We start from the raw sequence: 55919 nt of genomic DNA, 5'->3' as shown, positions 1-55919 counted from the left end.
AGGGCTCGGCGTGGGTGATCTGCACCGGCACCAGGGATCCCAGAGAGCCCTCCCCACGCACGTACACCACCCCGTCCACTTCGGGGGCAAAGCGAGGGGAGCGGCCAATCCACTCGCCGGTTCTGGGGTTTTCCTGCTCCAAAAGTACAGGTACCACTCGGCCCACCTGCTCGCGGTTGCGGCGGAAGGCAATGCCTTGCTGCAGTTGCATTAGACGGGCGCGGCGCTCTTGTTTGACAGCCTCTGGAACCTGATGGGGGAGGTGGTAGGCAGGGGTGCCCTCTTCGGGAGAAAAGGTAAACACCCCCACATGGTCAAACTGATGGCGCTGGACAAAGTCTAGTAGATGCTGGAAGTGCTCCTCCGTCTCCCCAGGAAAGCCGACGATAAAGCTGGTGCGCAGCACGGCATTGGGCAACGCCTGGCGCAGCCGCTCGATCACCCGGTCGTTGACCTGCCCTTGCCAGGGGCGATTCATGGCCTTGAGGATCTCAGGATGGCTGTGCTGTAGGGGCAAATCCAGGTAAGGCAAGAAATTGGGAGTTTCTTGGATGGCCTCCACCACTGCAGGCGTGATGCCGGTGGGGTAGGCGTAGAGCATGCGGATCCAGGGAATGGGGATCTGGCCCAGGGCGCGGATAAGCTCAGCCAAGCGCGGCTCCCCGTAGAGGTCGATCCCGTAGTGGGTGGTGATCTGGGAAATTAAAATCAGCTCCCGCACTCCTTCCTCGGCCAGCTGTTCTGCTTCCCGGAGGATGGACTCGATGGAGCGGGAGCGTTGGTCGCCCCGCAAGTGGGGGATGATGCAGAAAGAGCAGCGGTAGTTACAGCCCTCAGCTACCCGCAGGTAGGCCACCGGCGCGTGGGTGGTGCGGTAGCGGGGGACAGTCTCATCGGCAATGTAATCCAGGCTAGAAGTAACGGCATTGACCCGCTCTCCCCGCTCCACCCGCTCGATGATTTGGACGATCTGGTGATAGTCGCCCGTGCCCACGATAGCCACCGCCTCCGGGATCTCCTGCAGCAGCTCCTCCTGGAAGTGCTGCGCCAGGCAGCCGGCAATGATGATCTTTTTGCCTTGTACCGCCAGCTCCATCAGGGTACTGACCGACTCCCGTCGCGCTGCCTCGATGAAGCTACAGGTGTTGACAATCACATAGTTAGCGCTCTCTTCGTCCCCATCCACCCGGTAGCCCGCTTGGGCCAGCAGGCCCAGCATGTGCTCGGTGTCCACCCGGTTTTTCTCACAGCCCAGGTGCAAGATGGCAACGGCCGGGGCCTCCGGCGCCAAACGGGAGGGGCTGCGGAAGGGCGTAGGCAGGGTGCTTTCTAACCGGTTCATCAGGAGGCCAAGAAGCTGGCAGAAACGGACAACAATCGATGGGGCTTTCCTATTCTAGTCCCAGTTGGATTTCCCCTCGCTTTTGCAGGGGGGCAGCAGATGGCCCTCTGTTTCTAAGCCCAAGCGGCTAGTCCTAAAATTGCGTCCACACCAAGCCCACCGACACCACCACTGCCAGGCCGCTGGCCGCCCAGCTCCAGGGATCCCCGCCAGCCGCCGTCGAAAACAGAGGTGCCCGTCCGTAGCCCCGCAGTCGCAGCGCCTGATAGGTGCGCTCGGAGCGCTCGTAGCTGCGCACCAACAGGGTGCCCACCGAAGCAGCCAGGAAGGGTAGGTCTTGCCTCAAAGCCGGCCCAGGACGCCACAGGGATCCCCGCGGTCGCCAACCCCTCAACCGGGCTGCCCGTTGCATCTGCTCCCACTGAGCGGCCACCTCCTGCAAATAGCGCTGGGTGAGCCAGGCCAGTTCCAGCAGGAGGTCTGGGATCCCCAGGGCCCGCAAAGCTGCCAACAGTTCCGACGTGGGAGTGGTCTCCAGCAGCAGCATCGTGAGGGCAAATAGGGCCAGCCCTCTCCCCCCAATGCGAAGCGCCATCTGCAGCCCCTCCCAACGCAGAGCCAGGGATCCCCAGCGCCACAGGATGGTTTCCCCCGCCCAGAAGGGTAGGATCCCCATCAACCCTGCCACCAACAGCCCTGGGGCTGCCAGCCGCCTCAGCCCGAGGCTCCAAGGCAATCCCGACAGGCTCCACAGTCCGGCCACCAGCGCCCAGATGAGCGGCAAGAGGGCCAGGCACCTCACCGAGGCGAAAGCCGCCATCAGCGCCATCAGGCCCAGCACCTTGGGCAGAGGTTGCCACCGGTGGAGCCAGGAAGGGGGCTTGGAGAAGTCAGGACGCCAGCAGCAAGGGATCCCTGAGCCGGCTTCATCTCTTGCCATACTCTCCCAGCAGCGCCGGTTGTACCCGCTGCAAAAACAGCACCACCCAACTGGCGAACAACCCCTCCACCACCATCAGGGGGATGTGGGCCACCACCAAGCTCCCAAGAGCCAGGCGACCGGCTTCTGTGGAGAGGATCCCGCTGCCAGCGTCAACCACAGCAGCCATGACCACCCCGTAAAACAACAGCACTGCTAGACCCACCCCAACCGCTCCCGCCAAGAAGGCAGACACTCCGGCCCCCATCACCCGACGGCCTGCCCGAAAAATCCCACCGGCCAGGAGCGCCGGGATCCCCATAATGGCGGCGTTGATGCCCAATGTGGTCAGGCCCCCATGGCCAAAGGCCACCGCCTGAAAAAACAAGCCCACTACAATCGCCGGATAGGCCAAAGCCCCCAACATCAGACCCATCAACCCGTTCAGCACCAGATGCAGGCTGGCCGGGGGAAAGGGCAGGTGAATCGAAGAGGCCACAAAAAAGACAGCCGTGAGCAAAGCCGCTTTGGGCAACTGATGGCGGGGATCCCGTTCCCACCAAGGACATTGCTCGGCAACGCCGGCGCGACGGAGAAGCCGCAAGCTGTAGCTGGTGATCAGGGCGGTGATGCCATAACCCCCTAGCCAAAGCGGTGCTGGCAAAATGCCATCGCTGATGTGCATGGTCAGTCCTACTCCAGAGCAGAGGAGACAGCCTGGGAGCCTGAGATTCCTGACCCTGGAGATCCCGAAACCGGTGGGCTCTCCACCGCTGCGTAACCAGATTGACGGGGCCTGGAGAAGAACAGAGCTGTGCCCAGACAGCCCCAAATGACACAGGCGGCCATAACCCCCCGCTGCAAAGGCCCAAAGGGTGGGGAAGCGCTGGGGATCCCTTCTGTCTGAGGGAACTCCTCGCCCACCGGCACGTTGACCAACACCCCATGCCCCGCCTGGCGAATCCGCACCTGCCAGAGGCCCGTCAGGTTGGGATCCGGCTGCAGCAGAAATCGTCCCCGCGCATCCGTCTGTCCCTCCTGCCAAGGGGTAGTGGGATCCGTTGGCGCAAACACCGTTACCTGCGCAGAACGCATCGGTTCGCCAGAATCGTAGCGGGCCTGGATCTCAAAAGCGGGAACTGCCCGCCAAGAGGCCTCCACCCCGTGGCCCCAAGCGGGAGCAGACAGGAGCAGGCCGAAAGCCAGCAAGCTCAACCGTGCTCCGCATCGCTGACGCGACGCCGCAATCAGGCTCAGTCGGCAGGAAGGGATCCAAAGTTTTGGCCAGACTCGGTTCATTGGTTAGCTGAGGACAGACGACAATCTCTACGCTCTGCAGGCGACCGGTCTTAGAAAAGCCAAGACTTCAGGGCGAAGACTCTGTCTGGGCAGGGCCAGAGGCAGCGCGGCAGTGGCCTTCCCCCACATGGCCCAAGTGGTGCAGGAGCTCCAATGCGGCCTTAGCCGCAGGGGATCCCTCCTGCAGATCCCCCCAGTCCACTTCCAGAAGGTCGGATCCCCCCCCAGTGCTCCGCGCCGCTGACGCGGCCAGCCGCTGCTCCAGGGAGACAGGATCCAACTTCACCAAAGGGGCAAACCCCAGAGCTGCTTGATTGAGGCTGTCGTTGGGGGGCAAGCTTCCATCTCCAAACAGGTGGTCGAAATGGAAGGTGACCTCCAGATCTGCCACCTGGCCGACGCGCACAAAGCCTTTGCGCTCCTCCCCCACATACTCTCCGCAGGTGAAGGCCACCTCAGGGCTGAACTTGAGCACAAACGGCATCTCCCCAGCCCCTTCCTTTGTCGGTCGGGCTTGGCCTTCGATCCAGAGGGAATAGCCCTTTGCCGGCCCCTCCAGTGCTGGCACCAGCCGCCACCCCAGGGCGTTGTAGTGGCTAGGGGGTGCCTCTAGGGATCCCAGTAAGGCCCGCTCCGCCGGGGGAGCCGTGATCAAATCAACCGTGATGGGGCCGGAGAGGCTGACCAATGCCCGTGCCAGCAAATCTGCATTTCCTTCCGGATCAAAGGGCGGATCGGTTTGGTAGGCGGTTATGTCCGCCAGCGTCACGTACACGTGCTCAAAGCTCAGTTCCCAGCCGTCTTTGGAGACAAACCCCTCCCGAATGAAGTCCTCGCCGTTGGCCCAAAACTCCAGAGTACCCATCTCTGCCTTTGCTTGGGCTAGGGGTGCTTCCTGCCTGACCTTTTCCGCTCCAGCGTTAGAAGCCGGTCGGCAGGCGCCTAGAGAGAAGGCCAACCCAAGGGCCAGAAAGGGTAAAGCTAACCCCTTGCCCCAGGGATCCCTTGTTGAAGCACCAAGCCGAAATGGAGTGTGTTTCACCAGTTCCCCTGCCAAGGACTCGGTCCCGATGACGCAAACGGCACTGCTCTAGCGAAACACAGGCTTCCCTGGTGTTACAATCCCCCACCAGGGCATCTGTAGGGCTATGCCTATGGCAAGGGCTACTCCTGCGCTAAATTCCCCGCCCGCACCCAACCTTCCTGCCCATTCTGACGGCGAATGCGCTGCCAACGGCCATCTTCGCTGAGGCCCAGCACCGTCACCACCTCGTTCATGGGCACACCGCCAATGTAGGTTCCCTCCCGCTCTGGAGTGGCCCGCAGCGCCAGGCCAATGGGCTCGCTCACCCGTCCCCGCTCACCTGGGGAAACCACTGCTGCCGTGGGGGGTCGAGTCGGCAAAGGAGTTGATTCAGGGTTGGGTTCAACTGTGGGAGCTGTAGAAGTTGAAGCTGAAGCACCATCCACAGGGCCCAAATTGCCGGCGCGCACCCAGCCCTCTTGTCCGTTCAACTCCCGCCGCACCCGTTGCCAACGACCATCGGCGCTGTACTCCAACACCGTCACCGTTTCCCCCACCACAATTCCCCCTTGGTAGGCTCCATCGGCAGAAGGTTGGCTGCGGATTGCCAGGCCAATGGGCTCGATCACCCGCCCACGGCTGCCGGGGGGAAATCCCTCAGGGTCAACAGTGCCTGCAGCAGGGCCAGAGGGGGGAGAGGGAAAACTGGCTGGGCGGGGCAAGGGATCCAAGCGCACGGCCTGCGGAAATTGAGGCGGGGCAGGGGGGGCCAACATGGGGGCGACGAGCTGCCACAACTGCCAAGCCAAGGCGGCCAGAGCCCCAACCGAGACACTCACCACCACCAAGGTGCCCAAGGGAAAACCGCCAGAAGCAGGAGAAGAACGGCCTCGCATCGGGTAGTTAGCCATCCGAAATACCTTCCCGCAATGCTGCAGGCAAAAATCCGCAGAGAAGATGGGATCCCCGTCAAAACCGGGGATTTACGAAAGCCAGAGCACGACTGCTGCGCAACGCTGACGTGATTGCATCCCAATGTATCGTGTTCCGCAGCGCTCTTGCTAGGCCTGTGCAGAGGAATCGCAACGCTGACGGGGCGACGCGACCCCAGAGGGCAAGGGCGTCGGAGATTAGCTTCTACTTATTGGTGTTGGTGAACTTATTCTGCCAGTCGGTCGTCAAAATCTCTCGGCCAAATACCCATCCTGCCAGAAGGAGGGGCAATGCCAAGCCCAGAAAGCCAAAAAGACTGACCACCTGAGCCACTTGCCGCTGGGCTTGTTTTCTCCTGGGATCCGGGATGTTGTTAGCAGCCAGCACCACTTTAGAACAAAAAGCCACCACCACCGCCCCCACCGGCCCCAAAACCAAAGAGGGCCACAGCCAAGCCGCCACTTGCGAGAATGCGTAGGCTCCGGTGAATGGGATAATCACGAAACAAGCCAGCTCCAGGATCCCCCAGGTGAAGAGGGCCAACCAGAAATCTTTGCGGAAGACTTCATCGGGATTGGTGTACATAAGCCTCCGGGATAAACCGCCCACACTAAGGCCAGACCTCGAGACAGGAACGGAAGCGCCACGGCTTCCAGATTAACTCCAGGTGCAAGGATCTGCTTGACGGATTTCCTCTGCCATTCAGGCAACTCAGTAAGATAATGCCCAAGATTCTTGGATAAGCCTCCGTTGATTTACGCACAGGAGGGCGGCCTCGGCAAGGATAAACTCCCCGCGCGACCCCACACGTAAAGACTTGAAATAAGATTTAGGTGTTCAATAACTCATGAATCACCTGCGTTTGTTGCCCTTTCCAGCCGAGGTTGGGGTCAAGCCTGCCCTGTTGATAAGGCTCTTTTTCCCCTCCCACCTGGCGAGCTGAGGGCCTATTGCCTCTATGTGATGGTTGCCTATGGACTGCCGAAGGGATCCCCACACCCCAACGCCCTGCAACCTTGTCTCCTGCTGACTTCGAGAGTGCCAAGCTGCCATGTCACGCATCCTCATCATCGATGATGATCCCAGCATTTGTGCTCTACTGCAGCGGTACTTGCAGCGGCAGGGGTATTCGGTTGAGGTGGCGATGACGGGGGCCGAGGGCTTACAGCAGTTGCGCGCTTTTCAGCCGGCCTTGGTAATTTTGGATCTGAACTTGCCGGATGTGAGCGGCTACGATCTCTGCCAGCAAATGCAAAAAGAGACCGGCGTGTACGTGTTGATGTTGACCAGCCGCGTCAGCCCTGCTGATAAGTTGCACGGATTCCAGTTGGGGGCAGATGACTACCTGACCAAGCCCTTCAGCCTGCCGGAGTTACAGGCGCGAGTGCAAGCCATTCTGCGGCGGCAACGCATGAAGACCGAAGTTGCCAGCGCACCGGTCTTGACCTTTGCCTCTTTGGTAATCGACCCGGAAACCCGAGCAGTCATCCGCGAGCAGCGCCTGATCAACTTAACAGCACTGGAGTTCGATTTGCTCTATGCTATGGCTCGACATCCGGGGCGGGTTTGGCGACGGGCTGAGCTGATTCAAGAGGTGTGGGATTTTAACCACGAGGGAGATGAACGGGTGGTCGATGTCCACATCGGCCAAATTCGCAAGAAACTAGAGACTGATACCAGCCAACCGGAGTTGATCCGCACCGTGCGTGGAGTTGGCTACAAGTTTGAGCCCCCCGCTCCGAAGGAGGGATGGGGAGAGGAAAAACCTTAACCCCCAAATAACTCTCCCCTCTTCACGTTGGGAGAGGGGCCAGGGGTGAGGGCCCGTTAATCCAAGCGGCGGCCTGTCAAACGCACAAAAATGTCTTCTAAGTTGGCCGGGCGCACCATGAGGCCGGTTTTGTCAGGTTCAGCTTCCAACTGCCGCTGAGCTTCCGCCAAGCTGGGGAAAAAGGTGTACTCCACCTCCCGGCCAGGACAGGATCGCACCAGCAGGGCCTCTCCATACTTGGCCCGCAGTTGCTCGGTGCTGCCCAACTCGATTAACCTTCCCCCATCCATGATGCCGATGCGGTCGCACAGCTCTTCTGCCTCCTCCATGTAGTGGGTGGTAATCAGCAAGGTCATGCCCTGCCGATTGAGATCCCGCAAGATCTCCCACAACAGCCGCCGCGCCTGGGGATCCAACCCGACGGTGGGCTCGTCCAAAAACAAAATCTGGGGGCGATGCAGTAACGCCCTGGCCACCTGCAAGCGTCGTTTCATTCCCCCTGAGAGGGTTTTCACTTTGTCTTGCCGGCGATCCGCCAGCCGCACATACTCCAGCCATTCATCGATGCGCCGTTGCCGCTCTGGGTTGGGGATGTGGTGCATACGCCCGTGGAACTCCAGGTTTTCCCAAACGGTCAGCTCTGCCTCTAGGGTGATAGGCTGCAGAACTACGCCAATTTGCTGCCGCACCGCCACCGGATCCCGCACCACGTCATACCCCCCCACCCGGATGGATCCCTGGCTGGGTCGGGTAAGGCTAGTAAGCATGCGGATGGTGGTGGATTTGCCGGCGCCGTTGGGCCCCAACAGGGCAAACACTTCCCCCTGGGGGATCTGCAGGCTCAAATCTTGAACGGCAACCTGCTGCCCAAAGCGTTTCCACACCCCCTGCATTTCCACCGCCACCGTCTTGGTTTGGGGCAAGGTTGGGGCCGTCGAAAGAGCTGTCACAGTCCGCTCCGGTAAAGTGTAAAGAAATCTGTATTCTCCAGCATACGCCAGCCGTGTCAGCAAGCTGCAGGTCTTATCAGGGATCCCTGCTGCTGGCAGCAGTCTGGGTTGTCTCTTGAGCTTTTGCGTGGCTGTGATTTCGTTCTCTGGGGTTTTTCTCTGGATCTTGCAAAATAGTACACATTGCGTCTGAAGGGTGAACCGCACTCCCAAGACAACACCTGTACAGACTCTGGAAGGGGAAATTGGGCTGGATAGCTCATGGCATATCTGTACGTATCTGTACGTATGGGTAGCAATAAAGACACAAGCTTGAGCGGGCTGACTGTTCGGCTTGGGGCTTTTTCTTGGTGAAGTGACTTCCCTTCAGCGCCCACCGATAACCTCTACTAACCAATGTAAGGAAAATGCAGAGCAAAGACCGGTTCGACCAAATTGACTTCCGGCTGGATCGCCTGGTTGGGGCTGTGTTGACCTTGGCCGAGACCGTCAGCTTCGTCAAGGATGACCTGACCCATCTGAAAGCCATTGTTCAACAACAGGTGCTGATATCCCAGGAGCAGAGCACTTGGCTGGGAGAGTTAAAGGCAATATGTCAACAGCAAGCCGATACAGCTCGTCGCCAATCTGAGACGATTGAGCGGATCATCGCCCATCTCCTGCCCGCTCAGGATCCCAAGTCTTGAAGGATCAGAGGGCAACCTGGGGGCGTGCCACAATGGCAGCAGAGCTGAGGTTTTCCACCGTTGGAGTGCCAGGTTGCAGCAGCAGGACAGGGTTCTGTTGAGGCTGAGGAGCTGCTTGCTTTCTTTCGTTGCCGACGCTTGCCTTACCTGGATCGCTTTGGCCCTCAAGAGGCCAAGCTGCCGCCGGACAACCTGCTGGAGCAATGGCGGCGGGATCGCCAAGCCCTGGCAGCCGCTGTGTTTGAGCGATTCCCCGGAGAACGGGTTGCGCCGGGCAATGAAGCTCTCTTGGCAGCCATGGCCGACGGGGCGGAGCGGATCTACGGCGGACGGATTGCCGCAGAGCTGTTTTGGCAACCGCAGGAAGATCTCAACTGTACTGCTGAGGCAGAGCTGTTGCAGCTTGCTTCTGAACCTGTCCCTCACTCCTCCTCTCCAAGGGATCCCATCCCTGCCCCAGAAGACTGCGAGATGGTGCCCGCTCTTGCGTTGCCGCCTGAAGCTGTTCCAGAGGGACGTTCAGTTTGGGTGAGCAGCTCCCTGGATCTGCTGATTCGGGATCCCGCTCTCGTTGGCAGAAGTCGCCACGCCGCCCGATCCTCTTACCTGCCGGTTCATATTCGTATCGGCAAACGCCCCAAACCGGAATACGAATTGTTGCTGGCTTTGCAGGCAGAGTTGCTCGGATCCCTGCAGGGAAACGTTCCCAAGCGGGGCATTTTGATCCTGAAAGATGGGAAGTGGCACCCCGTCCACCTGAGCCGCCGACGAGCACAGGTGCGGCAATTGCTGCAGGAGTACCTGCACTCCCTCAACCAGCCGGAACCACCGCAGGTGTTCATGGCCCGCAGCCGCTGCCATCTTTGCCACTGGCGGGAGCATTGTCGCCAGTTGAACGCCGCCGCTCAACCCCTCAGCCTGCTGCCGGGCGTAACGGGATCCCGCTATCCCCTTTTGCAAGAGGCGGGGATCCACTCGATTGAAGCCCTGGCCAACGCTCAGTTGGATAGGTTGCAAGCCATTCCCAAGTTGGGATCCGGCGTGGCCCTGCAACTGCAGCTGCAAGCCCGTGCCACCCTCAGCCGGCAGCCTCTCTGGATTCAATCCCCCCCGGAAACCCTGCCCACCACACCCGTAGAGCTGTACTTCGATATCGAGGCGGATCCCCGCCACAACGTCGCCTATCTGCTGGGCCTGCTGGTGGTGGAGCAAGCCGAGGGGAAAAAGGTTGCGAGCTATCACAGTTGCCTGGCCGCCGAGCCGCGGGAAGAAAGGCAAGCTTGGGAGCAATTCTTGCAACTGGCACAACGCTATCCTGACGCTCCCATCTACCACTTTCACGGCTTTGAGGTGCAGACCTGCCGACGGCTGGGGGAGCAATACCGCACGGATCCCCGACAGCTGCGGCAGTTGTTGCAGCGCTTTGTGGATTTACAGGCCTGGGTGCAACGCTCGGTGGTGCTGCCGATCGAGAGCTATTCCCTGAAAAACATCGCCCGCTGGTTGGGGTTTCAGTGGCGTCTGCCTGATGCCAATGGCGCCCAGTCCATTTATTGGTATAGCCAATGGCTGGAAACTCGGGAGCGCAGATATTTGGAGCACTCGCTTATCTACAACGAGGATGACTGCCGGGCTACCCACCGCCTAAAAGACTGGCTGTCCCAAGGAGTCCTCCATGCCGAATGATGCGAATAAATTGACAAAGACGGCCTATCCCCAGCCGCAAATGCCGCAGCTTGCGCTGCCGGTCTTGTGGTCAATGGCTGAGGCTTCGTTTAGAATTAGACAGGCCCATTTAGTTCATTAAATTAAATTAAGGGGATCCCATGCTGTTGAAATCTCATGAATCTCCTCGCCATCAGGGCAGAAACCGTCGCGGTCGTGGGGGATCGGCACGCAAGCGCCAACTGGACAAACGGAACCGCGCCTTGATGCAACGATTACGACAACGAGAGCAAGCTCTCAACTCTCGATCTTCTCGGCGGGGGCAAGTTAACCCTGCCTTTTTTGTGCTTGCTTCTTTTTTCCCTCAGCCTGGCTACAAGGGATCCCGCTTGGCTGCCTGACCCACCCATTCGATGGCATCGAAGAGTTTGCTTCTCGCGCCTTCAAGACAAAGACTGCGCCTCCACCAATAGACGCCCGCTTTAGCAGTTAGCAACATCAATGGGAAGATTTTGGGGCCCTGGATAAGCGCGAAGCTATCGGCCAAGAACGCGAATGGCTCTGTTCTTGGTGCAGGCAGGATCGGGATGACAGGATTTGAACCTGCGGCCCTCTGCTCCCAAAGCAGATGCGCTACCAAGCTGCGCTACATCCCGGCTTAGCTTTTGTGATTATGCCAGATCCCCGCCTCTGATGCACACCCAAGCAGGGATCCCTCGCTCAAGGCAACAAGGGAAACAAACATTTGTCCAGGTCAGGACTTGAGCATCTTGGCCGGCATGACAATGAGGGTATTTCCCTGTCGCTCCACCACGTAGAGCTCCTGTCCGGCTTGGATTTCCAGGTTGGGAATGCTGCACTTGGCGTTCCAGGTGGAACCCAGATAAGAAACCCGCCCCCGTTCGCCTGGGGGAATGGGGGTGATTGCCCGCGCCTCGCGAGATTCCTCTACCTGAACCGATCCATGGGGCACCAGACGGCGGCTGAGGATAATCAACACCACCGATGCCCCAATCCAGCTGGCAAATTGTACCCAGATCGGCAGCCCCAAATAAGCCAAAAGCCCTGCCAAGAGCGCCGCCAGCCCCACCGAGCCGGCAACCAATTCTGGCAAAAACAATTCGGCAGAAATGAGGACTAACCCAATGATGATCCAAGGCCAAACCATAGAATCCAGGGATCCCACCTAACTCAGTATGGCTCAAAACCCCTGGATCCTCAGCAGGGATCCCTTGAGAAGACTCAGTTGGGGCCTACCCGCCCAAGCGGTAGTTCTCCAAAAACTGCAGGGGATCCATCTCTTCCTGAGGGGAGCTTTTGGGTAGGTTCTTGGATTCGGCGATCCGCATCAAGGTCTCCCAGTCGGTGCTCATGACAAAGGCCACGGCTTGGCGAGCCGCCTCTCGGTGGGGGCAGTCCTCTCCCAAGACACAGCCATCTCGACAGAGGGTGGCGCAATCGTGCGCAGTGCTCCTGGGATCCGGGCCAGCCATGATGTCTTCCTCTCGGTGGGTTTCACGTTTTCTTTAGGATACCTGAAGAGAATCTTGCGCTTGCAGGAGATTTGGGTCAGGGCGGGTAGCTTGGATGAGGAGATGAGGCGACAAGACCTGTTCAAGCAAGAGGAGCCTTATGGAGTTTTCGCAATTGCAAGCGCTGGTGGATCGAGCGCTGGAAGACAAAAAGCTCACCCGCACAGAGGTGGATCAAATCGTCAACGCCATCCGGTCGGACGGCAAAATCTCCCCCGAAGAGATAGGCTTGCTGGAGTCCATTCGCGAAATGGTGCTCCGTCGGGAGATTCAGGTGGTGGAAACGGCAGATTGAGGGGCAGGGATCCCCTGTTGCAAGTAGAGGGTGACTTCGCTGCGATTGTGAAACAGGTGGCGGGCTCTCACCAGGGGGAAGGCACTACCCAAAATCTCCAGACTTTGCCGCAGCACCCGCAGGCGGTGTTGACGAGGTAACTTCAGGGTCATCACAGCTCTCCCCTGTGGCTGCAGATGGGGAGCAAAAGCCACCATCAGGCGGGCAGAAGCCGGGCCATCCATGCGCATGTCGTTGAGGATCAGGTGAAACCGGCCTGGGCCACGGGCCAAGTAGGCTTGGGCGCTGAGGCGATGGTGGCAGATCCCCGGATCTTGGCTGAGGCGCTCGTCCAAGTCCGCCGGATCCACTGCCGTGACCTGCTGGCCATATAGACGCAAAATGCGCGACCATCCCCCCGGCGCTGCCCCCAGATCCAGAGCCTGTCCCCCTGGCACCAAGGGAATCTGAAACACCTGGATGGCCTCCAGCAGCTTAAACTCGGAGCGGCTGATCTGCTCTGGATCCCGCCGAAAGCGATGGATCCCACCGGCCCAGTTGGAGAGGTTCTGGGCAGCCAAGGATAGGCCCAGCCAAGCGCGAATGCCCATCGGTTGAGCCAGGATCACCACCGAGATCACCTGCTGGGGGTCTTTGACCTCCAGGGGGGATCCCACCGCTGCCATCACCTGTTCGGCCAGGGTTTCATTGACCTGGAAGGGCTTGAGAGCCGGCTCTCCAAACAGGCGCGTCTGAACCGAAAAGCTGAGGGCGGGGTCAATGGCTGCCAACATTTCCCCATCAAGGCGCAATTCAACTAAGGATCCCTCGGCCAGCCGCCGTTCTTGGTGAATGGGGCAGATGTGGCGTAAAAAAATGGGCGGGTCAGCTTGCCAAGCCTCAGCCAGGTCAGCAAATGAGCGTTGGCTGCATACCCACACCAAGCCAGGTGCTTCCTTTAGCCGCTGCACGGCAGCCTCTGGATCCGCAGCTTCTATCTCCCGGATCGCCAAATCCATAAAATCCGGGTCGGCGCTGCCCAGCCATGTATGGGTATCAGGGGGGAGAGGATTGCTCAACGGGCCCGCTGCCAACGCAGGTAGGGTAAAGAAGCGGCTACTTGGTGAATCTGAGCTTGAGCGGCCAGCAGTTGTCCTGTGGCGTCCCAGGTGCCCTGCACCAGCATTTGCCAGGCTCCTTGGGGGATCTCCACAGCAGCGGCGTTCTCCCCCCAGCACACCTGTTTGCTGGGCAGATCCAGCGTCAACTGGAGCTGGGGATCCTCGGCCACCGCCTTCTGCAGGGCTTGAATCACAGCCGGGGGTGCCGTAACACAAGGGATCCCTAGGGCCAAGCAGTTGCCGAAGAAGATCTCGGCAAAGCTTTCGCCAATGAGGGCGCGGATCCCCCACTTGGCCAGCGCTTGGGGCGCATGCTCCCGGCTGGAGCCACAGCCAAAATTGGCATTGACCACAAGGATCTGGGCTCCCTGGTACTGGGGTTGATCGAAGGGGTGTTGGCCGGGATCCTGGGCGCGGTCGTCGGCAAACACGTGCTGGCCCAAGCCGTCGAAGGTGACGCACTTCAAAAAGCGGGCCGGGATAATCCGATCGGTGTCGATGTCGTTGCCCAGCAGGGGGATCCCTCGGCCTGTGACGGTCAAAACTTCGCTTGACATGGGAACTTCGATGAACTTCTGAACTCGATCTTTGGACTTGATCTGGAGATCGGCTTCGGGGGACTGGAATGCTCGGCAAAACCCTGCCCGGCTGCAGATGGGCCAGCCTCAACGACAAAAGGGGAAGGCTTGGCTCGGCTACCGGCGGTAAACCTGATTTTCCAAATTGCGCACCTGCCGCTCCAGCCGATCCAGCCGCCCGCGCAGCTCGTCCATTTCCGATTGGCGGGGCACGCCCAGATCCTGCAGGACGTTGCGCACCTGCCGCTGAACATAGGATTCAAAGTTGCTCTGCTCGGCTTTCACCTGGTTGAGCAGGTTGTTGATGACATTGGATGCCTCTTCTGGGTTGAGCTGCCCCTTCTGCACCAAGTCGTCGGCAGCCTTTCTCAACTGTTCTGCCAGCAGAGTGGTTGTGCCCACGCCCATTAGCAAGAGCTGACGTAAGATACTGTTGTTGTGCAATGCTGCCCTCCAGAGGACACTTCGCGAACGGTACGGGCCTCCATGACTACCCATTTTCCTCAGTTTGCCCTCAACTTCGCAACCGGCTCGGCCAGTTTCTCCCTTTCGCCAGAGGTGGCACAACAATGGCACAAGGCCCTGCAAATCCTCTTGGAGCGGCTCAAGGTTCGCTCGGGCAGCTCCCGGCAGCAGCCTCAGGAGCCGGTTGAGTTTCGTTACCCTACTGAAGATTTCAGCTTGGAGATGTTCTGCAACCCCAACATCTGGGTCGGCCCCCACGCAGCCAAGGTCTTGGTTACTGTGAAAACGGAAGGGCTGCGCTTTTCCACTGAGGTGGAGTTCTCTCGCCTTCAAGAAGACCTCAGCCAGTATCTGGAGTCCCTAACATGAGCGAAGATGCCCATGCTGCAGGAGAGGATCCCGCGGCCATTACGGTGACGCAACTGCTGGACGAGCCGTCAGAGGGGATCCCCGGCCACTTGGAAGTGGTTGCCCTCACTTGGCACGACCGCCAGCGATCCCGGCAACGGCTGGTGAGCGATCTGGGCACCGAGATCCAGTTGATGCTGCCTCGGGGCACCCATCTTCACGATGGGGATCTGCTCTATGCGGATGCGCAGCGACACATTCGGGTCAGAGCCCAACCCGAACCGGTGCTCTTGATTCAACCTGAAAACCCCATCCAGATGGGCCAAGTGATTCATCAACTGGGCAATTGGCACCGCCCGGCCCACGTTTCCCCCCAAGGGCAGATCCTGGCGCTGGCCGATGATCCGCTGCAGGACTGGCTGGCCCACATGGGGATCCCGTTTCGGTTGGAGATGGAGGTCTTCGAGCCCAACCTGTTGGCCCACAGCCATTAATTCGACCCATTGAGCAGTCACCATCAGATGTCTAGGTTCTCGATCCGAACCGGCTCAAGAGGTTCTGCCAGCGGAAACCCCAACACCTGGGCATAAAAGTAGAGCTCTGCCTCCAAAGCCCGTTTGATGTTGGCCGCCTGGCGAAAGCCGTGTTGCTCTCCCTCGAAGGGCACATAGGCCACTGGGATCCCTTTGGCCCGTAGGGCTGCCACCATCCTCTCCGCCTGATTGGGGGGCACGATGGCGTCTTCCAACCCTTGGAAGAAGATAACCGGACAATTGAGGCCCTCCAGGTGATGAATGGGGGAACGCTCCCGGTAGAGATCCCGCCGCTCTGGGTAGGGGCCAATGAGGCTGTCCAAGTAGCGAGACTCGAACTTGTGGGTCTCCTGGGCTAGGGCTTCTAGATCGCTCACCCCGTAGTAGCTGGCACCTGCTCGGAAGACCCTGTGGAAGGTCAAGGCCGCCAACGTGGTATAGCCGCCAGCGCTGCCCCCTTGAATGAGCAGCCGTTCCCCATCCACCTTGCCCTGTTCTGCCAAAAATTGAGCTCCGGCAATGCAATCTTCCACATCTACCAGGCCCCACCGGCCTTTGAGAGCATCCCGATAGGCCCGTCCGTAGCCGCTGCTGCCCCGGTAGTTCACATCCAAAACGGCAATCCCCCGACTGGTCCAGTATTGGATCCCCAGGTTGAGCACGGCTGCCGTCGCCCCGGTGGGCCCGCCGTGGCTTTTCACCAGCAGGGGTGGCTTTTCGCCAGCAGGGGCAACAAAGTCTCGGTTTTTGGGCGGATAGAAGAAGGCGTAGGCCACTTCCTTGCCGCCACCGGTGGGAAAAACAATGGGCTCTGGGATCGACAGATAGTCCGGATCCACCGCCACGCTGCTGGAACGGGCCACCACCTCCACTTGGCTGGAGGGTAAGTCTAGGCAGACCAAGGCAGTGGCTTCCGTCGGGGATCCGGCCAGGAAAGCGGCTTTTTCCCCACTTACCTGCAGATTGTGGATCTCGGTGTAGGGCAAAGGGATCTCTTCCTGTTGCCCCGACTGGGGATCCAGATAAGCCAGATGAGACAGCCCGTCTTGTTCATAACAGGCCAGGATGCGCCCATCGCCACAGAAGCCGTAGGTGCTCAGGCCAAACACCCACTGCGGCTCTCCAAACTCCGCTTCCATAGGGCAGAGGGGAATGGGGCCCTGGGGATCCCAGCGATAGAGGTTCCACCAGCCGCTGCGATCCGAAACAAAGTAGAGATCCCCCTCCGGTGACCACTGGGGCTGGAAGATCGACTCGGCAGGGCCACCGGCTAGCTTTTGAGGTTCTCCCAAGCTGCCGTCAGGGTTCACCTCAGACCGCCACAACTCTGTGCCGTCCCAGGGCATTTGGGGGTGATCCCAGGTCAGCCATACCAAGGTCTGGCCGTCTGGACTGAGGCGCGGGCTGGCGTAGAAGTCGTGCCCAGAAGCCAAAATCTGCTGGGATCCACTTGCTAAGTCAATCGAGACAAGGCTGTTTTCCGGCTCTCCCTGGCGGCTGTGATCCTCCCGCACACAGAGGATGCGTCCACGCGCCCGATCCACCACCCCATCTGCATAGCGATAGGGGCCTGCTTCCGTCAGGGGCTGGGGATCTGAACCCGGCAGCAGGCGGTAGAGCCGTTGGTCAGCGAAGTTGCAAAAATACACTACCCCTGCCGACACCCAATAAGCTCCACCCCCATACTCATGCACTCGTGTCCGCACATTGAAAGGTGCCGGTGTCAGCTCCACCAGGATCCCGTCGGCAGAGCACCGCATCAGCACGTTTCGCCCCTTCTCTTGTGGGCGACCCTCCGTCCAGTAGAGATCCCCCTGATCCCAAACCATCTGTCCCAAGCGCAGGGATCCCGTCACCACCAGGTCAGCGGTAATCGGGGATCGCCAAGATCCATAGCCGGCCTGCTGCACCATAAGCTGTTAACTCTAAGCTGTTAACTCTCAACTAATTCTCGACCCCAGAACCCCTATTATGCCGGCAGCAAGGGATCCCTGCCTTTGCCTACAGCCTGTGGGGAAAGGGAGCCGAGAACAGGCTCGGATTCTGGGAAAAGGTATCCCGCGATACAATTCTCTCCGGGCTGAATGGGTTTGATGGAACACGTTAAGGCAACAGGGATGCACAACGCTTTCTCGACTGCAGGATTAGCCTTTTCCTCTGTTGATGTTGGGAAGGCATTCGGTGAAAGCCTCAGCCGACTGCAGTTGGGCAAATTTAACACATGGGCGAGGTGATGAGCTAAGTGCTTCCCTCTGTTGGCCGGGCTGCTGCAACAACTGGACTTTTTAATACCCTTTGCACTCACTTCGTTTCGGAGATCACCGATGGCTCTATCATTTAATCGTCGTCAAGTGCTGAAAATGGGCGCTCTGGCCGGAGCCGGGGCTGCCCTAGGGCCGCAGATCTGGGTGAAGCGATCCGTGCCCGCCTACGCCCAGGGAGAGACCATTCGCGTTGGCATTTTGCACTCCCTCAGCGGCACCATGGCCATTTCGGAAACCAGCGTGGTGGATGCGGAAAAGCTGGCTATCAAAGAGATCAATGCCGCCGGTGGGGTTTTGGGCAAGCAGATCGAGCCGATTATCGAGGACGGGGCTTCCGATTGGCCAACCTTTGCCGAGAAAGCCACCAAATTGATCGATGTGGACAAGGTGGCAACGGTATTCGGCTGCTGGACTTCGGCCAGTCGCAAAGCCGTGTTGCCGGTGTTTGAATCCAAGCAGCACCTGCTCTGGTATCCCGTGCAGTACGAAGGACAAGAGTGCTCCAAAAACATCTTCTACACCGGCGCTGCCCCCAACCAGCAGATCGAGCCTTCCGTGGAATGGCTGCTCAACAATAAAGGTAAAGAGTTCTTCCTGGTGGGATCCGACTACGTGTTCCCCCGCACGGCCAACACCATCATCAAGGCCCAGTTGGAAGCCCTGGGGGGCAAGGTGGTGGGTGAAGACTATCTGCCTTTGGGCAACACAGAAGTTACCCCCATCATCAGCAAGATCCGGGCCGCTCTTCCCAATGGCGGTGTGATCTACAACAGCTTGAACGGCGACAGCAACGTGGCCTTTTTCAAACAACTGGAAGGGGCAGGGCTGGGGCCAGATCGCTATCCTTCCATGTCCGTCAGCATTGCTGAAGAAGAGGTACAGGCCATCGGCCCCGAATTCTTGGAAGGGCACTTCGCCGCCTGGAACTACTTTATGACGGTGGATACGCCTGCCAACAAGAAGTTTGTGGAAGCTTTCAAGGCAGAATACGGCCAAAACCGCGTCACCAACGACCCGATGGAAGCCGCCTACATCATGGTTTACATCTGGAAGCAGGCAGTGGAAAAAGCGGGAACAGTGGAAATCGACGCCGTGCGGCAGGCAGCCTATGGCCAGACCTTTGATGCCCCAGAAGGCTTGGTAACCATGAACACCAATCACCACCTGACCAAGTATGTGCGGATCGGCCAGGTGCGCTCTGACGGTTTGTTTGATGTCATCTTTTCTACGGATGCCGTGGAGCCGCAGCCCTGGAACCAGTTTGTGGCAGAGACCAAGGGCTTTGCCTGCGATTGGTCAGATCCGGCCAAGGGCGGTCGCTACAAAGTCAAAGTCAGCTAGTCCTGGCCAGGGCTGGGATCCCTTGCCGTTTGGATAGGGTCGGGGATCCCGCCTAGATGCTCGGTTAGCCTCCCTAGTTTAGTTGGAAGGAGGATCCCCTGCCGATGACCTTGCTCTTGGATAGCTTGTTTAACGGCCTTAGCATCGGCACCGTCTTGCTAATAGCCGCTCTGGGCTTGGCCATTGTTTTCGGCCTCATGGGGGTCATCAACATGGCCCATGGGGAGCTGATGATGTTGGGGGCCTACACCACTTTTGTGGTTCAAAATGCCTTTCGTCCCCTAGGGGATCCCTGGCGGGATTTGTACATCTTTCCAGCTTTGGTAGCTGCCTTTGCCGTCACTGCTCTGGTGGGACTAGCCCTGGAGCGGGGGGTGATTCGCTTTTTGTATGGCCGACCGCTGGAAACCCTTCTGGCCACTTGGGGTGTGAGCCTGATCCTGCAGCAGTTTGTGCGCAGCGTCAATTGGGTGCTGGCTTTCCGCTTGGGGGCCTTCGCGGTGCTCTTTTTTGGCGGCTGGTGGCTCTTGGCCAGGCGAACGGATTGGCCGCGCCTCAAAAGGTGGACGCTGGCGCTGCTACTGGTGCTTTCCACGGCAATTGCAGCGGTGGGGGGGCGGGTGCTGGCGCAAACCTATGCTTTAGCAGTCACTCAACCCTGGTTTGGAGCCCAGAACAAAGATGTGACCGCTCCCCGTTGGCTGGGGGGTGGGATCCCGGTGGGCAGCCTGTTTTTGCCCAATACCCGCCTGTTTATTATCGCCCTCACTGTCTTCTGCATCCTAGGGCTGTACTTCTTCTTGCAGCGCACCCGCTGGGGGCTGCGCATCCGGGCGGTTACCCAGAATCGGGCCATGAGTGCCTGTGTAGGGATCCCCACGCAAAAGGTGGATGCCCTTACCTTTGCCATCGGCTCGGGTCTGGCGGGAGTGGCCGGCGTAGCGGTCAGCCTGCTGGGATCCGTGGGGCCGAACACCGGCCAAAACTACATCGTGGATACCTTTATGGTGGTCGTCGTGGGGGGTGTCGGTAAGCTTTTGGGCAGCATTGTGGCAGCGCTTGGGATCGGGATTGCCAACTTTGTCATCGGTTCCGGGACGCTGGCTTTGATTTTTCCCAACGTGCCCATCCTGACCGATACCCTCAACTTTTTTGCCACCACGAGCATGGCCAAGGTGATGGTCTTTGCTTTGATCGTGGCCTTTTTGCAGGTGCGACCCCGTGGCCTTTTCCCCGAAAAAGGTCGTATGGTGGATGCCTAGGGAATGATCTCGCTTGGCGAAAACTCTAGGACCAGACTCTCCATCTTCTACTCCCTCACAAAGCCCATGAAACTGGTTCATTCCCCCCGTGCTGATCATGAAGTGGCTGCTCCCGCCGCGGGTGGGGATCCCAATTCTTCTCGCAAGCTTCTGTGGGAGGCCGGGATCCTCATCGTTTTGGTGCTGGCCTTGATCTTTGTGGCCCCAACTGTGCTGTCTGGCTTTCGGCTCAACTTGTTGGGGCGGTTTCTGGCCCTCAGCATTGTAGCTTTGGGAATCGACCTCATCTGGGGCTATACCGGCATGCTCAGTCTGGGACATGGGGTGTTCTTCGCCTTGGGGGGCTACGCTCTGGGGATGCACCTGAAATTGCAATTGCCGGAAGGTCAGATACCGGAGTTTTTCAGCCTCTATGGGGTAACGGAATTGCCCTGGTTTTGGTATCCCTTTTATTCGTTTCCGTTTACGGCTGTTGCTGTGGTCTTGATCCCGGCTTTGGTGGCGGCAGCCCTGGGGTATTTGGTGGTGAGAAATCGCATCCGAGGGGTTTATTTTTCCATTTTAACTCAGGCCACCACGATCATTTTCTTTAACTTCTTCAACGGCCAACAGCGCTTAATCAACGGCACCAACGGCCTGACCAACTTCCAGACTTTGTTTGGCCTGGATGTCAACTCGTCCGAGATGCGCTTCGCTGTCTATGTCACTACAGTTCTGGCGGTGGTTTTGGCTTACCTTCTCTGTCGTTGGCTGACCAGCGGCCTATTCGGTCGGATCCTGGTAGCCATTCGAGATGACGAGCCGCGGGTTCGTTTTTCCGGCTACAATCCCACCGGCTTTAAAGTTCTGGTGTTTGCCGTGTCTGCTGCCCTGGCGGGTGTTGCCGGAGCTTTGTTTACCTTGCAAACTGGGATCATCTCTCCCAATGCGATGGCCGTTCCCTTTTCCATTGAGATGGTAATCTGGGTGGCGGTGGGCGGTCGGGCCAGTTTGGTGGGGGCGGTGCTGGGGGCTCTGTTGGTTAACTTTGCCAAGAGCTTGCTGAGCGAAAATTTTCCCGAAATTTGGTTGTTTTTCCAAGGGGGATTGTTCCTGCTGGTGGTGCTGGTGTTGCCGGATGGACTGGTGGGTTGGGTGCGCACCCAAGGCAGGCAGCTTTGGGTCACTGTCCAGCTTTGGCGCAGGCGCTTGGCAGATACTTCCCCAGCTTAAATCTGGCTTTCTGTCGATGTGCATCATACGCAAGGTGCAAGTTCAGAGTAAAAGGATCCCAGATCTGATGGGTAAGCCAGCGATGCCAAGTGTCCTCTCTTATTTATTTGATGGGTTGAGTTTGATGGGTTGAGAACCCTGTTCGCCCTCTGCCCTTTCCGTTCTTGGATGTGATCCCCATGCTTACTGCAGCTCCCACCGCCACCCGACAAATTTTACAAACTCAGGATCTCACCGTCAGCTTCGACGGCTTTAAGGCTTTAGATGGGTTGAACTTCTCTCTGGAGGAAGGGGAGCTGCGGGTGGTCATCGGTCCCAATGGGGCGGGTAAGACTACATTTCTCGATGTGCTGACGGGCAAGGTTAAGCCCACCCGAGGCCGGGTGCTGTTCAAAGGAAAGGATCTGGCCAAGCTCAAGGAACACGAGATCTCGATTTTGGGTGTTGGGCGCAAGTTTCAGACGCCGCGGGTCTATCAAAACTTGAGCGTGCGAGAAAACTTGGAGCTATCCCTCAACCCTGACAAAAGGGTTTTTTCCACCCTATTGGGCAAAAAGCATCTGCGAGAAAAAACGGATGCTCTTTTGGAAACCATTGGCCTCAGCCGTAAGGATCGGGTTCCGGCAGGGCTGCTTTCCCACGGAGAAAAGCAATGGCTGGAGATCGGCATGGTGATTGCTCAAGATCCGGATTTGCTGCTGCTGGATGAATGCGTGGCCGGGATGACGGACAAAGAAACAGAAGCTACAGGAGAGTTAATTCAATCCTTAGCCCAAAGCCACACCATTTTGGTGATCGAACATGACATGGTGTTTGTCCGACAAATTGCCCGCAAGGTTACCGTTTTACACCAAGGCTCGGTGCTGTGCGAAGGTACCTTTGAGGATGTGAAAAACGACCCGCGAGTGATTGAGGTCTATCTCGGATCCCACAAGGGGAAAAACTAAGCAAAGAGGCTATAGCTCTGTATCTAATCGACTCATGCGCAGGCCTATGAATACGGAAAACGCGACCGCAACACAAAACTTATCCCGAGATGGATCCGGGCCTCTCCTGGAGGTCTCCAACTTGAGGGTTTACTATGGTCAGAGTTTAATTGTGAAGGATCTCTCTTTTAAGATCTTTCCCGGCCAAGCGGTTTGCCTTCTGGGCCGCAATGGTATGGGCAAAACCACCACACTTAAAGCCCTGATGGGACTTCTGAAAGACTGCACAGGCAAAATTGCTTTTGAGGGCCGTCCTATCAACCATTACCCTCCCAATTGGCGAGCCCGTGCCGGTATCGGCTATGTACCCCAAGGTCGAGAGATATTTCCCCGCCTAACGGTTGAGGAAAACCTGCTGGTGGGGCTAGAAGCGGCACCGGACAGAGAACGGACCATACCTGAGTTTGTCTATGACCTATTCCCAATTCTGCGTTCTTTTCTTAAACGGCTGGGTGGGGATTTGAGCGGTGGGCAGCAGCAGCAACTGGCCATCGCCAGAGCTTTGGTGGCAGAGCCCAAACTTTTGCTCCTGGATGAGCCTACAGAAGGGATCCAGCCCTCTATCATTATCGAGATCGAAGAAGCCATCAGCCGCATTCAAAAGGAGCGGGGCGTTTCGGTGTTGCTGGTGGAGCAGTATTTTGAGTTTGCCCAAAGCCTAGCCGATTATTTTTATCTCATGGAGAATGGATCCCTTATCATGGAGGGGCCGACTGACCAAATGGACGAAGAAAAAGTCCGAGCTCACCTTTCTATCTAAGGTGGCACCTGGAGAGCCTGAAAACCTCTATAACTTTTTTGAGAGCGGCAAATGGCATCCTGCATGTTCCAGAGACCTTGCCTAAACTTCTGGAAAAGCGAGAAGTCCACCTGCGAGGGGATAGGCTAGGGTTAGCCCTGGGCTTCCTTGAGCAGCAGCGTTGGCTAAGCTAGAAACTGTTCAAGATTGCGCTAGCTTGCCATTTCCATCCACAGGTTTGTGTCTCCTCCGATTCACTTCACTGCAGAGCCCTGGCTGCACACCTACAGCGAAATTATCGATGTGCGCTCTCCGGCAGAGTTCGCAGAGGATCATTGGCCGGGAGCCATCAACTTGCCTGTACTCTACGATACAGAACGGGCGGAGGTGGGCACGCTCTACAAGCAGGTGGATCCCTTTACAGCCCGCAAACGAGGGGCAAGCTTGGTGGCCCAGAACATCAGTCGCCACTTGCAAACCCATTTTGCCGATAAAGATCGCGATTACCGGCCCCTAATCTACTGCTGGCGGGGAGGGCAGCGCTCTGCCAGCTTGGCATTGGTGTTGTCCCAGGTGGGCTGGCAGGTTACGGTTTTGCAAGGTGGCTACAAAACCTACCGGGCCTGGGTGCGCCGACAGCTGCAGATCTTGCCCCAGGAATTTACCTACCGAGTGCTCTGCGGACCAACAGGGAGCGGCAAAACCCAGTTGCTTCACCATCTGCGCCAACAGGGATCCCAAGTTCTCGATCTGGAAAAGCTGGCCTGTCACCGGGGATCCCTCCTGGGGGCCGAGTGGGGGGTGCCACAGCCCAGTCAGAAGAGCTTTGAAAGTCAACTGGTGCAGGTTTTTCTCCAGTGGGATCCCGCCAAGCCAGTCTGGGTGGAGGCTGAGAGTGCCAAAGTGGGCCAGCTCCATCTGCCGCCTGCCCTTTGGCAAGCCCTTACCCAAGCCGACTGTGTCGAAGTGCAGTTGCCTCTAGAGGAGCGGGTGAAGGGGTTAATCGCCCACTATCCCCACTGGATTGCTCACCCCCAAGCGCTAAAGGGGAAATTGCTGCCTCTGAAGTCCCGTCTTGGCCAGGCCCGCCTGCAGCGTTGGTTTGAGCTGATCGACGCCCAAGACTGGCCGCAGTTTGTGCAGGAGTTGCTGGAGCAGCACTACGACCCCACCTATCGACACGGGCTGCAGCAAAACTTCAATCGCCTTCGGGCCCGGATTGAGCTGTCTGACCTTTCCGAGACCAGCCTCAGGGAAGCTGCTGCTCGCCTCATCCAGATGCCGCTTGGATCCCTGGCTAGGTGAGCACGATAAACTCCAAAGCCCGCAACACCTCAAACCACTCGGAAACTTCCAGCCGAACCGTGGAATCGGCAATCCACCGGCAGCCGGGATAAAAAGACTTGCGGTAGGCCCGAGCGGGATCCTTGTAGTCCACTTCCAATTGAAAGTGATCCGGCAGTGGGCGAGGACGGTAGGCCGACAGCCGCCTCAGGGATCCCTCTACACCTTGGCGGATGGCCCGCAAAACTTGCTGCGGATGTGGCGCAATGACCGACTGGCCCATTCCTTTGTGGGTGACCACCGTCTCGATTTGGGCGTCATAAGCTTTTGCTTCAGCACACACCTCCGCATCTCCGGCTACAAACACAACCGGGACTCCCTCATAGGCAGCCGTGAGGCTGACCAGGTGAAACTCGGCGATGGCCTGGCCGTTCAGTCGGATTTGGCTAACTTCGGTGGTGTAGGTGTGGGCGAGGGGGTTGGCAGCAGATCCGGCGCGGGCATGATAGCCGATTAGGAGCAGGGCATCGTAACTGCGATCCAACTCTTGCACCATACAGTAGGGGTGGCCGCTCCAGCCGCGGATGAGTTGCACCGGCTCCGGCAACCGCTCGGGGATGAGGTTCCGCCCGGAGTCATGGGCATCTTTGACTGTGATCTGCGTGGCTCCGGCAGCTAGGGATCCCTCACAAGCCGCGATCACTGCTCGGGTCATCTGCTCTCGAAATGCCTCGTAACCCGGCTGGCCGATGGTGGCCTCATCCCAATGGCTGATGCCGGCGATCCCCTCGATATCGGCGCTGATATAAACCTTCATGTTTGGCTCAGTAGACTCAGCATTGGATTCTGTCGGGCTCTATCCACCCTCAGATGCCGCTCAACATCGCTCTGGGCAAGGGATCCAAGCGGTTATTTCCCTTGCGAAAATTGCCCCCGGCTCTGCTGTGGATCCCTTCCCTGTTTTCGAGAAGTCGGGATGAAAAACAAGGACTCCATCCCGCTGAGGCGGTCAGAGAGCCACCAAAGAAGCAGATACCCCCTGCTGTAACTCCGACAACAATGAGGCCGGACGCCCCTTGTAGGGCCAGGCAAAAGCGTGACGAAAGGCTGCTTCCTGGCAGTGTTTGAGCTGCTCGAAATCGATGATGTCGTGGGTCAGCAGGTTTTCGTACTCAAACGGCAGCCGCACATTGTGCAAGCCGGCGTTGTCGGTGCAGATGGCGATATCCACCCCCGCCTCAAAGCAGCGGTCAAAGACAATCTTGAGGGGCTCCAAACTGGGCAGGGTTCCCGTTTTTAGATAGGTGGTGGGACAAACTTCTAGGCATTGTCCTCGCCGTGCCAGCTCCGGCAGCAATTCTGGATAGTGGAGGGGGATCTGAATGCCGTGGCCGATCCGCGAGACATAGGGCAGCAACTGTGGGTAGCAGCCATCCAAAGTTTCGTACAGGTGGGCAGTGGTTTTCAGGCCGCGGGCCAGCGCATACTTGAACAGCTCAATCCACTCGTCCATCCGTTCGCCGTAGGGCTTGTCTCCCCCGGCCAGGTCGATGGCACACACATACTCCGACTCAGCGGCAGCTTCCACCATGGCCCGGTTGATGTGGCTGGGCAGGCGTGAATGCAAACAGACGATCTGGGTGGTGACGATGGGATACTCTCGCTGTTGACTGGCTTGTCCTACCGTCTCGATCACCTGGCGCATCTGCTTGAGGCGCTCCGCCTCATCCAGGCTGGGATCCGTGCGTAGGTAGGGAGTGTAGCGAATCTCCAGGTAGGCCAGATCCTCAAAGACGTAGGCTCCCCGCAGCAGGCGGTAGATAAAATAGGGCAGGGTTTCCAGGGTTTGCACCTGTTCCACCAGCGTGTGCAGCTCCAGGTAATCTTCGAGGGTGTTGCGCGGGCGGGTGTAGAACTCCTCGAACTCGGCATAGGTGGGAAAGCGCTCCGCCACAGGGGATCCCTGGCGGTGAAAATAGCGCCACAGAATTCGGGGGACAACCGAACCGCCCAAATGACGGTGCAACTCCGCGTGAAGTGCCATAAACGCTCTACAGTGGCCCGCCAGGGGGCAGACTTGGTTTGTTTAAGTACTATTTCTACTCTTATCCTACTCTTATCCAACCGCCTCAGGCTTGTCCAGGTCTAATCCCGCAAGCCCGGTTGGCAGCCTAGATCGTCAAGCCGATCCCCTGCCCATCGTGATAGGCGGCCAGCAGTAGGTCGGTGGTGGTATCCCAAGCAATCTCGCCCGAGCGCGATAGAGCAATGGCCCCAAAGGAGCGGCGACGTTGGCGGGCCTCTTGAAAAGACTTGGCCATGGCAGCCTTCAGGCTGAGGCCATCTTCCACTCGAATCACAATCCGCGCCGCCAAGCTCTCATCCAAAATATCTTCCCCGACACCAGTACAACTGACCCCCGCCGCCGCACTGGCATAGGTTCCCGCCGGAGTGGCCGAATCGCTTACTCGCCCCACCCGTTCAAACCCCCGCCCGCCGGTGGAGGTGCCGGCACAGATTTGCCCCTGTTGATCCAGCGCCACCGCCCCCACCGTGCCCATGGCCAGAGCAGTGAGAACCCTAGTTGGGGGATGGGTTTGGCGCAACTGCACCCACTCTTGAACCCGCTTGAGAGTGGCCGGGTCATAGACCGGCAACTGCAGCTCCCGCGCCAGCTCTGCTGCCCCTTGTTCGGCCACCACGCGATCCGGGCTTGATTGCAGAGCCTGGGCCATGAGGATGGGATGCTGAACTCGGCTGACGTTGATCACCCCGCTAAAAGACTGGGTGGCCCCGTTCATGAGAGCGGCGCTCATGCGGATTTGCCCATCCGATTGCAAGACCGACCCCGTCCCGGCATTGTAGAGCGGATCATCCTCCAGCAACTGGCAGGCATGCATCACCGCCGCCTCGGCACTCTGCCCAGCCAACAGCAGCTCGTAGGTGCTCTCCACCACCTGCTGCAGGGATCCCCTCACTTTTTCCAGGCTGCTTTCCCCTTCCAGGGCGCTGCCGGCTCCGCCGTGGATGATCAGTTTGGGCTGAGGCATGATGAGATCGGTTACCTTGGGAGGACAGTGGAAGACTATATTTTGATTTTCGGGTACAACATTCACCAATGCATCTGCTCCATCCCAGGGATCCCAGCGCAAAGGGAGAGGGAGCCTTAAGATAATCCTGTAGATTTGCTAAGCATAGATACTCAAGGGCGATTCTGGTAAAGGGCTGTCGGATTGCAGCCGGCAGGGATCCCCCTGATGGTATGGCACAAGCGAGGTTACATCCATGGCGCTGCCCAGCTTGCACGAGTTTCCTTGGCTGACCACGGTCATCGCTTACCCTGTGTTGGCCGCCCTATTTATTCCCCTGATCCCAGCACCGGCTGGGGATCCCAGTACCCGCGCCTACGCACAAAAGTTGGCCGAGCGGATCCGCTGGTTTGCTTTGTTCATTGCGGTCACGGATCTGCTGATTCTGCTGGCCGGCTTCTATGTCGGCTACGATCCCGGCCAGACAGGTTTGCAACTGCTGGAGCGCTACACCTGGGTACCCCAAGTGGGCTTGAGTTGGTCGGTGGGGGCTGATGGCCTCTCCATGCCCCTGATCCTGCTCACGGCGTTTATCACTACCCTAGCCATCTTGGCCGCTTGGCCGGTCACCCTCAAACCTCGCCTCTTCTACTTTTTGATGCTGGCCATGTATGGCGGGCAGATCGGGGTGTTTGCCGTGCAGGACATGTTGCTGTTTTTCCTGATGTGGGAATTGGAGCTGATCCCGGTGTACTTGCTCCTCTCCATTTGGGGGGGATACAACCGCCTGTATGCGGCCACCAAGTTCATCCTCTACACGGCTCTCAGCTCCCTGTTTATCCTGGTGGCAGGTCTGGCTATGGCCTTCTACGGGGATCCCATCAGCTTTGACATGACGGATCTGGCCCACAAGACCTATCCGCTCACCTTCCAACTGCTGATGTACGGGGCCTTCCTCATTGCCTATGGGGTGAAGCTGCCCATTTTCCCCTTGCACACCTGGCTGCCCGATGCCCACGGAGAAGCCACTGCGCCGGTGCACATGTTGCTGGCCGGGATCCTGCTCAAGATGGGGGGCTATGCCCTGATGCGCATGAATGCGGGCATGCTGCCGGATGCTCATCTTTACTTTGCGCCAGTGCTGATCGTGTTGGGGGTGGTGAACATCATCTTTGCCGCCCTCACCTCTTTTGCCCAGCGCAACCTGAAGCGGAAGATCGCCTACTCTTCCATCAGCCACATGGGCTTCGTGCTCATCGGTATCGGATCCCTGACGGAGATCGGCATGAGCGGCGCCATGCTGCAGATGATCTCCCACGGGCTGATCGGGGCCAGCCTGTTCTTCTTGGTGGGGGCCACCTACGACCGCACCCATACGCTGGAGCTGGAGGAAATGGGCGGCGTTGGCCTGAAGATGCCCAAGATCTTCTCCATGTTCACCGCCTGCTCCCTGGCTTCGCTAGCCCTACCCGGCATGAGCGGCTTTGTGGCCGAGATCATGGTGTTTATCGGCATGGCCACCACCGATGCCTACTCTCTCCCCTTCCGGTTGGTGGTGGTTTTCCTGGCAGCAGTTGGGGTGATCCTGACCCCCATCTACCTGCTGTCGATGTTGCGGCAGATTTTCTTTGGCCCAGAGAACAAAGAGCTCACCGAACACGAAGAGTTGGTGGATGCTGAGCCACGCGAGGTGTTCATCATCGCCTGCCTGTTGATCCCAATCATCGGCATTGGCCTCTATCCCAAGCTGGTGACCAGCCTCTACGACCAATCCACCAACGCCTTGGTGGCGCTGCTGCGGCAGGAGCTGCCCCAAACTGGTGAGACGGTTGCCCAAGCTCCTGCCCTCTACAACAACTGAATGTTGAATTTGAATTGAGAATTGAGGGATGGAAGGAGATCCACTCTTTTTCTATCCCGCATTGGACTTGTGGCTCTCGCCAGCTTGAACTTGCATCCAGCCGAACAAAGTTGCGATTGTCAGTTGGATCCCTTGGGCAAACGCAGGAGCGGGGATCACCTCTTGGGGATCCTCATGCACCGTCGGCTGCTGCCCGGCAGGGTAGGCGAAAACAACCCTTTCTTCGGGAGCCACGATCCACCCCATTTGGCAGCCGTGATCCAGGCCGATCAAGATTTTTTTGACCAGCTTCATTGGATTTTGATTGGGAGAGAAAATCTCGATCATCCAATCCGGGCAAAAGGGGATGAGATTTTGAATGGTGCCATCTTCATCTACAGGGATCCGATCCCAGGGGATCACAGAAATATCGGGCACAATCGCGTATCCGGCGAAGGTGCAGCGCAGCTCTGGAAATGCCATTCCCAGTTGAGAAGGCTCCAACATCTCGTTAATGAAGCTACCCAGTTTTAGTTGGAGACGGCTATGTTTTCCCTGTGGCATGGGCTTCTGGATAATTTCTCCTTTGATGAACTCGCTGGCGGGCTGAGTTTCCGGCTGTTGTAGAAAGTCTTCCAGAGTTAGAGGCTTGGCAGATAGACTGACCATGGCTTTCTCCCATCACGCTGCTATCCGATTAACAATAGACTGAGAAAGTATCAAAGCTGATCAAATCAAAACAGATCCCTGTCACGTTGTTGCCAAGTCATTTGGCGGTCATAAGGGCTTTTGCCGGAAAACAACCCCATCAGCGGCCCCAAAATGGCCCCAAACACAAAACCGCCCGCATGGGCCCAGTAAGCAATTCCCCCACCCTGCATACCGATATTGGTAGGCGTCTGTAGGCTGGCAATGCCGTAGAAAGCTTGCTGGATGAACCAAAAGCCTAGGAACACCCAAGCCGGAACGTAGAGGGTTGTGATGAAAATACCCAAGGGCACCAGGGTCAGGATCTCGGCCCGTGGAAAGCGCAAAATATACGCTCCCAATACGCCGGCAATGGCACCACTTGCCCCCAGTGAAGGAATGGGGGATCCCATATCGAAAAACCACTGCGTTAATGCAGCCAAAGCTCCGCAAGTCAGGTAGAAGATGAGGTAGCGCACATGGCCCAAGCGATCCTCAACGTTGTTGCCGAAAACCCACAAAAAAAGCATGTTCCCGCCAATGTGGAGAAAGCCCCCATGCAGAAATTGTGAGGTGAATAGGGTTACCCATTCTGGACGCGACGAAGAGGTGATCTCCCCTCGAAAACTGGCCGTCAACTCTATCGGTACCACTGCCCACTCCCGGAAAAAAGCTGCCAGCTCTTGTGGCGACAGGGTTAGCTGGTACAGAAAAATTAAGATGTTAACGATCACCAGGGCATAAGTGACATAGGCTGTGCGGGTGGTTGGGTTGCGATCTTGCAGGGGTACCACAGTTAAGATCCAGTCGACGTCACCCTCTAGCCTAACCTGTCCTTTCCCACCCCCCCAGGCTCACCTCTAAGCCCCTACCTGAGGCTACACTGGGGTAGTCGGCTGGGAGCTATGCTTGCAGACGGATCCCTTGCCGACGAACGCATCTCGGCCAAGCTCGCTCGGCAGAGAATGGACTACAAGATAAGGATTTAGAGGAGTGGATTGATGCCCGAGGTTGAAAGCGCCACTGCCCCGCTCAAGTTTTTGATCGTCGAAGATCATCCAGAGGTGGCCCAGAACAACTGTGAGTGGCTGCAACGGATTGCAGCCGATGCTCAGTGCATTACGGTCACCAACCCTATGGACGCCATCCTGCGCTTGCAGCGGGAACAACCAGACTTGGTTGTAGCCGATCTGCTCTACGGTCAAACCAGCGGGGAGCAGTCTGCCGAGCCTGGCCTAGAGTTCCTGCGTCATATCTTTGAGAACTACCCCACCTTGAATGTGATGGCCTATTCCAGCGAGCCGCTGCTGCTCACTCCATTGGTGGGCCTGATCAGCAAACACCAGGGTGGGTTTGCCGCGGTCAACAAAATGGAACGGCGCACCGTGTTTTTGGAGGGGGCCAAAAGTGCCCTGAATGGAGAATTGCGCATGCCGCGGGAGTTGCGCGGTCTTACGAAGCTGACAGAACGAGAAATTGAGGTCTTGAACTTGCTCTGCAAAGAAGCCCTCACCGACCAAGCCATTGCCGATCGCATTCACACCAGCAAGAAGACCGTACAAAACTGTATCCAAAGGCTCAAAGAAAAGCTAGATATTTTCGGCTCTGAGGATGAGATCAACGCCCGCGTTGCCATGTGCATGACAGCTGTTCAGAAAAAGATTATCCAGTGGTAAAGGCTGAAGGCCAGCAGTGACTTGCATCTGCGGCCAGCTCCAGCTTGGGGTACTGGCAAAGGCTGAGTCAAAGCCAGAAGAAGAGAGGCGGAGCTCTCCGGCTGCCATTTTCCAATTCTTCCAGCCATCAGACAGCTTTCAACTGGGATCAGCGGATCCCCAGTGCAGAGGCAAACACGCTGTGGCCCACTATGGCCTCTACCACAACACTGATGGCAAACCCCAGCATGGCCAGCCGTCCGTTCCATCGCTCGGCCTTCTCCGTCCAGCCAATCTCCCACTCCGGCGGGGTATCGCCGTCTTGACCGTACTGCGGCACGTACCGCGGGCGACCGGCGCCTTCCCAGCCAGCAGGGCGCTTGGAGTTGAAGAAAGCCATCGAGCCAATCACAACAGCGGCCACCAGCCCGGCCACCATGACGGCAATGTAGGGGAGGAAGGGATTGTCAAGCATCATCGGACTGTCGAGATAGGGATTGAAGGGTGAAAAAGCTCCCAAAAAGGGTAGAGCTGTAACATCTCAAAGCCAAAGAGAAAGTCTGTGAGATGTCCAATGTGGCTCTACCGAAAAGTTCTTCGACAAATTATTGCAGGTTATTGCAGACCTAGCCACTGGGCGAGAGTGCTGGCAAAAACACTGTGGCCCAGCACCGCTTCTGTAGCAATGCTGATCACCAAGCCCAACATGGCCAAGCGTCCATTCCAACGCTCCGCTTGCTCTGTCCAGCCTGGGATCCAGTCGTTGGTGGTGTCGTAGTACTGGGCAACAGAAGCGGAGTCCAGACGAGAAGGGATTCTGGGAGACGATTGCATTGCTAATACCTCGTATTGGTTGCTGTAACCAAACTTAACACAAAGTTACATTTTGTGACAAGCTTCGCTTTCAGGTCAGGGAGGAAGGGATCCCTGGATGCTGGAAGGGATTGGGCGGATGGGTTTGCCGAAGGCTGGCCGGAAGCGATGTCATACTGAGGGAAGCAGGCTTTTTGCGCAGACCATGGCGGTATCCCCCCTTTCTTCTCTCAAGCTTGACCATTCTTTCGATCTGGCTGCCCAGGTGCGGTCAGATTTTCCGATTTTGCAGCGCCAGGTCAACGGCCACCCGCTAATCTACTTTGACAATGCCGCCACTTCTCAAAAGCCACTGGCGGTTATGCAGGCGATGGATCATTACTATCGACACTGCAACGCCAACGTGCATCGTGGGGTCCATACGCTGAGCAACGAAGCCACAGATGCCTATGAGGGGGCGCGGGAAAAGATCGCTCGGTTTGTGAACGCGCCTTCTCCTCAGGAGATCATCTACACCCGCAATGCCAGCGAAGCCATCAATCTGGTGGCCTACAGTTGGGGCTTGAGCCATCTGGAGCGGGGGGATGAGATCGTCCTCTCGGTGATGGAGCACCACAGCAACCTAATCCCGTGGCAATGGGTGGCCCAGAAGACGGGAGCCCACCTCAAGTTCATCCAGATCACGCCAGAGGGAGAGTTGGATCTGGAGCACTACCAATCTTTGCTCAGCGACCGCACCCGCTTGGTGGCGGTAACCCAGGTCTCCAACATGCTGGGATCCATCAACCCCGTTCAGGAGATTACTGAACTGGCCCATCGTTACGGAGCCAAGGTTTTGCTGGATGCCTGCCAGAGCGTGCCCCACATGCCTGTGGATGTCCAGGCGCTGGATTGCGATTGGTTGGCCTTTTCGGGGCACAAGATGTGTGGCCCAACGGGGATTGGCGTCCTCTACGGCAGGCGGGAGCTGCTGCGAGCGATGCCCCCTTTTTTGGGTGGGGGAGAGATGATCGCCGATGTGTACTGGGATCACGCCACCTATGCGGATATCCCCCACAAATTTGAGGCTGGTACGCCGGCGATTGCCCAGGCGGTGGGGCTGGGGGCAGCCGTAGATTACTTGAGCCAGATCGGTCTGGAGCGGGTTCATGCCCATGAACAAAGGTTGATTACCCACCTGTTGGACGGGATCCAGCACATAGCGGGTATTACGGTTTATGGCCCCAAGGATCCGGCGCGACGGGCAGGGCTGGTTAGCTTTTCGGTGGAGGCTGTCCATCCCCATGACCTGTCTACTTTGCTGGATGAGCAAGGCATTGCCGTTCGAGCGGGGCACCACTGCACTCAACCCCTCCATCGCTATTTGGGAGTACAATCCACTGCCCGAGCCAGTGTTTACCTGTACAACACGTTGGCGGAGGTGGATCGCTTTTTAGACGTGTTGGCAGAAGCGGTGGAGTTCTTCGGCGCTGCCCTAAGCTAGGGATCCGGGATAGACCTCTGAAGAGATGAGGTAGACTCATGCCTTGGGATCTGGGGCGGTTCTGGAACACGCTCACCTACTATGAGGCTCTGCCTTGGGCGGAGGTGTGGCGTTGGGTTCAGAACGGGTTCCAGGCCGTGGAGGATGATTTTGTGCCACCTTCTCTTTCCGAGCCGGTCGCTATCCAGATAGGGGTGGTGGGGGAAGGTTTGCCTGACGGGTTGGCGGAGGCCCTGCGGCAGCAGGGCGTGGAGGTGAGCCAGACACCAGATTGGGCGACGGCAACGGTGATCCTGGGTTTGGAGGATCCACCAACGGCCAAGGCTTATCTGGAGCAATTGCGCAGCAGTGGGCAAACGGAGCGGATGCTGTTCGACTTTCGCCGGCCCAACCCAGATCTGAACCGGTTTTGGGGCATTTTGGACGATGTGGTCATGGGAGGGGTGAGCCAAAGCCAGTTGCAGTGGGGGGAGGGGCAGCTTCTGTTTACAGGGCAAGTTTCCACGGCCAACTTTGGGGGGTTTGTTTCCACACGCACCCGCAATTGGCAGCCGCCGCTGGACTTGTCGAGGTTTGCCGGTCTGGAGCTGCGCCTGCGAGGGGATGGGCAGCGGTATAAGGTCTTACTGCGGGATCAAGGCGGCTGGGACAGCCCCGCCTACGGCTATGCGTTCGACACTGCGCCGGGAGAAGAGCAGACCGTTCAGATCCCCTTTGCGGAGATGGTTGCCACGTTCCGCGCCCGCCTTGTGCCTTCGGCTCCTGCGCTCAATACTCGCCAGATCTGCTCTCTGCAGGTGATGTTGAGCAAGTTTGAGGCGGATGGCCGCTTGAACCCCCGTTTCCGACCGGGGCCTTTTCAACTGGGCTTGCGCTGGATTGGGCTGTATCGTCGGGAGCCTCTGCCGCAATTGATCGGGGTGGCGCGGGGATCCCTTGCCCCGGAGTGGATAGCTGCCCTGCAGGGTAGCTCCAGCCGTTGGTGTGGGGTGGAGATTCCGGCGGAGATGGAGGGATCCGCTCTGGCAGCCCAGTTGCTCCGCCTCCTGCGCTCGCCTCAGAGCGTGGGCCGGGTGGTGTCTTCAGAAGCTTTCCATGCCTAGCTTTCTGGGCCGCCTCAAGGGATCCCTGGGGATGGGGCTTTTGGCCGGCCTGTGGCTGTGGGTAGGTCAGGGGATCCCCTACCTGTTCGACTGGGATGAGCTGATCTACGCCAGCTTGGCGCGGCAGATGCTGGCCAGCGGGGATCCTTTCTCGTTGGCGATCAACGGGGAGCCCTTTTTTGAAAAGCCGCCCCTGTTTTTTTGGCTGCAGGCCCTGTCCATGGCTGTTTTAGGGATGAACGAAGGGGCAGCGCGCTTGCCCAATGCCTGGGTGGGCGGGATCACAGTGGCGCTATTGGTGGGGTGGGGATCCCATCTGCGTGGGGTGGAGTTTGGCTGCCTGTGGGGGATCCTACTGCTGACGGGCTACCTGCCCTTGTTTTTTTACAAAACTGGTCTCATCGACCCGCTACTCAACCTGGGCATGGGTGTGGGGCTGGGATCCCTTTGGGCCGCCGAGGAGGCCTGGCGGGCCGGGTACTCTGGACGCAGGTGGAGAGCGGTGGGGGCGCTGGCCCTGGGCTTGGCAGTGTTGGCCAAAGGGCCGGTGGGGCTGGTGTTGCCCCTGGCTATCTGGATCCTCTACAAGCTCTGGCAACGGGATCCTCCCCTTCGATGGGGGGAGAGCCTGGTTTTCCTCAGCCTAGCTGTGGCTGTTCCCCTCACTTGGCTGGCGTTGGAGGGGGTGCAACGGGGGCCAGAATGGGTGGAAGAGTTTGGGCGCTACCAATGGCGCATCCTCACCAGCTCAGATGGGCATCCCGGCCCGGTTTATTTTCATCTGTTGGCCTTTGCCCTGGGGTGCTTTCCCTGGGGTTCTTTGGCTTTGGCCGAGATCCTGCAGCCCATCCCCAGGAGCGTGGGCTCGGTGGATTTGACTCGGCGGGCAGAATCTCTGCTGTTGGTGGCTTTTGGGGTGGTGCTGGCCCTGTTTTCGCTGCTGGTGCAAACCAAGCTGGTTCACTACACCTCGCTGCTGTACCCCATTGGGGCCTACTTTGCTGCCCTGCGCTTGCAGCGCCTGGTTGCTGAGAAAAGAGGGCCCAGTTTTTGGGAAAGTGCCTGGATCCTGCTCAGTGGCTTGTTTTGGCTGGCCCTGTGGCTATTGCTGCCCTGGCTGGGATCCCAGGACCCCGCTGGGCTAGTCCAAGCATGGGTCTTTGCCGGCATCCCTGACGACTTTTCCAGCAGCTTGGTGCTGGGATACCTGCAGGCTGAGGTGGAGTGGCCGGTGTTGACCTACGTCCCCGCCGCGATCCTGCTGCTGGGAATTCTCCTTTGGAGTCGAGGACGGCGGCGGGCTTGGGGCTGGACAGTTTTGCTCTTGGCCACGGGACTGAGCGCCCAACTGGCCTGGTGCTGGGTCTTCCCCCGCCTGCTGCAACACACCCAGGGGGGAGCCGTCCACTTTTTCCGGCAGTTTGCCACTTCCGAAAACAACGCCCAGCCGGCTCTCTCTGGAACGGTGGGCCTGTACGGCTTTCGCTCTTTTGTACCCTATTTTTATGGCCCGCTGCAGGTTCCCTACGCCGCCAGCCCAGAAGAGCTGGCCGACTGGCAAGCCCAGGGGCAGGCGCCCGACTACCTGGTTACCTGGGATCCCTTTGTAGCTGAACTTACAGCTCCCGAGGGCGAACAGGCAGCCATTCTGGGATCTTGGCGGGTCGTCGAGCGCCGCAGTCCCTTTTGGCTGTTGAAAAAAACCTCTTCTCCTCCCTAGGCCCCAGATGAGCCAGTACGTGCTGCGCATCAGCGATATTCCTGCCCAAGATCGTCCCCGCGAGCGGCTGCTCAGCCAAGGGGCAAGGCACCTCTCCCACGCCGAGCTGCTGGCCATCTTGCTCAACACTGGCCAGGGGCCGGGCAAGCTCTCGGCAGTCGGCCTCGCCCAGTTGCTCCTGAAAAAATTGGAAGCCCAAGGGGATCCCTTGGCCCAACTGCGCCAGGTGGAGGCAGGGGAGCTGCTGCAAATTGAAGGCATTGGCCCGGCCAAGGCAGCAACGGTGTTGGCCGCCATCGAGCTGGGGCGACGGGTGTTTTTGGGTCGCCCGCCAGAACGCACGGTGATCGAGTCGCCGGAACAGGCAGCCATGGCCCTGAGCGGCGACCTGATGTGGGAGACCCAGGAGCATTTTGCCGTTTTGCACCTAGATATCAAGCACCGCCTCATTGGCCAGCAGATCGTAACCCGGGGGACAGCCACCGAAACCCTCACCCATCCGCGGGAAACCTTCCGCAGCGCCATCAAGCAAGGAGCCAGCCGCATCCTGGTGGCCCACAACCACCCTTCCGGCAGCTTGGATCCCAGCCCAGAAGATCTTGCCCTTACCCGGCAACTCTTGCAGGCGGGGCAGCTGCTGCAGATCCCGGTTTTGGACCACCTCATCTTGGGCGGCGGACAGTTCCTCAGCTTGCGCCAACGCACCACCCTTTGGCAGGAGTTTCCCCAGCCGGAGTAAGCCTCACCCTCTCCCAGAGGGAGAGGGGAGTAATGCAACGGAAATGTTTCATTCATTACTGTATTCGCCACCATTTATTCGCCACCATTTGGGTTGACCACGCCCAAGGGATCCCTGTGTGTGGGCTCTCAAGAATCGGGGAGTGGCTCAAAACGCATCCCCACCTTGAGCTGGCCGCCATTGACCAAGTCCCAAGCGGACTGTTCTTTTTTGCCAGGCAGCTGCGCCCGCCGGATCAACAGGGATCCCTCTCCTGTGGCTACGTAGATCCCTTCTCCTCTGGCCAACCCCACCACTTCTCCGGGACTGCCCTGGGGGATTTCAGGGGGTGGCGAGTGCAGTTGGGGAGAGGCGGAGCGGACAATCTTTATCCGCTGTCCCTCTATACCGGTGAAACAGTTGGGGGAAAAGGCGCGAATTTGATTGTGCAAGGCCTGGGCAGGGCGCTGCCAGTCGAGGTGAAAGTCTTGTTTTTTGAGCAAAGGGGCGTAGGTTGCCCGGGATCCATCCTGAGGAATAGGGGTGAGTTCCCCTTTCTCCAATTTCAAGAGCGTTTCCACCAAGAGTTCTGCCCCCAGTTGAGCCAGTTGGAGTGCCAATTCCAGGCTGGTTTGCTCTGGCCCAATGGGTAGCTTGGTCTGGAGCAAGATGGCTCCTGTATCCATTCCCTCATCCATGAGCATCGTGGTTACGCCGGTCTCGGTTTCGCCGTTGGCAATAGCCCACTGGATGGGGGCAGCGCCACGATAGGCGGGCAGGAGGGATCCATGCACATTCACACAGCCCAGCTTGGGCATCTGCAACACCGTCAGGGGCAAGATCTGGCCGTAGGCCACCACCACAAACACATCGGCAGCCAGGGCCTGCAAAGCTGCCAGCACCTCTGCATCCCGCCGCAAGCGGACAGGCTGCCACACAGGGATCCCGTGGGCTTGAGCCAACACTTTGGTAGCGGGCGGGAGCACCTTTTGCCCTCGCCCCTGGGGCCGATCCGGCTGACAGACCAATCCCACCACTTCAAAGGGGGATTGCGGCTGCAACAGGATCTGCAGCGAAGGCAGGGCAAACTCTGGCGTGCCGAAAAAAACAACCCGCATGGCCAACCCCAACGAGCACTGTCCTTCAGTCTAGGACGGCAGGGGAAGGGGGTGGCGGCTCGGCAACCCTTTCCTTCTCGGCGATGGGAGAGCGCCCGGTCAAGGGCACCTGCGGGGACTGCCAAAAGGCAGGCTGTTTGAGATCGAACTCCTGGCTCCAGGCCGGGAAAAAGGAGCCCAGTTTTTGCCCGGAAAGCCGCAGCCTTTGCAAGAAAGTCCATTCCAGACGGGTCAAGGCTCGCCGCAGAAAATCCCTAGCCCAATCCGGATCCGGGGCTTCTGCCGCCTGCAAGTTCACCTGCAGGAGGCCCAGTTTGGGATGGAAATGAACCCGTGCTTGGATCCCTTCTGGACGCAACAGGTAATTGAACACCTGCTGGATGGCTACCCCATCCCCCCGCTGAGCGCGATACAGAGGGCTGTTGGGGTTGGGCTGGGGCTGGTAGCGCCACTCGCAGTGCCATTCTGGGATCCCTTCATTGGCCAGAAAGCCAAACAGCTCCACCTGACGCTGCCTGTGGGTCAGCGCCATTTGCTCCAAGGCCGGCGAGAGGCTCTCCAGCAAAGCATTCGGCTCAGGCAGGGGATCCCCTTCTAGACGCAGCAACAGGCGGTGGCCGGAAAGCCGCGCTTGTACTTGGAGATAACCCAACCCCAGGGATCCCAGGGCTTTTTGCAGATCGGCCAAGATAGCGGGCAGAGGAGCCTGGACATCCAAAGAATCGCTCACCGACAAAAGATCCTCAACAAGCCGTAACTCAACCTAGCCAATTTCCTAGGTTGCTTGGATCCCTGGGATCGCCGGCCAAGATGGCCAGATCCATTCACCTCAGTTGCTAGACCCCCAGGATCAGGCGAGCTGCAGCGAACTGAGTTAACCTCAGCAACGGCTACAGCCCATAGAAATCCGGCCCGGATCCCTCGTAGCTGGGGTTGACCCGCAAGTTTAAGTGGGGACAGATGATCTCGCAGGTGCGGCACTGGATGCAGTTTTCCAAAGACATGGCATGGGAGCGGATGCCATTTTGGTCGCGGATGTGGTGTACCTCGGCTGTGCAGTCGGCCACGCAGGGGGTGGGGCGATTCAGCTTGTCGTAGGCGGCGATGCACCGGCGGCAGGTTTCGGCGTCGAACTCCAAGATATGACGGTTGCCTTCGGGGTAGCGGGGATCCGCAAAAAAAACCGCATCGGGCCGCGAGAAATAGCCCGGTCGAGAGGCCAATTCCTGGGGAGCCAAGGTTGTGGGGGCCACAAAATCCGCTTGAATGGCAGCGTGGGGGGCCACATAGCCTCGCGGGGGTGGCTCGCTGGGGCTGACCCGCCCGGTGAGCAGGGTGTAGGCGCGCAGAGTTTCTCGTCCGCGGCGAACGGGATCCTGTAAACCCCAGCGCAGGGATCCCAGCCAGGGATGGCCGGCATCGACGCTGCGGCACACCTGAGGTAAGTATTCTTCCAGCAGGCGGGAGTTTTCCAAAAAAGCCTCGCGGAAATAGCGACTGCGGTAGAGGTTTTGCCCCACCGCACTTTCCATCACCGCCCTTTGGTAGTCGGCCTGGATGCGCAGATCTCCTTTCAAGAAGCCATCGTGAATGAGGCCCGCCGCCAGATAGCCGGTTTCCATCGCGTTATCCACCCCGGCCAAGCTACCCACATCCAACACCCCCAGCGCATCCCCCAACAGCAGGGCTCCCTCAACGCCAAACCGGGTGGGCAGGCTGTGGTAGCCCCCTTCGGGAATCACGGCAGCCCCATATTTGAGCAACCTACCGCCAGCAATCAGGGACTGGATCCAGGGGTGAGCCTTGAACTCCTGCAGACGCTGCTGGGGGTTAAGGTTGGGGTTCCTGCTGTCGAGGCCGATGATCAGACCTAAGGCCAGGCGATTGTCTTTGAGGCCATAGACGAAGCCGCCGCTGAAGCTGCCATCCAAAACCGGGTAGCCCAAGGTATGCCACACCTGCCCCTGCAGGGACTGGGGGATCTGCCACACCTCTTTGACCCCCACCGACCACAATTGCGGGTTGGGGCGCAGTTGAAACTTCTCGATGAGATCTTTGGAAATGAAGCCTTTGTCGCCAAAGCAGGTGAGTTCGGCAAAGATGCAATCTTCGTAAACTTGGCCGGAATCGCTTGCCCGCACCCCAATCACCCGCTCCCCCTCGTAGAGGATTTCATGGGCGGCAAAGCCGGGGAACACATCGAGGGTAACATTTGGGGTCCCTTTGGCTTTTTCCTGCAGGGTTTCGGCCAGCCAGCGGATCACGTGGCTGAGGGTGAGAATGAACTGCCCCTGCTTGCGAAATCCCGGCGGGATCACCGCTTCCGGCAGATCCCAGCGCTGTTGGGATCCCAGCACGCTCAAGTGATTGGCTTCCACCCGGCCTTCGTGGGGAAATCCTTGGCTTTCAAAATCGGGGAAGAGCTTGGCGATCACTTGGAGGTTGCAGATGGCGCCACTGACGATGTGACCGCCGAATTGGCGGGCTTTTTCCAAAATGGCGATGGAGATTCTTAGCCCGGATAGCTTGGCCAAATCCAAAAGGCGATGGGCCAAGATCAAGTTGGAGGAACTCCCCCCCACCAACAGAAGGTCGTAGCGGATGGCTTCACTCATAGTCCCCCACACGGTAGCTCTGGATACCCTGCCTGTATCCTAAAAAGGGGAAGGGGAAAGGGGGCAAAACTTTAGACCTTCTCAAGCCTCTGGTTGAGCCGCCAGCAAAATGATTGTCATTGGCTTAATGTCGGGCACCTCTGTAGACGGGATCGATGTAGCCATCGTCCGCATCGAGGGCGACGATTCCCTACAGTGGGAGTTGATACATTTCCAAACAATCCCCTATTCCCCGACGCTGCGGGCAGAGATTTTGCGGGCTGCGAATCCCAAAACCGGCACGGTAGATCACATCTGCACCTTGAACTTTCGCTTGGGTCGAGCTTTTGCGGCAGCGGCCTTGCAAGGGATCCAGGCGGCCCATCTTACCCCCCAACAGATCGATCTCATCGGCAGCCATGGCCAAACCCTTTGGCATAACCCCAGTGGGCCAGAAGCTTCGACTTTGCAAATCGGTGAAGCTGCGGTGATTGCCGAGCTGACCGGGATCCCGGTGGTGAGCAATTTTCGGGCGCGGGACATGGCAGCAGGAGGCCAAGGCGCACCTTTGGTAGCTTTTGTGGACTGGCTGCTGTTGAGGCATCCCCACCTTCATCGTGTGGCCCAAAACATCGGCGGCATTGCCAACCTCACCTATCTCCCCAGCCTCTGCAGTGGGGGATCCCCCTTGGCCTTCGACACTGGCCCCGGCAACATTTTGATCGATCTGGCAGTGATGCGGGCCAGCCAAGGACAACAAGCCTTTGATCGCGATGGAAAATGGGCTGCCCAAGGCCAAGTCCACTGGGAAAAAGTTGCAGAATGGATGCGGGATCCCTATTTTCAAAAGGCACCGCCCAAAACCACTGGTCGGGAGTATTTTGGATCCCTTTATTTGGAGCAAATTTGGACCCAATTTATATCTGCTCACGACTGTATTGCCACCCTCACAGGGTTCACAGCCTGCTCCATTGCCCAAGCCTATAGGGACTTTTTGCCCGCGACCCCAGATCAAGTTATTCTCAGCGGTGGCGGCACCCAAAACCCTGTTCTCATGCAACTGCTGCAGGAGCAACTGCCGACCACAACCCTGTTGACTTCCGACCAAGTGGGGATCCCTTCTGAGGCCAAAGAGGCTCTTGCCTTCGCAGTATTGGCCTATAAAACCTGGCAAGGTAAGACCAACAATTTACCGGAAGCAACTGGGGCAAGACATGCTGCCATCTTGGGCCAAATCACACCCTCTTGTCGTAACCAGTCCTAACTCATCTGTATCGTTATCTCCAACAAGCTTGAGCCATTCCTCATACTCCCGAGGAAAGAGAAATGTCCGGAATTGCGGCGGAGCCTCTGCCGAATCCAGATCTCGCTAGGATGTCACGCAAGGCTGAGAAAAGCGATAAAGTTACCTTGCCAAGATCTATAAATCAAAAGCCCTAGTTCTTATGAAGGATCGTCCTCTGCCTCCACTTCTGCTGGCAATCATGATTTTTAATTTCTTCATTCTCTTTGGCTGTAGTGTTGTCCGGCATCACCTGTTTCAGTCTGGAGGATATGATCTTGGCATCTTCGACCAATCCATCTATCTAATCAGTCGGGGAGAGGTTCCGTTTTCGACCATTCGAGGGATCCACATCTTGGGAGACCACGCAGCCTTTATTCTCTATCCCATCAGCTTTTTGTACCGCATTGTCCCCTCGGTCTATTGGCTGTTTGGGCTCCAATCCCTGGCGTTAACCTTGGGAGCATTGGCTATTTATTACCTTGCACTTCAGGCCAAGGTCAATCCCGGTCAAGCAATGGTGATTGCCGGGGCCTATCTTCTCTACCCGGCCATTTTTAACGCCAACCTTTTTGATTTTCATCCAGAGGTTTTGGCCGTTCCCCTTTTCTTGGCGGCTGTGCTCTGCATTCGCTCTGGAAAATTGAGGGGGTTCCTTCTCTGTTTGAGCGGCATCCTCGGCTGTAAAGCAGTGTTGTCTCTCAATGTTGTCGCCCTGGGAGCCTGGCTGTTGCTTTGGGAAAGAGGACGAATTCAAGAACGCTGGCAATGGCGCTGCCAAGTGGGCGGCTGGACGGCAATTGCGGCAGGATCGGCTTGGTTTGGGATAGCCACTTTTGGGATCATCCCTTACTTCAGCGGCAGCGAGCCGGCAGCAGTTTCCCACTATGGCTATCTGGGCGATTCTGTTGTGGAAATTATTCAAAGTCTAATCTTGAGGCCGATGTTGGTTTTGAGCAAAGTCTTCTCCCTGGACACCCTGCTTTATGGAGTTTTGTTGGTCGTGCCTTTGGCTTGGGGTCTCTCTTGGCGGCATTGGGATCCCTGGATCCCTGCCCTGCCTACCCTGGGTTTGAATATACTCTCCAGCAACCCCGCCTATCGAGATCTGGTGCATCAGTACGCTTTGCCTATCGTTCCTTTCTTGTTCTTAGCTGTCATCGAGAATGTGAAAAACCATCCCTTGCAGAGCCATTTTATAAAAGATGGAAAACTGCCCCTGATCTGGTCTGCGCTGGCCTTTTTGGCCTTGGGGAAATACACCTTTTTCGGCTCGATTTATCTCAGCTCCCTGGACACTTGGCAGGCAACCCGACAGGCTCTTGCCCAGATCACCACCCAAGGGGGCGTCCTCACCACCCATGAGATCAGCCCTCACCTCACCCAGCGACCTGTAATCTACTTTACAGACGAGGGCCGCTTCAATGGATCCCCGCCCTCTCAGTGGGATCCCTTTGATTATGTGTTGCTCAACACCCGTCATCCGGGGTGGCGCAGCAGTCCAGAGTTTTCCCGTGTCCTGATTGAAGCTTTACAGAAGGAAACTCAATTCCAGCTTCTGTACCACCAAGATGGGGTGTATTTGTTCTCTAGGTTACGAAAAGAATCCTAAGAATCGCTATTCAAGGACTGCAGGCCACTTCTTCATTCGCAGTTGATTCAGCAATTGATTCACTTGACATCAGGCAAGTCCTCTTCCCATCGTAACAAACGGTTAAGAAACTGCCGCCTCAATCTAAAGAAACTGTTTAGACCTGCAAGGCTTAACCTAGCCTTGGTCTCCTCTTAACGTTGTAGTGCCTAATTCTGATGCGCAGATAGACTAGCGCAGGGAGTGGGTGCTTTTTATAAGACTCGTCAAGTTTCTAAACAAAACTTGTCAAGACAAGAGGAGAAGTCAACGTGAGTATCCATTCGCATGGCCCTAAGCTTCGTCCTGGAGACGAGCCTATGTGTAACCACTCTCCCAACCCCACTTTCAGCAGCATCCTGGAGAGCCGTTTGCAGCGGCGTCAAGTGTTGCAGGGGGGAATTGCTGCATGCTGCAGCGGTGGCCACCTTTTTTGGCTTGCCTGCGCTGAACAGTGCTTCCAAATCGGCAAAAGCCGCCAGTGGCAGTGCTTTGCTGGGCTTCAAGGCAATTCCTGTGAGCGCGGAAGACAAACTGGTGGTGCCCGAAGGCTACACTGCCCGTCCGCTGCTGGCTTGGGGTACTCCCATCACCGGCACCTATCCACAGTTCAAGCTGGAAAACACTGGTGCCGAGCAGGGAATGCAGGTGGGTACCCACCACGATGGCATGCACTTCTTCCCCATTGACGGGAAGGATCCCTGGCAGGGCAGCTCCACCGAGGGTTTGCTGGTGTTTAACCACGAGTACGTTGAGCCTCGGTTTATGCATGCTGCGGCTGTGGGCCAGAAGCTGGATTCCGACCTGTATCCCACCAATCCTGACGGCAGCCGCGATCCCGATCAGGTGCTGAAAGAGCTGAATGCTCACGGGGTGAGCATTGTCCACATCAAGCAGCAGGGAGATGGCAGTTGGGAAGTGGTGCGGGATCGCCTCAACCGCCGCATCACCGGTCTTACCCTCATGGAGATCCAAGGGCCAGTGCGGGGATCCGACTTCGTGAAAACCAAGTTCAGCCCTGAAGGCACAATGACCCGGGGTACTTTGAACAACTGCGCCCACGGCGTCACTCCCTGGAATACCTACCTCACCTGTGAGGAGAACTGGGCTGGCTACTTCAGCAACACCAGCAAAGGCCCCGACCAAAAGCCCAACCTGCCCCGGGAGCACAAGCGCTACGGCGTGAGCACCGAGACTTCTCGCTACGGCTGGGAGCTGGCCAGCAACAAGGCAGACGAGTTCATCCGCTTCAATGCCACCCCCACCGCTGCGGATGCCACTCAAGACTACCGCAATGAGCCCAACACCTTTGGCTGGGTGGTGGAGATCGATCCCTTTGATCCCAGCAGCACTCCCAAGAAGCGCACCGCTCTGGGCCGCTTCGCCCACGAAGGCGTGGTGTTCCAGCCGCCGGTGTAAGGCCAGCCGATTGTGGCCTACATGGGGGATGATGCCCGCTTTGAGTACATCTATAAGTACGTCTCTGCCGAGCCCTACCGCAAGGAAACGGCGGGCGGACATCTGTTGGACAATGGCACCTTGTATGTGGCCAAGTTCAACGAAGATGGCACAGGGGAGTGGCTGCCGCTGGTGTTTGGGAAAAACGGCCTGACCCCGGAAAACGGCTTCACCAGCCAAGCAGACGTGTTGGTGAATACCCGCACGGCGGCGGATTTTGTCGGTGCTACTAAAATGGACCGGCCTGAGTGGGGAGCGGTGGATCCGCAAACCCGCATGGTCTACTTCACCCTGACCAACAACAGCCGTCGGGAACAAGACCAGGTGAACGCTGCCAACCCCCGTCCCAAAAACAAGTGGGGTCACATCATCCGTTGGAAGGAAGCCAACGACCGGCCTCAAGCCACCCGTTTCGAGTGGGATCTCTTTGTCTTGGCCGGGCCGCCTGAAGATAGCCACACCCTATCAGGTCAACCCCTCAATGAAGACAACATCTTCAACTCTCCCGATGGTCTGTGGTTCGATGCCAGCCGTCGCCTCTGGATCCAGACCGACACCAGCGACAGCAATCTCAACCAAGGGGAGTTTGCGCCTTTTGGCAACAACCAAATGTTGGCTGCCGATCCGGATACAGGGGAAATTCGCCGCTTCTTGACCGGGCCGATTGGGCAGGAGATCACCGGTGTGGTCACCACTCCCGATCAGCGCACCATGTTCATCAACGTGCAACATCCGGGAGCCAGAACCAGCGAGGACGACTTTGCCGCCGGCAAGATCCTCTCCCGCTGGCCCGACTACGACCCCAATCTCTACCCCCGCTCGGCGGTGGTGGTGATCACCAAAAATGACGGCGGGATCATCGGTACCTAGTTGTCTCTGAGGCCGTCAGCCCATAAAACCCAGCGGCAGGGATCCCTTCTCTCTGCCGCTTTCTCGCACTCATAGTCGCTTCAGGTTAGGTTGAGACGCCAGGGCTACGAGGAATTAATCCCACAGGTTCAAATCCGTCACTGCTCCCAAGCTGCTGCTGGAGACCAGCTTGGCGTACTTGGCTAGGGTGCCCCGTTTGTAGCGAGGCTCAGGAGGAGACCAGCGGGCGCGGCGGCGGGCCAGCTCTTCTTCGCTCACATGCAAGTGCAACTGGCGAGCCGGGGCATCAATGGTGATGAGATCCCCTTCCTCCACCAGGGCAATCGTGCCCCCCACATAGGCTTCGGGAGCCACATGGCCCACTACCATGCCGTAGGTGCCGCCGGAGAAGCGGCCATCGGTGATCAGGCCAACGCTATCCCCCAAGCCGGCGCCGATGATGGCCGAAGTGGGCGAGAGCATCTCCCGCATGCCGGGGCCACCTTTGGGGCCTTCGTAGCGGATCACCACCACATCCCCTGCTCGGATCTGGCCGGAGAGGATGGCCTGCAGGCAGGACTCCTCTGAATCGAAGACCCGCGCCGGCCCGGTAATTTTCGGGTTCTTGACGCCGGTAATCTTGGCTACTGCTCCTTCGGGAGCCAGATTCCCCTTGAGGATGGCCAGATGCCCTTGGGGATACAGGGGGCTGTGCCAAGGGCGGATCACCTCCTGATCCGGGCTAGGCTCGTCCGGCACATCCCGCAGGACTTCGACGATGGTCTGGCCGGAGATGGTGAGGCAGTCCCCGTGCAGCAGGCCGTGGTTGAGCAGCATTTTCATCACCTGGGGGATCCCGCCGGCCCGGTGCAGGTCGGTGGCCACAAACCGCCCTGAAGGCTTGAGATCGCAGAGGACAGGCACGCGAGCACGAATGGTCTCGAAATCATCTAGCGTCAGGGGCACTTCTGCCGCATGGGCAATGGCCAGAAAGTGGAGCACGGCGTTGGTGGATCCCCCTACAGCCATGATCACCGAGATGGCATTTTCAATGCTTTTGCGGGTGATGATGTCGCGGGGGCGGAGGTTGGCTTTGATGGCCTCTGCCAAGACCTTGGCCGATTGGGCGGCACTTTCGGCTTTCTCTTCGTCTTCTGCAGCCATGGTGGAGGAGTAGGGCAGACTCATCCCCATAGCCTCAAACGCGCTGGACATGGTGTTGGCCGTGTACATGCCGCCGCAGGATCCGGCACCGGGACAGGCATGGCGCTCCACCGCCAGCAGCTCTTCCTCGGAGATGCGCCCGGCACTGAACTCCCCCACCGCTTCAAAGGCGCTGACGATGGTGAGGTCGCGGCCATTGTAGTGACCCGGCTTGATGGTGCCGCCGTAGACGAAGATGGAGGGCACATTGAGGCGGGCCATGGCGATCATCGCCCCCGGCATATTCTTGTCGCAGCCGCCGATGGCCAAGAGGCCATCCATGCTCTGGCCGTTGACCACCGTCTCGATGGAATCGGCAATCACTTCCCGCGACACCAGGGAGTATTTCATCCCCTCCGTGCCCATCGAGATGCCGTCGCTAATGGTGATGGTGCCGAACACCTGGGGCATACAGCCCGCCGTTCTCAAAGCCGCCTCCGCCCGCTCCGCCAGAGTTTGGATCCCCATGTTGCAGGGGGTGAGGGTGCTGTGGGCGTTGGCAATGCCGACGATGGGCTTGCCGAAATCTTCGTCGCGAAAGCCCACGGCTCTGAGCATGGCGCGGTTGGGGGAGCGCTGTACCCCTTGGGTGACCACTTGGCTGCGCAGTGGGAGCGGAGAATTGGCCATCATTGCCAGAGGGAATCGAGAGGAAGTGGGCAAGGAAGAAAACGGCTAGAACTCATCCTACCGCCTCTCTTCGGGGGAACACTAGCTCTGCCGGCAAGAGGGATCCAAACCAAATCTGAAGCAACTCTGTAAGTTGTCTGCACCTGCGCCAGGAATCGGCCAGCCTACCTAATAGAAGGGATCCCAGGTTCCAATCGCGTTTGCGAGACCGAGTCAAGACATGGGGGCCAGGGATCCTGGGTGTTGGTGTTTCCCCTTCGTGTTGGCGAAGCCTCGTATGGTTCTCAGCTCTCCTCTCCCCTCGCCTGCAGTGCCCAGCAGTGCCGACCGCGTTAGCGGGACGGAGTCCTCACGGGAGATGTTGCGGGATGTGCTCACCCTCTCCCGTCATGTTTTACAGCAGTTTGGCAGTTTTACGGCAGAGGCCCAAGACTTCAGCGCCCTGATGAACCGCATTGCCCTGGCCGGCAAGATGATTGCCCGGCGGCTGAGTCAGGCAGGACTGATCGAAGGGGCGCTGGGGGTTACCGGCAGCGTCAATGTCCAAGGGGAAGAACAGCAACAGATGGATGACTATGCCAACCGGGCCTTCATTCGCGCTTTGGAGCAAACGGGCCTGGTGTGTCGGCTGGTCTCGGAAGAGATGAAAACCCCGGCTCGCCTGCCGGAAAACTGCTCTCTCAGCCGCTTGGCCCTGATGATCGATCCCCTGGATGGATCCTCCAACATTGACGCCAACCTCAGCGTCGGCTCTATCTTCTCCGTCCTTCACCCTCTTGAGGATCGCCCGGAAGCGGACAACCAAGACCTGCTGCAACCGGGCCGTCGCCAACTGGCTGCGGGATATATTCTCTACGGCCCCAGCACCCAATTGGTCTATTCCGTCGGCAAGGGGGTACACGGTTTTACGTTGGATCCCAGCTTGGGGGAATTTATCCTCTCCCGCAGCGACATCCGCATTCCTGAACGCGGCTCCGTCTACAGCCTCAACGAGGGCTATTTTTGCCAGTGGAGCGAAGGGATCCAGAACTATGTCCGGTATGTTCACCGCCGCGATGGCTACATCTCCCGTTACAGCGGCGCTCTGGTGGCGGATTTTCACCGCATTCTCCTGCAGGGCGGAGTTTACCTCTATCCCGGCACCCAGAAAAAACCGGAGGGCAAGCTGCGCCTGATGTACGAGGCCAACCCCCTGGCTTTTCTGGCCGAGCAGGCGGGCGGGGCGGCCACCACTGGCACCGAGGCCATCCTAGACATCGTCCCCCAATCTCTCCACCAACGGGTGCCCCTTATCATCGGCAGCCGCGAGAACGTGGAAGAAGTGCTGCGCTGCCTAGAGGGTTCTCTGGTGCCCTAGGTTCTTCCCAATCCTTCTCTTTGAGCCAAGCTGGCCTATGGTAACCCTGGCAGAAAACCCCCTTCGCGTTGGTCTCAACCAAGAACGCACCCCGGATCCCTGCATTGTGGTGCAGTTTGGCGCTTCTGGGGATCTGGCCGCCCGCAAGCTGCTCCCGGCCTACTACCGGCTGTTTGGGCAGCGGCGGCTGCCGCCGGAGTTTACTTTGGTGGGGGTGGCCCGCCGCGATTGGACTCACGAGGTTTATCGGGAAAAGATGCGGGCTGCCGTGCAGGAGTTTGCCCCCCAGGACTTGGGGCCGGAGGCCCTCTGGCAGGACTTCGCCAGCCGCCTGTTCTATTGCCGCCTCGATATCGGAGATGCTGAGAGCTATCTGCGCCTAAAGCAACTGCTCAGCCAGTTGGATGAGGAGCGGGGCACCCGCGGCCACCGAGTGTTCTATCTGGCGGTGGCGCCGGACTTCTATGCCCAGGCCATCCAACAGCTGGGGGCAGCTGGCATGGTGGCCGATCCGACCAAAACGCGGGTGGTGATCGAAAAGCCCTTTGGCCACGACCTCACCTCGGCCCAGGAACTCAACCGCCTTGTGCAGCGAATTTGCCAGGAAGAGCAGATCTACCGCATTGATCACTACTTGGGCAAAGAGACGGTGCAAAACCTGCTGGTCTTCCGCTTTGCCAACGCCATTTTCGAGCCTCTCTGGAACCGCAACTACATCGACCATGTGCAGATCACCGTGGCGGAGACGGTGGGGGTGGAGGATCGGGCCGGCTACTACGACACTGCCGGCGCCCTGCGAGACATGGTGCAAAACCACCTAATGCAGATCTATTGCCTGACGGCCATGGAGCCACCTGTCTCACTGCGCAGCGATGGGGTGCGCAACGAAAAGACCAAGGTGCTGCAGGCCACCCGCCTAGCGGATCCCCGCAATGTGGCAGCCGCAGCGGTGCGGGCGCAGTACGGCCCTGGCTGGATTGCCGGCAAGCCGGTGCTGGGCTATCGGCAGGAGCCCAATGTCAATCCCCAGTCCAAAACCCCCACCTACGTCGCTCTGAAACTGGAGTGTGATACTTGGCGGTGGAAGGGGGTGCCCTTCTACTTGCGCACTGGGAAACGCCTGCCCAAGAAGGTTTCGGAGGTGGCCATTCACTTTAAGCAGGTGCCCCTTTCCCTGTTCCAATCGGCAGCTCGGGAGGTGAGTCCCAACATCCTGGTACTGCGCATCCAACCCAATGAGGGCATCTCGTTGCGCTTTGAGGCCAAGATGCCGGGGCCGGAGATCCGCACCCGCTCGGTGGATATGGATTTCCGCTATGGGACTGCCTTTGGAGCGAGTACACCGGATGCTTACGATCGCCTGCTCCTGGATTGTCTGCTGGGGGATCCAACGCTGTTTACCCGTGCCGATGAGGTTGAAGCGGCCTGGCGGGTGGTGACGCCGGTGTTATCGGCCTGGGAGTCTGAGCCCGGCAGCGGCAATGGCGGCGGTGCTGCACCGCCTCTGTTCACCTATGAGGCCGGCACCTGGGGGCCGAAGGCTGCCGAAGATCTGCTCACCCAATCGGGGCGGCGGTGGCGGCGCCTCTGATTTGGCTGCTCTCGGCTGGTAAACCATGGCCTATCCACCTCTGTGTAAGCCGGGGCACCCTCAGCAACAGGCAGAAGAGCATGAGCAGCTCAAGAGCCCTTTCAAATGGCCGCTGCAGAAGAGAACACCAAGACGTAGGGATCCCCGGCTGTTGCAGCTAACATGGGCATGGCCTGTTTATCGCGTGGGTATCATGCCGCCACTGTTGTTCCGGTTATCCGTCCGGCCCTGGCGAGCCTTGTCGGTGGGCCTGGCAGTTGTGTTGGGGATGGGAGGGTGGAGCTCTGCCCAGGCCCAGGTGTTGCTGCACATCCCTTTGCCCAATGGGGGCTTGATGCAGGCCCAAGCGCTACAACTGGCCACCGACTCGCTGCGGCTGGCCCAGTTTGGTCAAACGGAAGAAGCGCTGCGCCGCCTGCAACTGGCCGTGGCCATGGTGCCCAACTCCTCAGAGCTGCTCTACGTTTTGGGCAACGTCCACCTAGAACTGGGGGACTTGGAGCAGGCGATTGCCTCGTTGCAAAAGGCCCGCGCCCTGTCTCCTCAAGATGGGGATGTCCTCTACTCGCTGGGATCGGCTTATTTGCGGCAGGGCAGCTACTTTGCCGCTGCTGAAACCCTGGAACGAGCTGTGGCCCTGCAACCGGATAACCCCAACGCTCGCTTCCAACTGGGCAATGCCTACCTCATGCTGGATCGGTGGGATGCGGCCCGGCAGGAATATGAGAAGACCTTGCAGTTGGATCCCGCCTATTGGCCGGCCATGAACAACATGGGCTTGGTGGACTATGAGCAGGGGGATCTGGACGCCGCCATCGATCGCTGGGAACGCACGATAGAGATGAACAATGCCGTAGCAGAGCCCTATTTGGCCCTGGCGACTGCCCTCTACATTCGGGGAGAAACCGAACGGGCTGAGGAACTGGGGGCAAAGGCCATGCGCTTGGATCCCAACTATGCCCGCCTGCAGGTGTTGCGGGAGAATCTGTGGCGGGAAAACCTGCTGCGGGATGTGCAGATCCTCCTGCGCACCAGACCTGTTGCAGAAGCTCTGCAGCAAGCCGCCATCGAGCAGTTCAACCGGCGGATGGGCCTTTCGGAATAGGCTCAGGAATTGACAGTGGGAACTTCCGCAGGGGATCCCTTGAGAACTCGTGCCTGAAACTTGGCCCGAATCCGCTCGGCAATCCCGGCACTGTTCAAGCCTAGTTCTGCCAAGGATTCCTCGGGAGTGGCGTGCTCCACCCACACATCCGGCACCCCCAGGCGCAACAAAGGCACTGTCAGGTCGGCGTCGAGCAGGGCTTCGGCCACTGCCGAGCCAAACCCACCCATGAGGCAACCTTCTTCCACCGTCACCACCAAGCGGCTCTGTTCGGCCAAAGGCAGGATCAGCTCGGTATCCAAAGGCTTGGCGAAGCGGGCATTGACCACTGTGGCTGAGATACCGTGTTCTTTCAAGATCTCCGCCGCCTGCAGGCTGGGATGCACCATCGACCCATAGGCCAGGATCAGCACCTCGCCGCCGCTGCGCAACACCTCGGCTTTGCCGATGGGCAGGGGTTCCCATCCCTCTTCTGCCAGAGGCACCCCCACGCCAGATCCGCGCGGGTAACGCATGGCGATGGGGCCCTTGGTGTACTGGATCCCGGTCACCACCATGCGCTGTAGCTCCGCTTCATCTTTGGGAGCCATTAGCACCATTTCCGGAATGCAGCGCAGATAGGCGATGTCGTACATGCCTTGGTGGGTGGGGCCATCGGCTCCCACAACTCCCGCCCGATCCAAGCAAAAGAAGACCGGCAACTTTTGGATGCAGACATCGTGGATGATCTGGTCGTAGGCCCGCTGCAAGAAGGTGGAATAAATGGCCACCACTGGCCGCATTCCCTCACAGGCCATGCCAGCCGCCAACGTTACAGCGTGCTGCTCGGCGATCCCCACATCCACAAACTGATCCGGCAGCTTTTCCTTGAGCTTATCCAGGCCAGTGCCCGTATCCATAGCGGCGGTGATGCCGATGATGCGGGGATCCCGCTCGGCCAGCTTGCAGAGGGCATGGCCAAAGACCTTGCTGTAGCTGGGGGGCTTAGGCTTGGTGGGCGGGTAGGGCTTGCCGGTGGCCAGGTCGAAGCGGGATTGGGCATGATACCCCACCTGTTCCGCTTCGGCAGGCGGGTAGCCCTTGCCTTTGACGGTAGCTACATGCACCAGTACCGGGCCGGAGATGCCGTGGGCCAACTCAAAGGCATCCAACAACTCCGCCAGGTTGTGCCCGTCCACCGGCCCCACGTAGGTAAAGCCCAGCTCCTCAAAGATAATGCCGGCTTTGTTGTTTTGCACGGCGGTAACCAGCTTCACCGTTTCCTTGAGGCGGTCAATTTCTGGGCTGAGGCTGGATCCCAGTAGGGGCAGGTTCTTCAGTTGCTCTTCTAGGCTGTCGGCCAAAAACTGCACCGGCGGGCTGAGGCGCAGGCGGTTTAAATAGCGAGGGATCGCCCCCACATTGGGGGAAATAGACATGCCGTTGTCGTTGAGCACCACCATTAGGTTGGTCTTGGGCAGGTGCCCGGCGTGGTTGATGGCTTCATAGGCCATGCCTCCGGTCAGGGCACCATCCCCAATGATGGCCACCACCTTGAAGTTGTCTCCCCGCCGATCCCGAGCGATGGCCATGCCCAAAGCTGCCGAGATGCTGGTGGAAGCGTGCCCCGCCCCAAAGTGATCGAAGCGGCTCTCGCTGCGCTTCAGGTAGCCGGAAATCCCCCCCTTCTGGCGCAATGTGTGGAAATTGTGGTACCTGCCGGTGAGCATTTTGTGGGCATAAGCCTGGTGCCCCACATCCCAGATCACCTTGTCTCGATCCAGATCGAGGGTCTTGTAGAGGGCCAAGGTCAGCTCCACCACCCCCAGCCCTGGCCCCAGATGACAGCCGACCGGGGAATTGGCAGCCGTCTGCAGATGTTTGTCGCGAATCTGGCGGGCTAGGCTGCGCAACTGGCTCAGGTTCAGGTTTCGGAGCTGGTTGGGATGAGTGATGTCACTCAGGTGCATAATGGACTCGTCCTTCCGGTGTGATCTCACTCTAATTCATTTTCAGGAGGGGTTTTGTAGCCCTCCCTCTCAAAACTTCAAGGAATGCAGGGATCCCCTCAATGCTGGGCCAAGGGCAGTGAGATCTTGAAAGGGGCACGCCAAGGAGCTTATTCAAGGGTTAGCCTCGCGTAAGGCCCTCGGTTGCTCCGGAGTTAAGGGCTAGGGCCCACTGCCGCGATGGTTTCTTCCTTTTTGTTAGCCATGAAAATCGCCGCCAACATCACCCAGCTCATCGGTCGCACCCCGCTGGTGCGGTTGAATCGGATCCCGCAATCGGAGGGGTGCCTGGCCGAGATCGTGGTGAAATTGGAGAGCTTTAACCCTGCCGCTTCGGTGAAAGACCGCATTGCCGTCAGCATGATCGAGGCTGCCGAACAGGCCGGTTTGATCACCCCCGGCAAGACCATCTTGGTGGAGCCCACCTCTGGCAATACCGGCATTGGCCTGGCCATGGCCGCTGCTGCCAAGGGTTACCGGCTCATCATCGTCATGCCTGAGAGCATGAGCCTGGAGCGGCGACTGCTGTTGAAAGCCTACGGAGCAGAGGTGCACCTGGCCAGTAGCGCCGGCGGCATGGGGGAAGCCATCTGGAAGGCTGAAGAGATCGTCCGCCGCACTCCCAACGCTTACATGTTGGGCCAGTTCACCAATCCCGCCAACCCCCGGATCCATGCCAGAACCACCGGCCCGGAAATTTGGGAAGATACCGATGGTCAAGTGGATATCCTGGTGGCAGGGGTAGGTACCGGCGGCACCATCACGGGGGCGGGCGAGTTTTTGAAGGGGAAAAACCCAGCCATTCGACTGGTGGCCGTTGAACCCAAGGCCAGTGCCGTCTTGAGTGGTGGACGGCCCGGCTTTCATCGCATTGAAGGGATCGGAGCGGGATTCGTGCCTGATGTGCTGCGGCGCGACCTGCTGGATGAGGTGATCCCAGTGGAAGATGAAGAGAGCATGGTCTACAGCCGGCGCCTGGCCAAAGAAGAAGGGATCCTCTCCGGCATTTCCACTGGGGCTGCCTTGGCGGGAGCCATCCAGGTGGGGCGGCGACCGGAAAACGCTGGCAAGCGGATTGTAATGATCCAGCCTAGTTTTGGGGAACGCTACCTGAGCACACCTCTTTTTCGCGACTTGGAGCGGGATTCCGATTCGAGATGACGATGATGCTGAGACTGCTGCCCTACAGGTCGCCCTGGCCCAGAGGGCGAGCTAGCATGGGTGAGAGTGACGTGGCGGAACGGCAGACGCGCTAGACTTAGGATCTAGTGCCGCAAGGCGTAAGGGTTCAAGTCCCTTCGTCCGCATGAGAATCCCCTACTTCCCCAGCCCTTTTCCCCCAAGAGGGCAGAAGTTCCCCCGGTCAACAGCAATGCTGACTGCCTTACGGTCGCTCGCCAGCAAGCCTAGGAGAGCCAAGGTGACAAAGCAAGCTCTCCCGCCGGCTAAAAGCAGACAGGGACACATCTCCCAGGCTAGAAGGCTTCTCGGTCCGCCTGCAGAGAAACTGGACTGGGTTGCTGCCACGAAAACCTTGG

51 protein-coding genes, 1 tRNA gene and 1 pseudogene (1 of these 53 running past the window's edge) are annotated in these 55919 nt (G+C 58.5%); 26 read left to right on the top strand and 27 right to left on the bottom strand.

From position 1 onward, the window contains the following. From rimO to ACVWY8_RS05235, 7 genes are all read right to left on the bottom strand, one after another. Positions 1-1342 carry the 5' portion of a 30S ribosomal protein S12 methylthiotransferase RimO gene (gene rimO / locus ACVWY8_RS05265; protein ID WP_457393391.1) on the bottom strand. The gene continues 59 nt to the left of window position 1, outside the view, so only the first 1342 of its 1401 coding nucleotides appear in the window; it begins with the start codon at positions 1340-1342; its stop codon lies off the left edge, out of view. A 133-nt stretch (positions 1343-1475) separates the two neighbouring features. After that, positions 1476-2282, bottom strand: a complete 807-nt coding sequence (gene cbiQ / locus ACVWY8_RS05260) for a cobalt ECF transporter T component CbiQ (protein ID WP_457393389.1) — start codon at positions 2280-2282, stop codon at positions 1476-1478. Continuing rightward, entirely contained in the window at positions 2269-2946 is a 678-nt protein-coding gene (gene cbiM / locus ACVWY8_RS05255) for a cobalt transporter CbiM (protein ID WP_414424707.1), read from the bottom strand. Before cbiM ends, cbiQ begins: the two co-directional genes overlap by 14 nt. Positions 2947-2954: 8 nt before the next feature. Then, complete coding sequence (locus ACVWY8_RS05250) at positions 2955-3476, bottom strand: hypothetical protein (RefSeq protein ID WP_457396883.1); 522 nt, start codon at positions 3474-3476, stop codon at positions 2955-2957. Positions 3477-3627: 151 nt separating this feature from the next. Next, positions 3628-4425, bottom strand: a complete 798-nt coding sequence (locus ACVWY8_RS05245) for a hypothetical protein (RefSeq protein WP_414357378.1) — start codon at positions 4423-4425, stop codon at positions 3628-3630. A 299-nt stretch (positions 4426-4724) separates the two neighbouring features. Beyond that, the gene (locus tag ACVWY8_RS05240) at positions 4725-5495 is read right to left on the bottom strand and encodes an SH3 domain-containing protein (protein WP_457393385.1); all 771 of its coding nucleotides are present in this window, start codon (positions 5493-5495) and stop codon (positions 4725-4727) included. 226 nt (positions 5496-5721) lie between these two features. Beyond that, a complete protein-coding gene (locus ACVWY8_RS05235) occupies positions 5722-6102 on the bottom strand; it encodes a hypothetical protein (protein ID WP_457393383.1) in 381 nt (126 codons plus the stop codon). Between the two features lie 466 nt (positions 6103-6568). Here ACVWY8_RS05235 and ACVWY8_RS05230 point away from each other — a divergent pair, with 466 nt between their 5' ends. Further along, positions 6569-7288, top strand: coding sequence for a response regulator transcription factor (locus ACVWY8_RS05230; protein WP_011433617.1), 720 nt, complete (start codon positions 6569-6571; stop codon positions 7286-7288). A 56-nt stretch (positions 7289-7344) separates the two neighbouring features. Here ACVWY8_RS05230 and ACVWY8_RS05225 read toward each other — a convergent pair whose 3' ends face one another. Then, positions 7345-8193: an ABC transporter ATP-binding protein gene (locus ACVWY8_RS05225; RefSeq protein ID WP_011433616.1), complete on the bottom strand. Its 849-nt coding sequence runs from the start codon at positions 8191-8193 to the stop codon at positions 7345-7347. 452 nt (positions 8194-8645) lie between these two features. Between ACVWY8_RS05225 and ACVWY8_RS05220 the strand changes: the two genes are divergently transcribed. The 3 genes from ACVWY8_RS05220 to ACVWY8_RS05210 all read left to right on the top strand — a co-directional run bounded on the left by ACVWY8_RS05220 (position 8646) and on the right by ACVWY8_RS05210 (position 10990). Beyond that, a complete protein-coding gene (locus tag ACVWY8_RS05220) occupies positions 8646-8924 on the top strand; it encodes a hypothetical protein (RefSeq protein ID WP_011431115.1) in 279 nt (92 codons plus the stop codon). A gap of 60 nt (positions 8925-8984) precedes the next feature. Beyond that, complete coding sequence (locus tag ACVWY8_RS05215) at positions 8985-10610, top strand: TM0106 family RecB-like putative nuclease (protein ID WP_457393381.1); 1626 nt, start codon at positions 8985-8987, stop codon at positions 10608-10610. 140 nt (positions 10611-10750) lie between these two features. Further along, the gene (locus tag ACVWY8_RS05210; RefSeq protein WP_457393379.1) at positions 10751-10990 is read left to right on the top strand and encodes a hypothetical protein; all 240 of its coding nucleotides are present in this window, start codon (positions 10751-10753) and stop codon (positions 10988-10990) included. Positions 10991-11171: 181 nt separating this feature from the next. Here the strand turns inward: ACVWY8_RS05210 and ACVWY8_RS05205 are convergent. From ACVWY8_RS05205 to ACVWY8_RS05195, 3 genes are all read right to left on the bottom strand, one after another. Continuing rightward, positions 11172-11245 (bottom strand) — tRNA-Pro (locus ACVWY8_RS05205). A 98-nt stretch (positions 11246-11343) separates the two neighbouring features. Next, positions 11344-11757, bottom strand: coding sequence for an NfeD family protein (locus ACVWY8_RS05200; protein ID WP_414346738.1), 414 nt, complete (start codon positions 11755-11757; stop codon positions 11344-11346). A gap of 85 nt (positions 11758-11842) precedes the next feature. Then, entirely contained in the window at positions 11843-12082 is a 240-nt protein-coding gene (locus ACVWY8_RS05195; RefSeq protein ID WP_011433611.1) for a hypothetical protein, read from the bottom strand. 139 nt (positions 12083-12221) lie between these two features. Here ACVWY8_RS05195 and ACVWY8_RS05190 point away from each other — a divergent pair, with 139 nt between their 5' ends. Next, a complete protein-coding gene (locus tag ACVWY8_RS05190) occupies positions 12222-12416 on the top strand; it encodes a hypothetical protein (protein WP_011433610.1) in 195 nt (64 codons plus the stop codon). Here the strand turns inward: ACVWY8_RS05190 and ACVWY8_RS05185 are convergent. The 3 genes from ACVWY8_RS05185 to ACVWY8_RS05175 all read right to left on the bottom strand — a co-directional run bounded on the left by ACVWY8_RS05185 (position 12392) and on the right by ACVWY8_RS05175 (position 14538). After that, positions 12392-13474: an SAM-dependent methyltransferase gene (locus ACVWY8_RS05185; RefSeq protein ID WP_457393377.1), complete on the bottom strand. Its 1083-nt coding sequence runs from the start codon at positions 13472-13474 to the stop codon at positions 12392-12394. The two genes, ACVWY8_RS05190 and ACVWY8_RS05185, sit on opposite strands and share 25 nt — an antisense overlap. Beyond that, positions 13471-14073, bottom strand: coding sequence for a 3-isopropylmalate dehydratase small subunit (gene leuD / locus ACVWY8_RS05180; RefSeq protein ID WP_457393375.1), 603 nt, complete (start codon positions 14071-14073; stop codon positions 13471-13473). Before leuD ends, ACVWY8_RS05185 begins: the two co-directional genes overlap by 4 nt. Before the next feature lie 138 nt (positions 14074-14211). Continuing rightward, entirely contained in the window at positions 14212-14538 is a 327-nt protein-coding gene (locus tag ACVWY8_RS05175) for a phasin family protein (RefSeq protein WP_457396880.1), read from the bottom strand. Positions 14539-14580: 42 nt separating this feature from the next. Here ACVWY8_RS05175 and ACVWY8_RS05170 point away from each other — a divergent pair, with 42 nt between their 5' ends. Both ACVWY8_RS05170 and ACVWY8_RS05165 read left to right on the top strand, forming a co-directional pair. Continuing rightward, entirely contained in the window at positions 14581-14928 is a 348-nt protein-coding gene (locus ACVWY8_RS05170; protein ID WP_457393373.1) for a hypothetical protein, read from the top strand. Beyond that, the gene (locus tag ACVWY8_RS05165) at positions 14925-15401 is read left to right on the top strand and encodes an urease accessory protein UreE (RefSeq protein WP_457393372.1); all 477 of its coding nucleotides are present in this window, start codon (positions 14925-14927) and stop codon (positions 15399-15401) included. The genes ACVWY8_RS05170 and ACVWY8_RS05165 overlap by 4 nt, the downstream gene beginning before the upstream one ends. 23 nt (positions 15402-15424) lie before the next feature. On the opposite strand, the gene ACVWY8_RS05160 is transcribed toward ACVWY8_RS05165, so the two are convergent. Next, the gene (locus ACVWY8_RS05160) at positions 15425-17353 is read right to left on the bottom strand and encodes a prolyl oligopeptidase family serine peptidase (protein WP_457393370.1); all 1929 of its coding nucleotides are present in this window, start codon (positions 17351-17353) and stop codon (positions 15425-15427) included. 411 nt (positions 17354-17764) lie between these two features. Here ACVWY8_RS05160 and urtA point away from each other — a divergent pair, with 411 nt between their 5' ends. From urtA to mnmH, 6 genes are all read left to right on the top strand, one after another. After that, positions 17765-19045 (top strand): urea ABC transporter substrate-binding protein, encoded by a 1281-nt coding sequence (urtA, locus tag ACVWY8_RS05155; protein ID WP_457387636.1) that lies wholly within the window; start codon positions 17765-17767, stop codon positions 19043-19045. Between the two features lie 104 nt (positions 19046-19149). After that, the gene (locus ACVWY8_RS05150) at positions 19150-20307 is read left to right on the top strand and encodes an ABC transporter permease (protein WP_457393368.1); all 1158 of its coding nucleotides are present in this window, start codon (positions 19150-19152) and stop codon (positions 20305-20307) included. 3 nt (positions 20308-20310) lie between these two features. Next, positions 20311-21519 carry an urea ABC transporter permease subunit UrtC gene (gene urtC / locus ACVWY8_RS05145; RefSeq protein WP_457393366.1) on the top strand — a complete coding sequence of 403 codons (1209 nt, stop codon included), beginning with the start codon at positions 20311-20313 and terminating at the stop codon, positions 21517-21519. Positions 21520-21698: 179 nt separating this feature from the next. Then, the gene (gene urtD, locus ACVWY8_RS05140; RefSeq protein WP_457393364.1) at positions 21699-22466 is read left to right on the top strand and encodes an urea ABC transporter ATP-binding protein UrtD; all 768 of its coding nucleotides are present in this window, start codon (positions 21699-21701) and stop codon (positions 22464-22466) included. Positions 22467-22500: 34 nt separating this feature from the next. After that, positions 22501-23265 carry an urea ABC transporter ATP-binding subunit UrtE gene (gene urtE, locus ACVWY8_RS05135; RefSeq protein WP_457393362.1) on the top strand — a complete coding sequence of 255 codons (765 nt, stop codon included), beginning with the start codon at positions 22501-22503 and terminating at the stop codon, positions 23263-23265. A 219-nt stretch (positions 23266-23484) separates the two neighbouring features. Then, entirely contained in the window at positions 23485-24549 is a 1065-nt protein-coding gene (gene mnmH, locus ACVWY8_RS05130) for a tRNA 2-selenouridine(34) synthase MnmH (protein WP_414351992.1), read from the top strand. Here the strand turns inward: mnmH and ACVWY8_RS05125 are convergent. The 3 genes from ACVWY8_RS05125 to ACVWY8_RS05115 form a co-directional block, all read right to left on the bottom strand. Continuing rightward, positions 24542-25345 carry a M55 family metallopeptidase gene (locus ACVWY8_RS05125; protein WP_457393360.1) on the bottom strand — a complete coding sequence of 268 codons (804 nt, stop codon included), beginning with the start codon at positions 25343-25345 and terminating at the stop codon, positions 24542-24544. The two genes, mnmH and ACVWY8_RS05125, sit on opposite strands and share 8 nt — an antisense overlap. 192 nt (positions 25346-25537) lie before the next feature. After that, the gene (locus ACVWY8_RS05120; RefSeq protein ID WP_011433593.1) at positions 25538-26572 is read right to left on the bottom strand and encodes an amidohydrolase family protein; all 1035 of its coding nucleotides are present in this window, start codon (positions 26570-26572) and stop codon (positions 25538-25540) included. Between the two features lie 127 nt (positions 26573-26699). Beyond that, positions 26700-27578 (bottom strand): isoaspartyl peptidase/L-asparaginase, encoded by an 879-nt coding sequence (locus tag ACVWY8_RS05115; protein WP_011433592.1) that lies wholly within the window; start codon positions 27576-27578, stop codon positions 26700-26702. Between the two features lie 235 nt (positions 27579-27813). Between ACVWY8_RS05115 and ACVWY8_RS05110 the strand changes: the two genes are divergently transcribed. Next, complete coding sequence (locus ACVWY8_RS05110) at positions 27814-29418, top strand: NAD(P)H-quinone oxidoreductase subunit 4 (RefSeq protein WP_414357523.1); 1605 nt, start codon at positions 27814-27816, stop codon at positions 29416-29418. 51 nt (positions 29419-29469) lie between these two features. Here the strand turns inward: ACVWY8_RS05110 and ACVWY8_RS05105 are convergent, their stop codons facing one another. Both ACVWY8_RS05105 and ACVWY8_RS05100 read right to left on the bottom strand, forming a co-directional pair. Beyond that, positions 29470-30066, bottom strand: coding sequence for a Uma2 family endonuclease (locus tag ACVWY8_RS05105; protein WP_457393358.1), 597 nt, complete (start codon positions 30064-30066; stop codon positions 29470-29472). Between the two features lie 65 nt (positions 30067-30131). Beyond that, complete coding sequence (locus ACVWY8_RS05100) at positions 30132-30878, bottom strand: rhomboid family intramembrane serine protease (protein ID WP_414342387.1); 747 nt, start codon at positions 30876-30878, stop codon at positions 30132-30134. Positions 30879-31085: 207 nt separating this feature from the next. On the opposite strand from ACVWY8_RS05100, the gene ACVWY8_RS05095 reads away from it, so the two are divergent. Further along, positions 31086-31760, top strand: a complete 675-nt coding sequence (locus ACVWY8_RS05095; RefSeq protein ID WP_414342386.1) for a response regulator transcription factor — start codon at positions 31086-31088, stop codon at positions 31758-31760. 148 nt (positions 31761-31908) lie between these two features. On the opposite strand, the gene psb35 is transcribed toward ACVWY8_RS05095, so the two are convergent. Further along, complete coding sequence (gene psb35, locus ACVWY8_RS05090) at positions 31909-32217, bottom strand: photosystem II assembly protein Psb35 (RefSeq protein WP_414422025.1); 309 nt, start codon at positions 32215-32217, stop codon at positions 31909-31911. Positions 32218-32354: 137 nt separating this feature from the next. After that, a complete protein-coding gene (locus ACVWY8_RS05085; RefSeq protein WP_011433585.1) occupies positions 32355-32573 on the bottom strand; it encodes a hypothetical protein in 219 nt (72 codons plus the stop codon). 184 nt (positions 32574-32757) lie between these two features. On the opposite strand from ACVWY8_RS05085, the gene ACVWY8_RS05080 reads away from it, so the two are divergent. The 4 genes from ACVWY8_RS05080 to radC are packed head-to-tail and all read left to right on the top strand — an operon-like array spanning position 32758 to position 37597. Beyond that, on the top strand, positions 32758-34035 hold the full coding sequence (locus ACVWY8_RS05080) for a cysteine desulfurase (protein WP_414331647.1): 1278 nt from the start codon (positions 32758-32760) through the stop codon (positions 34033-34035). Between the two features lie 38 nt (positions 34036-34073). Further along, entirely contained in the window at positions 34074-35138 is a 1065-nt protein-coding gene (locus ACVWY8_RS05075) for a CIA30 family protein (protein WP_457393356.1), read from the top strand. Then, positions 35131-36858, top strand: a complete 1728-nt coding sequence (locus tag ACVWY8_RS05070; protein ID WP_457393354.1) for an ArnT family glycosyltransferase — start codon at positions 35131-35133, stop codon at positions 36856-36858. The genes ACVWY8_RS05075 and ACVWY8_RS05070 overlap by 8 nt, the downstream gene beginning before the upstream one ends. Positions 36859-36865: 7 nt before the next feature. Continuing rightward, entirely contained in the window at positions 36866-37597 is a 732-nt protein-coding gene (radC, locus tag ACVWY8_RS05065) for a RadC family protein (protein ID WP_414329627.1), read from the top strand. 128 nt (positions 37598-37725) lie between these two features. On the opposite strand, the gene fmt is transcribed toward radC, so the two are convergent. The 3 genes from fmt to ACVWY8_RS05050 form a co-directional block, all read right to left on the bottom strand. Then, positions 37726-38694, bottom strand: coding sequence for a methionyl-tRNA formyltransferase (fmt, locus tag ACVWY8_RS05060; protein ID WP_457393352.1), 969 nt, complete (start codon positions 38692-38694; stop codon positions 37726-37728). Between the two features lie 25 nt (positions 38695-38719). Continuing rightward, entirely contained in the window at positions 38720-39424 is a 705-nt protein-coding gene (locus ACVWY8_RS05055) for a hypothetical protein (RefSeq protein ID WP_457393350.1), read from the bottom strand. A gap of 160 nt (positions 39425-39584) precedes the next feature. Next, the gene (locus ACVWY8_RS05050) at positions 39585-41309 is read right to left on the bottom strand and encodes an electron transfer flavoprotein (RefSeq protein WP_457393348.1); all 1725 of its coding nucleotides are present in this window, start codon (positions 41307-41309) and stop codon (positions 39585-39587) included. 109 nt (positions 41310-41418) lie between these two features. Between ACVWY8_RS05050 and ACVWY8_RS05045 the strand changes: the two genes are divergently transcribed. From ACVWY8_RS05045 to ACVWY8_RS05035, 3 genes and pseudogenes are all read left to right on the top strand, one after another. Further along, on the top strand, positions 41419-42552 hold the full coding sequence (locus ACVWY8_RS05045; RefSeq protein ID WP_457393346.1) for an anhydro-N-acetylmuramic acid kinase: 1134 nt from the start codon (positions 41419-41421) through the stop codon (positions 42550-42552). Positions 42553-42733: 181 nt separating this feature from the next. Then, positions 42734-44182 carry a DUF2079 domain-containing protein gene (locus ACVWY8_RS05040; RefSeq protein ID WP_457393344.1) on the top strand — a complete coding sequence of 483 codons (1449 nt, stop codon included), beginning with the start codon at positions 42734-42736 and terminating at the stop codon, positions 44180-44182. A gap of 338 nt (positions 44183-44520) precedes the next feature. Continuing rightward, positions 44521-46528: pseudogene (locus ACVWY8_RS05035) on the top strand (PhoX family protein). Positions 46529-46642: 114 nt separating this feature from the next. On the opposite strand, the gene ilvD reads toward ACVWY8_RS05035, so the two are convergent. Next, positions 46643-48340 carry a dihydroxy-acid dehydratase gene (gene ilvD, locus ACVWY8_RS05030; RefSeq protein WP_457393552.1) on the bottom strand — a complete coding sequence of 566 codons (1698 nt, stop codon included), beginning with the start codon at positions 48338-48340 and terminating at the stop codon, positions 46643-46645. Between the two features lie 358 nt (positions 48341-48698). On the opposite strand from ilvD, the gene fbp reads away from it, so the two are divergent. From fbp to ACVWY8_RS05015, 3 genes are all read left to right on the top strand, one after another. Continuing rightward, the gene (fbp, locus tag ACVWY8_RS05025; RefSeq protein ID WP_414375216.1) at positions 48699-49697 is read left to right on the top strand and encodes a class 1 fructose-bisphosphatase; all 999 of its coding nucleotides are present in this window, start codon (positions 48699-48701) and stop codon (positions 49695-49697) included. Positions 49698-49734: 37 nt separating this feature from the next. Next, positions 49735-51288 (top strand): glucose-6-phosphate dehydrogenase, encoded by a 1554-nt coding sequence (zwf, locus tag ACVWY8_RS05020; RefSeq protein WP_457393342.1) that lies wholly within the window; start codon positions 49735-49737, stop codon positions 51286-51288. A 193-nt stretch (positions 51289-51481) separates the two neighbouring features. Next, positions 51482-52393, top strand: coding sequence for a tetratricopeptide repeat protein (locus tag ACVWY8_RS05015; protein ID WP_457393340.1), 912 nt, complete (start codon positions 51482-51484; stop codon positions 52391-52393). Between the two features lie 2 nt (positions 52394-52395). Here ACVWY8_RS05015 and dxs read toward each other — a convergent pair whose 3' ends face one another. Then, positions 52396-54342 (bottom strand): 1-deoxy-D-xylulose-5-phosphate synthase, encoded by a 1947-nt coding sequence (gene dxs, locus ACVWY8_RS05010; RefSeq protein WP_457393338.1) that lies wholly within the window; start codon positions 54340-54342, stop codon positions 52396-52398. A gap of 243 nt (positions 54343-54585) precedes the next feature. On the opposite strand from dxs, the gene cysK reads away from it, so the two are divergent. Continuing rightward, positions 54586-55542, top strand: coding sequence for a cysteine synthase A (cysK, locus tag ACVWY8_RS05005; RefSeq protein WP_011433569.1), 957 nt, complete (start codon positions 54586-54588; stop codon positions 55540-55542). The last annotated feature ends 377 nt before the right edge of the window (positions 55543-55919 follow it).

This window comes from Thermostichus sp. OS-CIW-32, assembly GCF_054060415.1.
This window is presented reverse-complemented; position numbering and strand designations above follow the sequence as displayed.

Bases quoted from the DNA above. Each gene is read 5' to 3' on its own strand.
- ACVWY8_RS05160 (WP_457393370.1), bottom strand. From the start codon at position 17,353: ATGGTGCAGCAGGCCGGCTATGGATCTTGGCGATCCCCGATTACCGCT.
- ACVWY8_RS05220 (WP_011431115.1), top strand. From the start codon at position 8,646: ATGCAGAGCAAAGACCGGTTCGACCAAATTGACTTCCGGCTGGATCGC.
- leuD (WP_457393375.1), bottom strand. From the start codon at position 14,073: ATGTCAAGCGAAGTTTTGACCGTCACAGGCCGAGGGATCCCCCTGCTG.
- ACVWY8_RS05245 (WP_414357378.1), bottom strand. From the start codon at position 4,425: ATGGGTACTCTGGAGTTTTGGGCCAACGGCGAGGACTTCATTCGGGAG.
- urtC (WP_457393366.1), top strand. From the start codon at position 20,311: ATGATCTCGCTTGGCGAAAACTCTAGGACCAGACTCTCCATCTTCTAC.
- ACVWY8_RS05075 (WP_457393356.1), top strand. From the start codon at position 34,074: ATGCCTTGGGATCTGGGGCGGTTCTGGAACACGCTCACCTACTATGAG.
- ACVWY8_RS05115 (WP_011433592.1), bottom strand. From the start codon at position 27,578: ATGCCTCAGCCCAAACTGATCATCCACGGCGGAGCCGGCAGCGCCCTG.
- ACVWY8_RS05150 (WP_457393368.1), top strand. From the start codon at position 19,150: ATGACCTTGCTCTTGGATAGCTTGTTTAACGGCCTTAGCATCGGCACC.
- ACVWY8_RS05105 (WP_457393358.1), bottom strand. From the start codon at position 30,066: ATGGTCAGTCTATCTGCCAAGCCTCTAACTCTGGAAGACTTTCTACAA.
- zwf (WP_457393342.1), top strand. From the start codon at position 49,735: ATGGTAACCCTGGCAGAAAACCCCCTTCGCGTTGGTCTCAACCAAGAA.
- ACVWY8_RS05200 (WP_414346738.1), bottom strand. From the start codon at position 11,757: ATGGTTTGGCCTTGGATCATCATTGGGTTAGTCCTCATTTCTGCCGAA.
- cbiM (WP_414424707.1), bottom strand. From the start codon at position 2,946: ATGCACATCAGCGATGGCATTTTGCCAGCACCGCTTTGGCTAGGGGGT.
- urtE (WP_457393362.1), top strand. From the start codon at position 22,501: ATGCGCAGGCCTATGAATACGGAAAACGCGACCGCAACACAAAACTTA.
- ACVWY8_RS05230 (WP_011433617.1), top strand. From the start codon at position 6,569: ATGTCACGCATCCTCATCATCGATGATGATCCCAGCATTTGTGCTCTA.
- dxs (WP_457393338.1), bottom strand. From the start codon at position 54,342: ATGCACCTGAGTGACATCACTCATCCCAACCAGCTCCGAAACCTGAAC.
- cbiQ (WP_457393389.1), bottom strand. From the start codon at position 2,282: ATGGCAAGAGATGAAGCCGGCTCAGGGATCCCTTGCTGCTGGCGTCCT.
- urtD (WP_457393364.1), top strand. From the start codon at position 21,699: ATGCTTACTGCAGCTCCCACCGCCACCCGACAAATTTTACAAACTCAG.
- ACVWY8_RS05170 (WP_457393373.1), top strand. From the start codon at position 14,581: ATGACTACCCATTTTCCTCAGTTTGCCCTCAACTTCGCAACCGGCTCG.
- fmt (WP_457393352.1), bottom strand. From the start codon at position 38,694: ATGCGGGTTGTTTTTTTCGGCACGCCAGAGTTTGCCCTGCCTTCGCTG.
- ACVWY8_RS05015 (WP_457393340.1), top strand. From the start codon at position 51,482: ATGCCGCCACTGTTGTTCCGGTTATCCGTCCGGCCCTGGCGAGCCTTG.
- psb35 (WP_414422025.1), bottom strand. From the start codon at position 32,217: ATGATGCTTGACAATCCCTTCCTCCCCTACATTGCCGTCATGGTGGCC.
- ACVWY8_RS05210 (WP_457393379.1), top strand. From the start codon at position 10,751: ATGCTGTTGAAATCTCATGAATCTCCTCGCCATCAGGGCAGAAACCGT.
- ACVWY8_RS05040 (WP_457393344.1), top strand. From the start codon at position 42,734: ATGAAGGATCGTCCTCTGCCTCCACTTCTGCTGGCAATCATGATTTTT.
- ACVWY8_RS05070 (WP_457393354.1), top strand. From the start codon at position 35,131: ATGCCTAGCTTTCTGGGCCGCCTCAAGGGATCCCTGGGGATGGGGCTT.
- ACVWY8_RS05120 (WP_011433593.1), bottom strand. From the start codon at position 26,572: ATGGCACTTCACGCGGAGTTGCACCGTCATTTGGGCGGTTCGGTTGTC.
- ACVWY8_RS05095 (WP_414342386.1), top strand. From the start codon at position 31,086: ATGCCCGAGGTTGAAAGCGCCACTGCCCCGCTCAAGTTTTTGATCGTC.
- fbp (WP_414375216.1), top strand. From the start codon at position 48,699: ATGTTGCGGGATGTGCTCACCCTCTCCCGTCATGTTTTACAGCAGTTT.
- ACVWY8_RS05125 (WP_457393360.1), bottom strand. From the start codon at position 25,345: ATGAAGGTTTATATCAGCGCCGATATCGAGGGGATCGCCGGCATCAGC.
- ACVWY8_RS05190 (WP_011433610.1), top strand. From the start codon at position 12,222: ATGGAGTTTTCGCAATTGCAAGCGCTGGTGGATCGAGCGCTGGAAGAC.
- ACVWY8_RS05085 (WP_011433585.1), bottom strand. From the start codon at position 32,573: ATGCAATCGTCTCCCAGAATCCCTTCTCGTCTGGACTCCGCTTCTGTT.
- ACVWY8_RS05050 (WP_457393348.1), bottom strand. From the start codon at position 41,309: ATGAGTGAAGCCATCCGCTACGACCTTCTGTTGGTGGGGGGGAGTTCC.
- cysK (WP_011433569.1), top strand. From the start codon at position 54,586: ATGAAAATCGCCGCCAACATCACCCAGCTCATCGGTCGCACCCCGCTG.
- ACVWY8_RS05080 (WP_414331647.1), top strand. From the start codon at position 32,758: ATGGCGGTATCCCCCCTTTCTTCTCTCAAGCTTGACCATTCTTTCGAT.
- ACVWY8_RS05045 (WP_457393346.1), top strand. From the start codon at position 41,419: ATGATTGTCATTGGCTTAATGTCGGGCACCTCTGTAGACGGGATCGAT.
- radC (WP_414329627.1), top strand. From the start codon at position 36,866: ATGAGCCAGTACGTGCTGCGCATCAGCGATATTCCTGCCCAAGATCGT.
- ACVWY8_RS05110 (WP_414357523.1), top strand. From the start codon at position 27,814: ATGGCGCTGCCCAGCTTGCACGAGTTTCCTTGGCTGACCACGGTCATC.
- ACVWY8_RS05235 (WP_457393383.1), bottom strand. From the start codon at position 6,102: ATGTACACCAATCCCGATGAAGTCTTCCGCAAAGATTTCTGGTTGGCC.
- ACVWY8_RS05165 (WP_457393372.1), top strand. From the start codon at position 14,925: ATGAGCGAAGATGCCCATGCTGCAGGAGAGGATCCCGCGGCCATTACG.
- ACVWY8_RS05195 (WP_011433611.1), bottom strand. From the start codon at position 12,082: ATGGCTGGCCCGGATCCCAGGAGCACTGCGCACGATTGCGCCACCCTC.
- ACVWY8_RS05240 (WP_457393385.1), bottom strand. From the start codon at position 5,495: ATGGCTAACTACCCGATGCGAGGCCGTTCTTCTCCTGCTTCTGGCGGT.
- urtA (WP_457387636.1), top strand. From the start codon at position 17,765: ATGGCTCTATCATTTAATCGTCGTCAAGTGCTGAAAATGGGCGCTCTG.
- ilvD (WP_457393552.1), bottom strand. From the start codon at position 48,340: ATGGCCAATTCTCCGCTCCCACTGCGCAGCCAAGTGGTCACCCAAGGG.